A 57671-nucleotide genomic window follows, 5' to 3' on the forward strand; every position below is an offset into this window, starting at 1 on the left:
ATCATCCGCCAGAGCGACGAGCCCAAGCCCGCGCTGATCGAAGCCTTCAAACTCAGCGACCGCCAGGCCGAAGACATCCTTGAGATTCGCCTGCGCCAACTGGCCCGGCTGGAAGCGATCAAGATCGAGCAAGAGCTGAGCGAGCTGCGGGGCGAGCAGGGCAAGCTCGAAGAAATTTTGGGCAGCCCCGCTGCGCTGCGCCGCCTGATGATCAAAGAGATAGAACAGGATGCCAAAACCTTTGCCGATCCGCGCCGTACGTTGATCCAGGAAGAGAAAAAAGCCGTGGCCGAAGTCAAGGTGGTGGACGAGCCTGTGACGGTGGTCGTGTCAGAAAAAGGCTGGGTGCGCGCCCGCACGGGCCATGGCCACGACGCCACCAGCTTCGCCTTCAAGGCGGGCGACGGCCTGTATGGCACTTTCGAATGCCGCACGGTGGACACGCTGCTGATCTTCGGCAGCAACGGCCGCATCTACAGCGTACCTGTGGCCACCTTGCCCGGCGCTCGCGGTGACGGCCAACCGGTGACCACGCTCATCGAGCTGGAACCCACCACGCAAATCGCCCACTACTTTGCAGGCCCCGCCCACGCTACGCTGCTGCTGAGCGGCTCAGGCGGCTACGGCTTCAAGGCCTCGGTCGAGAACATGATTTCGCGCAACAAGGCGGGCAAAGCCTTCATCAGCCTGGGCGAGGGCGAAACCGTCTGCGCCCCGAGCCATGTGAGCGGCTCCAGCGCCACTGTGTCTGCCGACAAGCAGCCCATGCCCGCTGCCACCAGTGTCTGCTGCGCCAGCACGGGCGGTCGTGTGCTGACCTTTGAGATCAGCGAACTCAAGACCATGGAAAAAGGCGGCCGGGGCCTGATGCTGATTGACCTCGAAGCCAAAGACAGCCTAGCCGGAGCTGCGGCCTATACCCGCAGCATCAAGATCGAAGGTATTGGCCGGGGCGGCAAAGAGCGCGAAGAAACGCTGGAGATTCGCAGCCTGAATAACGCCAAAACCGCCCGCGCCAAGAAGGGCAAAGTGGCGGACTTGGGCTTCAAGCCGAATCGGGTGACGCGGGTGGAGTAATCGGGGCGCAGTGATGCTTTTTTGAGCACACACCGCCAGCCCATGCTGGTCGGGCCTTTGGCAGCTTGTCCCTGCACTTGTCCACAGCTTTGGACACGTGCTGTGGGGACAAATCGGGCTTGAAGCCAGCAGCTTAGCTCTGGGCACCCAGTAGGTAATCGATCTTGCCCACTTCGACGCCGTTGTGGCGCAGGATGGTGTAAGCCGTGGTGATGTGGAAGTACATATTGGGCAGCATCCAGCCCGTCAGGTAGTCCTGACCTTTGAGGGTACGGGTTTTGCCGGGGCCGGCAGGGAAAGTGATTTCTTTGTCTTCGGTGCCGTCCAGCGCAGCGGCAGGGACGGTAGCGATGAAGGCTACGGTTTTCTGGATGCGTTCTTTCAACTGGGCCAGCGTGGTTTCGGTGTCGTCAAACTTGGGCGCGTCGACTCCGCTCAAACGGGCCACGCCGTTTTTCACCGCGTCGCAGGCGATCAGCACTTGGCGGGTGAAAGGGAGCATGTCTGGCGCCAACCGGTAGGTGGTCAGCGCCGTGGGGTCGATCTTTTTGGCTTCAACGAACTGCTCGGCCTTGGCCAGAATATGGCTCAGGTTGGTGAGCATGCGGGTGCAAACGGGCAGGGTGGCGCTGGACATGGAAATGGTCATGAAATTCTCCTGGTTTAAATGGGTGTTTTGATGCATTAGCACGAGATCAGGTTTGTGCCTTACTGGCGCTTGCTGAACTTTTGCCAATACTGGAATTCATCCTCACGGACTTCGTATTCCAGGTCTTCTACACGCATGAGCATGCGTTCTTTGACGTCACTCACGGCGCGGTTGTAAATGCTGGGGCCGATTTCTTCCAGCACAAAGCCGAGCAAAGCGCCGGCGGTGATGTTGCCGATTTTTTGCTCAAAATTGTCCATGAAATAGCGCTCGATGCTGGCAATGGCCTGGGCGCGGTCATCTTTGCTCAGTTCGATGGCCATGGTCCTTGTCACCCGATTTCGGCGATCAGTTCGATCTCAACGCAAGCGCCCATGGGGATTTGGGCCACCCCAAATGCGCTGCGGGCATGGGCACCCACTTGGGGTCCGAAAACCTGCCCCAGCAATTCGCTGCAGCCGTTGGTGACCAGGTGCTGTTCGGTGAAGTCGCCTGTGGAGTTGACCAGGCTCATCACTTTGACAATGCGCTTGATCCGGTTGAGATCGCCCAAGGCCGCGTGCAAAGTGCCCATCAGATCAATGGCCACGGCACGTGCAGCTTGCTGGCCTTCGGGGGTGTCGATGTTCTTGCCCAGTTGCCCCACCCACGCTTTGCCGTCTTTTTTGGCGACGTGGCCCGACAAAAAGACCAGATTGCCGGTTTGCACAAAAGGGACATAAGCTGCAGCAGGTACGGCCACGGGGGGCAGCTCGATGTTCAGGGACTTCAGGGTGTCATAGACGTTCATGTCGTGGGCTCTTGGTGTGGGTGGATCGGCGCTGACCATAGGCCAGTGCTGGGATTGTCGCCGAAACGCATTCAAGCTTTGATCATTTGAAAGAGCATGAGACCCGTCTAAAATGTATAAAAAAGTACGCTTTGCATCAATGCTGAGCGATTCCCACCACCAGCCCATCCAGGGAGGCTGTCGTGAATCTCAATTCAAGCCTGCACTCCAGCCCAACTTTCATGCCGCAGGTTTGGCCATGAGCGCTCGCACAGGACAAGGTTGGTTATTTGCCCTGGTTGCTTGGTGTGCTGGAATCGCTTTGCAGCTGCAGCAAGAGACACTTTGGGCCGTTTTGGCTTATGTCTCACTGGCGTCCTTGGCGGGTGGCGCAGGTTGGTTGATCAACCGCCAAAAACCGACCTTAGGGCTCAGAACCCTCCATATAGGGGGAGTGTTGGTCTGTCTTTCGTATGCTGTCACGGGTTTGCATGCGTTGTCGCGGTCGCTGGCCATCGACCCAGCGTTGGAGGGTCAGGACTTGGATGTGGTGGGTGTGGTGCAAGCCATGCCCCAGCGGCAAGACGTGGGGTGGCGTTTTCGTTTTCGCATTGAGCAAGCCTGGCGGGTTGACCCATCAGGTCAAAGCCGCGCGATCGACTTGGACACCGAACTGCCCTCGCAGGTGTACTTGGGGTGGTATGGGCAAGATGGCAGACACGACAGCGGATGGAACCTGTCGGCATTGCCCGAGCCTGTGAAGGCGGGCGAGCGATGGCGATTGCGTGTCCGCTTGAAAGCGCCGCATGGCCATCTGAACCCCAGGGGTTTTGATTACGAGCTGTGGCTGTGGGAGCAAAACATTCGCGCCACCGGGTATGTCCGAACTGGCGTCAAAGACCCGAGCCCAGAGCGGCTGGCCAGTACGGGGCGGCACCCGATAGAAAGCTGGAGGCAGTTGGTTCGCGATCGTTTACTGACCCATCTTGCCGCGGTGCCCGGTGGTGCATCGTCAGCGCAACACAGTGGCGTGATCGCTGCCTTGGTCACAGGCGATCAGGCCGCCATCGAGCGAAGCGATTGGGACCTCTTTCGGGCCACCGGCGTGGCCCATTTGATGAGCATTTCAGGCCTGCATGTGACCATGTTCGCCTGGTTGGCTTCGCTGGTCGTGGCTTGGGGCTGGCGTCGGTCGGTGCTTTGGGGATTTGCCGGGGCCTTGCGGTGGCCTGCCCCTCAGGTGGGGGCCTTGGCGGGACTTGTGCTGGCAGGTTTTTATGCCTTGTTCAGTGGTTGGGGGGTGCCCGCGCAGCGCACGATGTGGATGTTGGCGGTGGTGGTGGTGCTCAAACTGTCGGCCCGGCTTTGGCCTGGGCCATTGGTCTGGGCTTTGGCCGGGGCGGTGGTGCTGACATGGGACCCTTGGGCCATGTTGCAGCCGGGCTTTTGGCTCAGTTTTGTGGCTGTGGGAATTTTGATGGCGACTGGAAATGCCTGGGATCCAGGGCAAAAGCCATTGGCGGGGGCCAGTGCTTGGCTAGGACGTGCTGGGTCATTGGTTCGGGAGCAGTTCATTGTCACAGTCGCCTTGGCACCGCTTGGATTGTTATTTTTTGGGCAGATTTCTTTGGTGGGCTTGCTTGCCAATTTGCTGGCCATTCCCTGGGTGACTTTCTTGGTCACGCCATTGGCCATGCTGGGGGTGGTGTGGTCGGGCGCTTGGGAATTGGCAGCTTGGGCTTTGCAGCCGCTGTCGGTGGTGTTGACTTGGATGGCTTCATGGCCCATGTCCTCTGTGTCTATGGCCATGGCGCCTTGGGGCTTCGCTGCTTTGGCCTTGTTATGCGCCGTGGTGCTGGTGCTCAAAGCGCCCTTGTCTTGGAAGTTGCTCTGTTTGCCGCTCCTGTGGCCCGTTCTTTTTTGGCAAGCGCCCAGACCTGCAGCGGGCACTTTTGAGTTGTTGGCCGCTGATGTGGGCCAAGGCAACGCGGTGCTGGTGCGAACCGCACAGCACAGCTTGCTGTACGACGCAGGGCCAAGTTATTCACCCGAAAGTGATGCGGGGCACCGTGTGTTGGTGCCCTTGCTTGCGCAGATGGGCGAGCGCATTGACACCTTGATGCTGAGTCACCGCGACAGCGACCACACCGGGGGCGCGGCGGCGGTGCTGGCCATGCAGCCTCAAGCGGCGTTGTGGTCTTCTTTGGAAGAGGGCCACCCTTTGCACAGCCTGCGGCCTGGCTGGACGCGCTGCCAAGCCGGGCAATCCTGGGTCTGGGATGGGGTGCTTTTTGAGATCCTTCATCCGCATGCGCAAGCCACGGGCATGCCGCTGGATAAAAAAACCAAGCCCAATGCGGTCAGCTGTGTGCTGCGCATCAGCCACGGCACAGCTTCGGCTTTGTTGGCGGGTGACATTGAGGCCCCGCAAGAGTTGGCCTTGGTGGCGTCTGGCCTTCAACCCGTGAACCTGCTCTTGGTGCCACACCATGGCAGCAAAACATCGTCCACTGGCCCATTCATCGAAGCCTTGAAGCCCCAAGTGGCCGTGGTTCAAGCCGGCTACCGCAACCGCTACGGCCATCCGGCAGAGCCTGTGGTTCAGCGTTACAAGGCGTTGGGCATTGACTTGGTTGAAAACACCCGCTGTGGCGCTGCGCGCTGGGTCAGCTCAAAACCCGAGGCGGTGCACTGTGAAAGGGATTGGGCTCGGCGGTATTGGCACCACACCGTGCCTCCTTGATCTGTGGCAAGGGTGCGCTGATCCTGATGGTCAGCAGCTCACTCGGAGAGCGTCAGCACCACAGGCGTGTGGTCGCTAGGACGCTCGTTTTTGCGTGGAGCGCGATCGATCACGCAGGCGCTGGCGCGTGCTTTGAGGGCTTGTGAAATCAAAATGTGGTCGATGCGCAAGCCCCGATTGCGGCGGAACCCGAACTCGCGGTAATCCCACCAGCTGTAGCTTTTTTCGGGCTGCTCAAACAAACGGAAGCTGTCGGCCAGGCCCAAATCGGTCAGGGCTTGCAGCTTTTCACGCTCAGCCACGGTGCAGTGGATGGTGTCTTTCAGGCCCACCGGGTCCCACATGTCGAGTTCGTCAAAGGTGATATTGAAGTCGCCCGTGATCACCAAATTCGGGTGCTTTTGCATCTCGCTTTGCACCCAGTCGCGCAGGGCATCTAGCCAGCGCATTTTGTAGACAAACTTGTCGCTGTCCGGTGCTTGGCCATTCGGAAAATAAGCACCGATTACACGCACCGTGCCACCCGCCCCATCGGCGTAAGTGGCGGCGATCACGCGGGACATGTCGTCTTCAAAACCGGGGATGTTTTTGACGACCTCCGAGCCTTCGGCTTTGGAGATCAGCGCCACGCCGTTGTAGGTTTTTTGGCCAAACCACTGGGCTTGGTAACCCGCCTCGGTGAAAGCTGCCACAGGAAATTTGTCGTCCGTGAGCTTGAGTTCTTGCAAGGCCAGCACCTCGGTGGGGTTGGCGGCCAGCCAGTCCAGCACTTGCGGCAGACGCACGGACAAGGAGTTCACATTCCAGGTGGCAATTTTCATGGCTTGATGGTGTGTTGGTAGGTGACGAAGGCAAAGCCCAAGCCACTTGTCGTGGTGTGCTGTTCCCGTTGAACCTCTTGCCACTGGGCGCCCAGTTCGGGCGCGAAGGCGTCGCCTTCAAAGTCTGCATCGATCTCGGTCACCACGGCCGTGCTGGCCAGGGGCTCAGCTTGACGGTAAATCTCGGCGCCGCCCATGATCCAGGCTTCGGTTACATCGCCGCAGAGGCGCATGGCGTCTTCGATCGAGTTGGCATGCTTTGCGCCTTCGACATGCCAGTCGGTTTGGCGTGTGATGACGATGTTCAATCGCCCTGGCAGCGGCCGAAAACGCGCAGGCAGAGAGTCCCAGGTCTTGCGGCCCATGATGACCGGCTGACCGAGCGTGACGCGCTTGAAGTGCGCCAAGTCCTCGGGCAGGTGCCAGGGCATTTCGTTGTCTTTGCCGATCACGCCGTTGCGGGATCGGGCATAAATGAGGTGCAGCTTCATCAGACCGCGACAGGTGCCTTGATGGCCGGGTGGCATTCGTAACCCACCACTTCGAAATCCTCGAATTCGTAATCCAGGATCGAAGAAGGCTTGCGCTTGATGTTCAGGGTTGGGTAGGCCATGGGCGCACGACTCAATTGCAGTTCCACCTGCTCGTGGTGATTGCTATAAATGTGGCAATCCCCACCCGTCCAGATGAAGTCACCCACATCCATGTCGCACTGCTGCGCCACCATGTGCGTGAGCAGCGCATAGCTGGCGATGTTGAAGGGCACGCCCAAAAAGATGTCGGCGCTGCGCTGGTAAAGCTGGCAGCTGAGTTTGGGCTTGTCACCAGGTTTTTGTGCTGGGGCGACATAGAACTGGAAAAACGCGTGGCAAGGCATGAGCGCCATTTGGTCCAGTTCGGCCACATTCCAAGCGCTAACGATGATGCGGCGCGAATTGGGGTTGTTTTTCAGCGTTTCCATGACTTGCTGAATCTGGTCAATGTGGCCGCCACCGGGTGTGGGCCAGCTGCGCCATTGAACGCCGTAAACCGGGCCGAGCGAGCCATCTTCGCGCGCCCATTCGTCCCAGATGGTGCAGCCGCGTTCTTGCAGCCATTTCACATTGCTGTCGCCGCGCAAAAACCACAGCAACTCCACGATGATGGCCCGTAAAAAAACCTTTTTGGTGGTGACCAGCGGAAAGCCTTCGTTCAAATCAAACCGCATCTGGTGGCCAAACACGCTGCGCGTACCGGTGCCGGTGCGATCGCCTTTTTGCACACCTGTTGAGTAAACGTGGCGCATGAAGTCTTCGTATTGGCTGCGGACAGGGCGGGTAGGGATGTTCATGATGGTTGAGTTTAAGGCACGAATTAACGCTATGCTCGTGTGTTGATTGCATTGAATTTGAGGGTCCAAAATGACTTTTTTTCGTCTTGGTTTTTTTGAATGCTTATGTTTGACCTGCGGTTTTTTGACGTCTTTTGCCATACAGGCAGCCGACGCCCCCGTAGCCGTGGTCAATGGCGTGTCTATTGCGGCACGCTTGATGGACCGCAACGTCCAGGCCAATGTGGCCCAGGGCCAAAGAGATACGCCCGAGTTGCGTGCTGCGGTCAAGCAAGAGCTGGTGGCGCGCGAGTTGATGGCCCAAGAGGCGCAAAAACGCGGCCTCGACAAGTTGCCCGCCACGCAAGACGCCTTGACTGCAATGCGCCAAAACCTACTGATTGAGTTGCTCCTGAATGACGAGTTCACCAAAAACCCGATTGCTGAAGCCGAGCTCAAGGCCGAGTACGAGCGCCAGGTCAAGGCCTTGAAGGCGGCGGGTGATTTGCAGCAGTTCCAGATATCAACCATCGTTTTGTCGTCAGAGGCCGATGCACGTTCTGTGATGACGGCGGTGCGTGACGGTCAGGCGTTTGACGCCTTGGCCAAGACCCGGTCGATGGACCCGAGTAAAGACAAAGGTGGTGAGCTGGGTTGGTTCTTGCCCGACCAGATTGCGCCCGCGATTTCGAATGTGGTGGTCAATCTGGCACCAGGCGCTGTGTCGGCCGCCCCGATCCAGGTCGGCCCTTACTGGCATGTGGTCAAACTGACCGCCAAGCGCTCTTACCAGGTGCCCGGTTTTGACGAAAGCAAAAACCTTGTGCAAGCCGCCGTGGTGCAAAACCGCAGGGCTGCTTTTCTCAAAAAACTGACCGACGAGGCCGTGGTGAAGTGATTCCTCAAGCTGGGCGCTTCAGCCCAGCACTCGCCCTGGATTGAGCAGGTTGTGGGGGTCCAGTGCTTTTTTCACGGAACGCATCATGGCAAGGGCCGTGGGGTCTTTGTAAAGCGGCAGCTTGTTCACTTTTTGTTCGCCCACGCCATGTTCAGCGCTGATTGAGCCACCAAAGCGTTTGACCTGATTGAACACCAAGGTGTTGATCTTGTCCTCGAAGGTACGCACAAAACCGTGGCCATCCGCCCCCTCGGGCGCTTGGACGTTGTAGTGAAGGTTGCCGTCACCCAAGTGCCCAAAGTCAACCAAGCGCACGCCGGGCACCTCGCGCTCAAGCAGGGCGTCTGTTTCGGCCACAAAGGTCGGGATGCTTGACACCGGGATGCTGATGTCGTGCTTGATGTTTTGGCCCTCTTGCACCTGGGCCAGGGTGATGCTTTCGCGGATGTGCCACAGCCCTTTGGCTTGCGTCAGGTTTTCTGCGACCACGGCATCGGTCACGCAACCTGCTTCAAGCGCGGCTTCGAGCAGGGCTTCAAACTGTCCCCGGGCGTGGCTTTGGCTTTCGCTGTCGGAGTTTTCCAGCAACACGCACCAAGGCGTTTCTTGCCACAAGGGCACGCGCAGTTGGGGGTAGTGTTTGTCAACCAAGCCTAACGCGAACTGGCCCATGACCTCAAAGCCCGTGAGACCTGGCCCGAGGCGCTGATGCGCAAGACCCAGCAGCTGCACAGCCGCTTCCATGCTGGGCACGGCGGCCCAGGCAGTCAGTTGCGCGGCGGGTTGGGGGTAAAGCTTCATGGTCGCGGCAGTGATGATGCCCAGCGTGCCTTCGCTGCCGATCATCAGGTTGCGCAAGTCGTAGCCGGTGTTGTCCTTGCGCAGGCCGGTCAGGCCATGCCAGACCTCACCTTGTGCAGTGACCACTTCCAGACCCAGGCACAGCTCGCGGGTGTTGCCGTAGCGCACGACTTGCGTGCCGCCCGCGTTGGTGCCCAGGTTGCCGCCAATGGTGCAGCTGCCTTCGGCGCCCAGGCTCAGGGGGAACAAAAAACCAGCGGTTTCAGCGGCAGCCTGCAGGTTTTGCAGCACACAACCGGCTTCTACGGTGATGGTCAGGTTGGCTGGGTCGATGGCGCGCACCGCGTTCATGCGGGTCATGCTCAGCACGATCTGGGTGCCCGAGCCGTTGGGCACACCGCCCACCACCAGCCCGGTGTTGCCCCCTTGCGGCACGATGGGCGTATTGGCCGCTGCGCAGGCTTTGACCACGGCGGCCACTTCTTGAGTGTGACCGGGTCGCACTACGGCGAGCGCCCGACCCTTGACGCGTTTGCGCCAGTCTTGCTCCCATGGGCTCAGGTCAGCGCCGGGGTCGGCGTGTGTGAGCACGTTGGCATGGCCACAGATGGCGCGCAGTTGCGCTATCAAGCCGGATTGGGATGGGGTCAGATCGTTCATGGCAGTCAAAAGAGAGTAGAAAGGCTGTGGCGGTCACCGCTCAGTCTCGGGGCACAGGCACAAAGTTACCTTTGGCTTTCGCGGCCTTGAAGCGGATGCGCACATGCAGCGCGCACGCTACAAATAAGGTGCTGCACAGCAAGGTTTGCAGCGCGGCAAGGCAAGAGGACGGCCAGGCATCACCCCAGGCACGCACTACGCCTTCGGTGAAATAAAGCCACACCAACAGGCTGACCCAGCGGTAGGTGTACATGCGGTTTTTCAGCAAACCGGCCACAGGGATGCACAAAGGCAGCACTTTGATGGCCCACCAGCTGCCCCCTTCGCGCAGTGGGGCCAGCCAGATTTCCCAGGCCAGGCCCAGCACGATCAGGCCCAGCAAGCTGCCCACGGCCAGCCAACGCGTCAGGTCCAGGCCCGCTGGGGCTGTTTCTTGGGGGGGGAGGGGGGAAGTTTCGGGGTTCGGATTCATTGCGATGGCATCATACCGGGCATGCAAACAACCTTGACCAAATCCGGCCTGCGCGAACACACCCGTTTGTGGTGGCAAGAGCTGTCGGTGTTTCCCTGGCGGCAGATGGGCGGCGTATTGGCCGAACGCTTTCGCGACGCGCGTTTGGGGCTCAGTGCAAGTTCGCTGACCTTCACCACCGTGTTGGCCTTGGTGCCCTTGTTTGCCCTGGGTTTGGCGGTTTTCTCTGCCTTTCCGGTGTTCGGCAAGTTCCAGGACATGCTGCAACGCTGGCTGGTCGAAAGCCTGGTGCCCGAGAGCATTGCCCGGCAGGTGCTGAGTTATTTGACCCAGTTTTCGCGCAAGGCCAGTCGCCTGGGCACAGCGGGTTTGGCGGCAGTGCTTTTGTCTGCGCTGTTCCTGATGGTGACCATCGAGCGCACGCTTGGGCAGATCTGGCGCGTACAGCGTCAGCGCCCTTTGCCCCAAAGGGTGTTGCTCTACTGGGCAGCCATCACCTTGGGGCCACTGCTTTTGGGCAGCAGCCTGGCCATCACCTCGTATGTGGTCACGGCGTCGCGCGATGTGGTGAATGTGCTGCCCGGATCGATCCGCTGGTTGCTCGACAGTTTTGAGTTTTTGCTGCTCATCGCTTGCGTGAGTGGGCTGTACTTTTATGTGCCCTACACCCGGGTGCGTTGGCGGCATGCCATCACCGCCGGTTTTTTGGTGGCCGCTTCGCTGGAGCTAGCCAAAAAAGGCATGGCTTTTTATTTGCTGGAAGTGCCCACCTATTCACTGGTCTACGGGGCCTTTGCGGCGCTGCCGATTTTGCTGGTCTGGATTTATGTGACCTGGCTACTGGTTTTGTTGGGGGCGGTGCTGGCGTCGAGCTTGCCGGAACTGGGCCGCGAGCAGTGGCGCAAACCCGAAGGCGCGGGATGGTCCTTCAGGCTGGCCCTGGAGGTGCTGGCCGAGTTGAACGCTGCCAAGTTGACTGAGCGGCGAGGCTGGAGTGCCGGGGCTTTGGCCGCCCGCTTGCGGGTGGAACTGAGCGAGTTGCAGCAAGTTCTGGCCGTCTTGCATGCGCTCGATTGGGTCGGCCGTCTGACTGAGCAAAACGACCAGGCCCAAGCCCGGCAGGTTTTGCTGATCGACCCGGCCCAGGCCCGTGCGGCCCCCCTCGCCGACCGCTTGCTGGTGCTGCGGGCTTCGGCAGCCGACCCGCTGTGGGTACAAACCGGCTTGGACCAGGTTTGGCTGGCATCCTTGCTGCCTGCAGCGCAGCTTGAAGGACCGTCCTCTGGTGTTTAACGGGTCGAAAAAGGGGCATGCAAAAAGCCGCGAAATCGGGCCCGGCCGCCGCGCTGGGGAGCTTGGGTGAGCTGGACATCGGGGAAGCGCTGTAAAAAACGGCCGATCGCCACGCGGCCTTCTAAACGCGCCAGGCTCAGGCCTGCGCACTGGTGCACCCCAAAGCCAAAGGCCAGGTGCTTGTTGCCGCTTCGGCGCAGGTCCAACTGTTCGGGGTTGGCGTAAACGGCCGGGTCGCGGTTGGCCGCACCAATGCACAGCGTAATCAGAGCCCCCGCAGGCAGATCAAAGCCGTTGACCTGGGTGGCCTGCAAGGCGCGGCGGTTGCTCAGTTGGTTGGACGATTCAAAGCGTAAAAACTCGTCCACGGCCAGGCCCATGATTTGTTCCCGTTCTTCGTCACTGGCCGCTTGTTTCAGGTCGGCCTTGAGCTGTTCGCGCTGCTCGGGCCATTCCTGCAGGCTGATGAGCGCGTTGCCGATCAGGTTGGTGGTGGTTTCGTGCCCGGCATTGAGCAGGAACACGCAGTTTTGCAGCAGCTCGACTTCGCTCAGGGCGTCGCCATCATTTCCGTTGTCTTTTTCACCCTGAATCAAGCGTGTCAGCACATCGTGCTCCGGGTCACTCGGATGCAATCGGCGATCTGCCACCAATTTGCGCAGGTAGGCCAGAAACTCGCTCACGCTGCGGTTGCCCAGCGCTTCTTGTTCAGGGCTCAGGGCGGGCTCCAGCGCCCCCAATATGGCCAGCGACCAGCCGCGAAGCGGTTCGCGCTCGGCATGCGGCACGCCCAGCAGGTTGCCGATGATCTCGACCGGAATGGCCGAGGCAAAGTCCTCGATCAGGTCGCCGCCGCCCTTCGCCTCGATCTTGTCCAGTAGGCTGTCCACCAGCAGCACCAGGCCAGGCTCCATGGCTTCAATGGCCCGGCGGGTCAACGCGCCCATGATCAGGCGGCGCACCCGGGTGTGCAGCGGCGGGTCGTTGAAGACCAGGCTGCTGGTGTGGTGCTCAAACAGCGGGGAGACGCCACTGCATGTGGCGTAGGGCGGCTGGTTGAAGGGCGCGTGGTTGTATTTGGGGCCGAATTCGACTTGCTTGTCAGAGCTGAAGACCTTGGCGTCGCGGTACACCGCCACCAGATCGGAATGACGTGTGAGGAAATACGAGCCATCGGGCATGCGCTTGAAAGGCTCGGCTTCGCGCAACGCTGCATAAACCGGGTAAGGGTTGTCCAAAAAGTCGCGCGGCAAGGCCCGCAGGTCCAGGCTTTGGGCCAACTCGCGGGTCCTGTCTGCCGACAAGGGTGGGGTGATGTGGGTAGTTGATGTGTTCATCTTGTAGGAGCGCACCCCTGTGCGCGAATGGCCTTCATGCTCACGGTTTTAAAAAATCCTTGAGCGCCAGCAACACGCCTTCTGGTGCTTCGGTCATGAGCGAATGGCCTGCGGAGAGCTTGACCACTTGGGGTTTGGCGCAAAGGTCAATCAGGCTTTGCGCTGCCTTGGGCGGCGTCATCTGGTCGGCGCTGCCCAGCACAAACAGGACGGGGCAGGCCACTTGCGGCATGGCCGCTTCTGCGCCTCGGTAATCATCACAGGCCTTGAAGCCGGTGTGGAACACGTTGACCTGTGTGTTGCTGGCCAACACACGGCGCATCAGCGCCTTGCTGCCGCCATAAAGCCAGGTGCCGGGGCCCAAGGCCGAAGGCGGTGGGGCCAACGTGGAATGCGAAAAACTGTTGACCATGTCTATGGCCTTGAAGGGGGCGCTGACCGACAAATCGAGCAGGGCGGGTGAGACGCGCATCGGGTAGGCCGTGCCCACCATCACCAGGTGGCTCACGCGCCCGGGGTGGGCTTGCGCGTCGCGAGCCGCCGCTTCCAGGGCGATGAGCGAACCAAAGCTGTGGCCGATCAGCGCAGCCTTTTCAATCTTCAGCGTATCCAGCAGCGCGATGACGATGTCGGCGGCTTCTTCCGCGGTTTGCGGCGGCGTACCTGCACTTTTGCAGTGCCCGGGCATGTCAATGGCCAGCACGTTCCAGCCGTGGTGCGCCATGTAGCGGGTTTGCAAAATCCAGACGCTGTGGTCGTTGAGCACGCCGTGGATGAACACGGCGGTAGGCTGCTCGGGGTTGAAGGGCTTGCCGCCGGTGTAGGCGTAAAGCGGGTGTGTGGGCAGTTGGATGTGCATGGTGTTGGGGTGTTCAAAGGTCCGGGATCAGGCGTTTGCCCATGCTGACGACCTGGTCGTCGCGATAACCCAGCGATTCGTAAAAAGCCAGCACTTGGGCGTTGCTGGCACGCACTTGCAAATTGATTTTGGGGCAGCCGGAAGCCAGTAACAGGGCTTCGCCGTGCTGCATCATGGCCTTGGCGTGGCCTTGTCTTTGGTGGTCCGGCGAGATGGCCAGGTAGTTCACCCAGCCGCGATGGCCTTCGTAGCCGAACATGGCGCTGGCCATCAAGCGGCCTTGCACTTCACCTACCAAAAACAGGTCTGGGCGCACTTGCAACTTGCGGGCGATGTCCTTGTAGGGATCGTTCCAGGGACGGGTCAGATCACAGCTTTGCCACAAAGCCACCACGGCGGCTTCATCAGAAGTTTGGTAGGCGCGGATCTGCATGGGGATCAGGCCTTTTCTGCGGCTTTCAGGGCTTTTTTCAGGTCGTCAATCAGGTCGGCCGGATCTTCCAGGCCAATCGACAAGCGGATGGTGCCGGGGCCGATGCCGCCTGCGGCCAGTGCTTCGTCCGTCATGCGGAAGTGCGTGGTGCTAGCCGGGTGGATCACCAGGCTGCGGCAGTCGCCCACATTGGCCAGGTGGCTGAAGATCTTCAGGGTTTCGATGAACTTTTGGCCTTGGGCGCGTGAACCCCTGATGTCGAAGCTGAACACCGAGCCCGCACCGCGAGGCAAGAGCTTTTGCGCCAGTGCATGCGAGGGGTGACTCTCGAGCATGGGATGGCCCACGCGGCTGACCAGCGGGTGCGCCGCCAGAAACTCGACCACCTTGGCGGTGTTCTCCATGTGGCGCGCCATGCGCAGGGGCAGGGTTTCGATGCCTTGCAAGATCAGCCAGGCGGTGTGCGGGCTCATGCAAGCCCCAAAGTCGCGCAGGCCCTCGCGCCGGGCACGCAGCAAAAAGGCGCCCACGGTGCTTTCTTCGCTGAAGACCATGTTGTGAAAGCCTTCATAGGCTTGGCTCAGTTCGGTAAATTTGCCCGATTTGTCCCAGTCAAAACTCCCTCCATCAACCACCACACCGCCCACCACCGTGCCGTGGCCCGACAAAAACTTGGTGGCCGAGTGGTAGACCAGATCGGCCCCGTGGTCAAAGGGCTTGATGAGCCAGGGCGAGGTGAGGGTGGAGTCAACCAGCAGCGGCACACCCGCTTCGTGCGCAATGGCGCTCACCGTCTCGATGTCCAGCACGTCCATGCCGGGGTTGCCCACGGTTTCGCCAAAAAAGAGTTTGGTGTCGGGCTGCACAGCGGCCCGCCAGGCGTCCAGATCGCCGGGTTTGACAAAGGTGGTACGGATGCCAAAGCGGCTCAGGGTGTAGTGCAGCAGGTTATGTGAGCCGCCGTACAAAGCGCTGGAGGCCACGATGTGGGAGCCCGCGCCCATGAGGGTGGCAATGGCCAGGTGCAAGGCCGCTTGACCGCTGGATGTGGTGATGGCCCCGATGCCTCCTTCAAGGGCTGAGATGCGCTGCTCCAGCACCGCGTTGGTGGGGTTGCTGATGCGGCTGTAGACGTGGCCCGGGCGCTCCAGATTGAACAGCGCCGCGGCCTGGTCGCTGGATTCAAAAACGAAAGAAGTGGTCAGGTGGATGGGCACTGCCCTAGCGCCCGTGCTGGGGTCGGGAGCGGCACCCGCATGCAGGGCCAAAGTGTCAAAACCGGGATCACTGTAACCAGCCATGGGTTGTCTCCGAAAAAAGAAAAGGCCAGCGTGTGCGAATCGCTGTGCACGCCATACATTGTGGGCTATATTAAATCTTCGTCTTTTACAAACAAACCGCAGGAGAGATGCCATGAAAGTCAATGATATTTTGCGCGTCAAGGGCAGCACCTTGTTCACGGTCAAGCCTGATGAATTGTTGGCCTCCGCTCTCAACGCCATGGCCGAAAAAGACATCGGCTCTTTGGTGGTCATGTCCCATGGACAACTTGTGGGCATGCTGACGTTTCGCGAGGTGATCCAGCAAGTGGTCAAAAATGGCGGTCAAGTGGGCCAGACCACGGTGCTTGAAGCGATGGACGCCCAGCCGATGACTTGCAGCAGTGACACCGATCTGGACGAGGTACGCCGCATCATGCTGGAGCGCCACGCCCGCTACATGCCCATCATGGATGGGTCCACCTTGATGGGCGTGATCAGCTTTTACGATGTGGCCAAAGCCGTGGTGGACAGCCAGGACTTTGAGAACAAGATGCTCAAGGCCTACATCCGCGACTGGCCCGACCAGGAAAGCAATACGGCCCCCACCTGATCCGCCAGCAACCCGTCTTCTTCAGCATGGGGTGATGGTTATCCCTGAGGAGACTCCGGTTTTTTGTCTGTTGTGGGCATGAACACAGGTATTTTTTAGAATTTACTGGGTAATAACATGCAATAATATTTGAGTACTAAAATATTAAAACACTGAGAGGTGTTTTTACTCAAATGATCCAACGTAAAGTTTGGCATGCCTGCTTGGTGTTCACGGCCCTGCTGGGCGGCTGGCCCGGTGTTTCTGTGGCCACTGAGTTAAAACTGGCCGATGCCCTGAGCCTGTCGGCAACCCACCACCCGAGCGTGAAAGCCAAGCAGGCCGAGGTGCAAGCGGCGCAGGCCGATCTGGAGACCGCCAAGTGGTCGCGCTTTCCCACCGTGAGCACCGAAGCCACCGCTTCGGGTGGTCGCCCTCAAGCGGCCTTGCTGGTCCAGCAGCCGCTTTGGGCGGGCGGAAAAATTGACGCCCAAAACCGTTTGGCACTGGCCCAACTCAAGCTTGTTGAGGCGGGCCTGCAGGAAACACGCAACAGCCTGATGCAACAAACAGGACAGCAGTTTTTTGAAGTGCTGCGCTGGCATCAACGTTTGGACGTGGCCCGTAAAACCGAGGACGAACACCGCAAGCTGCTGGAGTTGATCCAACGCCGCGTAGCGGCCGAGATCAGCCCATTGACCGATCAGGTGCTGGCTTCTGCGCGTTTTCAGCAAGCCGTTTCCGAACGCATCCAGTTTGACCGTTCCAGACAAACGGCGCAGTTGGCATTGCAGCAATTGGTGGGCGAGCCCTACACGGCTTTGAAAGCACCCACCCGCTTGGCCCTGCCTCAGCAGGACGTTGGCGTGGCCATTGAGGCGAGTAAAACCCACTCGTCCGAGTTGCTGCGCTGGCGCACCCAGCAAGAGGTTGCACAAGCACAAATCGACATGGCCCAAGCAGGCTTGTATCCGACGGTTGCCTTGGCCCATCGACAGAATTTAGGTGGCCAAGACAATCCAGCGCTGCCCAACCGCACCTATTTGTCCCTGCAGTTTTCGCCAGGCCCAGGTCTGTCAGCCCGCAGCGCGGCAGCCGCAGCGCGTTCGCGTCTGGAAAACAGCCTGCAAAACACCGTGGTGTTTGAGCGCCAGCTCGAGCAGCAGGTGCGCACAGCCTTGGCCGACCTCGACGCCTTGGCCCAACAGGTCGAACCGGCCCGCTTGCTGGTTGCGGCCACAGAAGATGTGGTGGCCTCTTATTTACGCCAATACCAGATTGGCAAGAAAAACTGGCTGGATGTGCTCAACGCCCTTCGCGAGAGCGCTCAAGCCCATTACAGTGCGGTCGATGTGGCCTCCAGCACCCAGTCGCTGCAACTGCGCCTGATGCTGCTGACCGGGCCCATGAGCGCCCCAGCGCTCGGCCAGCTCCATGACTGAACAAGACAGTGCATCCAGCATGATGCTGGACCGCAACTTGGCGGTGGTCTTGTCGCGTTTGGCAGGACTTTTGGGCCAGGCCGTGCCTTCGCACCGTTTTGGCATGATGTCGCGCACCACCGACGGCCTCATGGTCGACCACCTCAGCCGAGAGGAGCGGGTCAAAGCGTGGTGGTTGGGCCGCTTTCCCACGGCGCACATCCATGCGGTAGACCCCAAAAACCTCAAGTCGTCCGATTTCCCGCTGCTTTGGGTGGGCTCTGAAGGCGAGCAGGTTTTGTTGGTGCGCGGAGGATCCGGTCGTCACCGCCTGACTTGCGAGGACCCTGAAGGACATCCCTGTGTCTTGCCCATGGCCGATGCGCGGCAAGGCCGCTTGTTGAAGCTGAGCATCATGCCCGCCCGCCCGGGGGAATCCGGTCACCGTGCCCTGAGCGCGACCGACTGGTTTGTCACCTCGATTCGGCGCTACCGCGCGGTGTTTTTTGAGGCCGTTGTGGCCACCTGCGTGATCAGTTTGGTGGGGCTGGTGGCGGCTTTGTACTCGATGCAGGTCTACGACCGGGTGATTCCGACCAAGGGCTATTCCACCTTGTGGGTACTGACCATTGGCGTGGTCATTGCCATCCTCATGGAGTTGGTGCTCAAACAGGTGCGGGCCTTCATGGTTGACCGCGCCTGCAAAGCGATTGACCAGGAGTTGTCGGCGGTGTTTTTCGGCAAAGCGCTGGACATCCGCATGGACGCGCGGCCCAACACGGTGGGCACCTTCGCATCTCAAATCCGGCATTTCGAATCGGTGCGCAATTTCTTGACCTCTTCGAGCCTTTTCATCATGGCCGACTTGCCTTTTGCCATCTTGTTTGTGGGGGTCATCGCCATCATCGCCGGCCAGGTGGCGCTGGTGCCCATGGTGGCTGTGCCCCTGGCGGTGTTGGCGGGAATGGCGTTTCGCGGCTCGATCGAAAAATACACCGGCTTGCACATGAAGGAATCGAATGAAAAGAATGGCTTGCTGATCGAGGCCATCGACGGGATCGAATCGGTCAAGGCCGCCAACGCCGAGTGGAAGATGCTGGACCGCTGGCGCAGCATGACCGCGACCATGGCCGACAGCGAGCTGAAAATGCGCCAGTTCTCCACCTTGTCGAGCAACCTGACGCAAACCATTCAGCAATTGAGCTACGCAGGCATGATTGCCGCAGGCGCCTATGCCATCAATTCGGGGCACCTGACCATGGGCGGCTTGATTGCTTGCTCGATCATCTCGGGCAGGGCATTGACGCCCGTGGCGCAACTGCCTGGCTTGATCGTGCAGTGGCAACACGCCAAAATCGCGCTCAAATCGCTGAACGGCATCATGGCCATGCCCAGTGAGCGCGAGCAGAGCGAACGCCTGTTGGTCCCCGAGCTGTGCCGGGGCGAGATCAAAATGAACAAGGCCACGTTTTCATATACCAAGGACCTGCCGGGTCTGGACGTGGCCCAGCTGCAGATCGCGCCCGGCGACCGGGTCGCCATTTTGGGCTCGGTGGGCTCGGGTAAAACCACCTTGGTCAAGTTGTTGTCGGGCTTGTTCAAGCCCACCTCGGGACAGGTTTATCTGGACCAGGTGGACATGGTCCATCTGGCCCCTGAATTCGTGCGCGAACATGTGGGCTATTTACCCCAAGACGTGCGCCTGTTCAACGGCACTCTGCGGCACAACCTGACCCTGGGTTTGCCCTTGCCCAGTGACAGCCAGATTTTCAAGGCCGCCGCCATGACGGGCCTCGATCAAGTGATCCAGAACCACCCAATGGGCCTGGAGCTGGAAATCGCCGAAGGCGGGCGCGGTTTGTCGGGCGGTCAGCGCCAGTTGGTGGGCCTGACCCGTATGTTGCTGGCCTCGCCCAAAATTTTGCTGCTCGATGAGCCCACCGCCTCCATGGATGCCAAACTTGAAAACCGCGTGATGCAACACCTGTTTGATCACATGCCCACCGATTCGGCCATCGTGGTGGTCACCCACAAGCCCTCGGTCTTGTCCTACGTGAGCCGCATTTTGGTGGTGGACAAAGGCCGGGTGGTGCTGGATGGCCCGCGCGATGAGGTGCTCAACCGTTTGAGTCAGCAGGCCAGCAGCCGTCCTGCTTTCACCAGCACCCAAGGAACTGTGGCATGAAGATTTTCTGGTTTTTAGGACCCTCCGATTCCGACCACCAACGCGAAGACCTCAGCGGCGTATTGCGCGGCTCGCGTTGGGCCTTATGGTCGCTGCTGTTGACCTGCGTGGTTTTTTTTTCGTGGGCTTACTTTGCCAAAATTGACCAAATCACCCGTGCTCCTGGATCGGTGATTTCAAGCGCTCGTTCACAAATCATCCAATCCCAGGACGGCGGCGTGATCGAAGAGCTGATGGTCCGGGAAGGCGATGTGGTGCAACGCGATCAGGTGCTGGTCAAGATCGACGGCACTCGCCAACAGTCCAGTTACCTGGAAACCAGGGCCAAGTCGGCTGGCTTGGCCATCACGGTAGCGCGGCTGCATGCCGAGGTGCTGGGGCGTGAGCCGAATTTCCCGCCCGAGGCCAAGGCTTATCCTGAGTTCCGCGACACGCAGAGCATGTTGGTCAAAAAGCGCCAGTTGGCCATCCAGGACGAGCTGCAGTCTTATGAAAACATCAAAGACATTGTGCAAAAAGAGCTGAACATGACGCGGCCCCTGCTCAAGACGGGCGATGTGAGTGCGACCGAGGTCTTGCGTTTGGAGCGGCAAATTGCCGACACCCAGGCGCAAATCACCAACCGTAAAAACAAGTATTTTCAGGACACCCAGGCAGAGCTGAGCAAAGCCCTTGAAGATCTGGCGGGCGTGCAGCAAATCATGGCCCAGCGCAAAGACCAGTTGATGCAAACCGAGTTGCGTGCGCCTTTGCACGGCATTGTGAAAAACGTGCGGGTGACCACGCGGGGCGGCGTCATCCGTCCGGGCGAAGAGGTCATGCAAATCGTGCCATTAGAAGAGGACCTGGTGATCGAGGCCAAAGTCAGTTCGGCTGACATCGCGTTCATCAAAACGGGCATGAAGGCCACGGTCAAGATCGACGCCTACGACTACACCATCTATGGGGACTTAGGTGGCATCTTGTCCTACATCAGCCCCGACACCTTGTCGGAAAACCTCCAGCAAGGCGAGCAACCCTATTACCGGGTGCAGATCAAGACCGATGGGCGCAAGTTCAGCGGCAGGCCCGATCAAAAACTGGATATCCAGCCGGGCATGACCAGCATGGTGGAGATCAAAACAGGTTCCAATACCGTGCTCAATTATTTGGCCAAACCGGTTGTCAAAACCTTGAACCAGTCGCTGGGCGAGCGTTAAGTTGCAGCCAAAGCGGCTTCTTGACACTGGCCCACTCAAGGCGTGGGCCGGCTCTGGGATAATAATCATCCATGAGCGGCAATACCTTCGGACAACTTTTTTCGGTCACCAACTTTGGTGAATCCCACGGCCCGGCCATTGGCTGCGTGATCGATGGCTGCCCCCCGGGCATGACGCTTTCCGAGGCAGACATCCAGCCCGACCTGGACCGCCGCCGCCCCGGCACCAGCAAATTCGTGACCCAACGCAACGAGCCCGATGCGGTGCAGATCTTGTCGGGCGTTTACCAGGGCCTGACCACGGGCACCCCGATCTGCCTGCTGATCAAAAACACCGACCAGCGCAGCAAGGACTACGGCGACATCCTGCAGACCTTTCGTCCGGGGCATGCCGACTACACCTATTGGCGCAAATATGGCTTGCGCGACCCTCGAGGCGGTGGGCGTTCATCGGCTCGCTTGACGGCCCCCATGGTGGCCGCGGGCGCGGTGGCCAAGAAGTGGTTGAAAGAAAAATTTGGCACCACCTTTGTCGGCTGCATGACCCAAATCGGTGAGGTGCCGATTGGCTTTGAGAGTTGGGACCATGTGCTGAACAACCCATTTTTTGCCCCGGTGGCCGATGTCTCGACCTTGGAGGTTTACATGAACGCGCTGCGCAAATCGGGCGATTCGTGCGGTGCACGATTGCGCGTGGTGGCACGGGGCGTGCCCGTGGGCTTGGGCCAGCCGCTGTTTGACAAGATCGACGCCGACATCGCTTACGCCATGATGGGCATCAACGCCGTCAAGGGGGTGGAGATCGGCGCGGGCTTTGGCTGTGTGACGCAAAAAGGCAGCACTGCAGGGGACACGCTCACGCCCGAGGGCTTTGTGGGCAACAACGCAGGCGGTGTGCTGGGCGGCATCAGCACCGGCCAAGACATTGAGGTGTCGATTGCTGTGAAACCCACCAGCTCTATCTTGATTGCTCGCGACTCGATCGACGCTGCGGGCCAGCCCACAGAAGTCCTGACCAAAGGCCGCCATGACCCCTGCGTAGGGATCCGTGCCACCCCGATTGCAGAGGCCATGCTGGCCTTGGTCGTCATGGAACACGCCTTGCAGCACCGCGCACAATGCGGCGATGTGGCACACGACTTGCCGCCCATTGCTGCCGCCAAGCCTTAAGGCATGACGCCGCGCAATCAGCTCATGCCTTTTGCCGCCCTGTCGGCCAGCTACTTTGCGCACATTGGGTTTTTTAACCCCTATTTGCCGCTGTGGTTGCAGGACATGGGCCTGAGCCTGCTCACCATCAGCGTGCTCACGGCCGTGCAGGCCACAACCCGTTTGTTTGCACCCTACGCATGGGGGGCCATCAGCGATCGCACGGGCGAGCGGGTCAAGCTGCTGCGGATCGGGGCGGGGGTGGCGTTTGCCACGTCCTGCCTGCTCTTTTGGGATTGGGGGCCCGTCGGCTTGGGTCTGGTTTTGCTGCTGATGTTCACCCACACCAGTGCCATGATGCCCATGAGCGAGGCGGCGATGGCTCACCTGGTCAGTCAAAACGGCACGTTTGATTCCAAGCGCTACGGCCGGGTGCGGTTGTGGGGTTCCATGGGTTTTTTGGTCACGGTATTTGTGGCCGGGGCCTGGTTCGAATCTTTCGGTATGAAGCACTTTCCTGGTTGGACCGTGTTCAGCCTGGGCGCGGTGCTGCTGAGCGTGTGGTGGATGCCCGACATCAAGGAGGCCGCCCACCCGGTGCGCGAGCACGTGTCGGTCATACCGGTGCTGAGGCAAAAGGCGGTGAAGTGGTTTTTTGCTTCCACTTTCTTCCATGTGCTCTCGCACATCGGCATTTACGTTTTCTTCTCCCTTTACCTGGACTCATTGGGCTACAGCAAAACAATGATTGGGGTGCTGTGGGCGCTGTCGGTGGCGGTAGAAGTGTTGTGGTTTTTCAATCAGTCCAGGTGGCTGCCGCGCGTGCCCTTGACCGGCTGGCTGGTGGCCTGCTCGGCTGTCATGCTGCTGCGCATGGGCCTGACGGCCAACTGGGCCGATGTGCTGTGGGTCTTGTTGTTGGCGCAAACCCTGCATGCCATCACTTTTGCAACGCACCACACCGTCTGCATTGCCCTGATTTCGCACCATTTTCCAGGCCGCATGCGCGGACGTGGTCAGGCGCTGTACACCGTGGTGGCCTATGGTTTTCCGGGGGTGATTGGGGCTTTACTGGGCGGTTTGCTCAGTGAGCGTTGGGGTTTGCAAAGTGTGTTTGTGGCCAGCATGGTGACCAGCGCTGTGGCCACCGCGGCAGCTTACAAGGTCTGGCGTTTGCAGCACCCCAAGCCCAAAGGGCCCGGCTGAAGCGGCTGGGCTGTCTGCCACCGTTTTTGATACCCGGTTTTGCGTGCGCTCAGTCCTTTCTTCAACACCTTCGTTCAGTTATTGATGCCATCCCAACCCATGTCTGCCGTCGACTTGCCTGATTTTTTGCCCCTCGAACTGGCCTTGGCTTTGGCTGGGGCCGAGCGCCACGAGACTTCTTGCCAATCGGCCCGAATGGTCTGGCACGCTTGGGGTTCTGTCGCTCAGCCAACGCTGGTTTTGCTGCATGGCGGCAGCGGCAGCTGGACGCATTGGGTGCTTTCCATTGCGCCGCTGCGCGATGCGGGTTGGCGCGTGTTGGTGCCCGACTTGCCGGGCTTTGGCGACTCGGACCTGCCTGCGGGCTGCACCGATGTGAACGACTTGCCTGAGCATTTGCATGCAGGTCTGCACCAATTGAAAGACGCGGGTTTTTGCGCTGGGCCGGTGAGCGTCGCGGGTTTTTCATTCGGGGGCATGGCCGGAGCCTTGTGGTTGGCCGAGCACCCTCAGGATGCGGCGCAATTGGTGCTGGTGGGAGCACCAGGCATGGGCCTGGCGGCACCCGATCGCACGCCTTTGAAGGGTTGGCGACACCTGCAAAGCCCCGAGGCGCAAGAGTCGGTTCACCGCCACAACCTTTTGGCCCTGATGCTGCAGGCCCCCGAAGCGTTGGACGACCTGGCGCTGAGTCTGCACAGCGCCAATGTACAGCGCGACCGCATGCCCCGCCGGCGCTTGTCTTCGACCGACTTCGTGGCGCGGGTTTTGCCGCAGGTGCCCGCACGGGTCAGCGCCATTTTTGGCGAACATGACGCGCTGTACCGGGGTCGCTTGTCAGAGCTGGCTGCAGCCTTGCCGCTGATGGCCAGTCGCTGGGGGTGCTGGCAAGTCGTGCCGGGTGCTGGTCATTGGGTGCAATATGAGGCAGCGGCGCTTTTCAATGCGGCTTTGCAAGACGCCCTCAGCGCTGAGCCCAAGACTTAAATAAGGAGAGGGTGGAGTCGTCAAAAAAAAGCGGGCGTCAGGTGGGCTGCAAAGCATGCAGCAACTCGGTTTCGATCTCGATTTGCGCACGGTTGTGCTGCAAGGCCGGGCCGCTGATGAGGAAGGTGTCTTCTACCCGCTCGCCCAGGGTGCTGATCTTGGCCAAGTGCAGGTGGATGCCATGCTGGGCCAGTACGCGGGCGACGCTGTAGAGTAAACCGATGCGGTCGCTGGCCGAGATGCTGAGCAGCCATTTTTGGCCTTGCTCGTCCGGGTGCAACGTCACCCGAGGCGTGACTGGGAAACTCTTGACGCGGCGCGATACCCGGCCGCGAGACGGCGAGGGCAGGGGGCCGTGCTTTTCCAGGGTCTGTGTCAGACCCGACTCGACCATGCTCATCAGCTCGCGGTAGTGCTCGGGCAGCATGGGCGTGACGATCTGGAAGGTGTCCAGCGCCCAGCCGGTGCGTGTGGTGTGGATTTTGGCGTCCAGAATGCTGAAGCCCGCTTGGTCAAAGTGACCGCAGATGCGGGCGAACAAATCCGTTTGGTCGGGTGTGAACACCAGCACCTGCAAACCTTCGCCGACCGGGGAGTGCCTGGCGCGCACGATGGTGCGTGACTGTTCTGGCGCGTTCATGGCCACATGGCGCGAGAGCTGGCGCGCATGCCAGGCGATGTCGGAGGCATCGTGGCGCATGAAGTAGCTCAAGTCGAGAGTATCCCAAAACGCCTTGTGCCCTTCGTGAGGCTGGGCCTGGCGTGCCAGCTCGATCAGGGCCTCGCGTTTGCGCGCTTCCACCTCGGCAGTGGCATCGGGGGCGCGGCCACCCAGCACGCGCAAGCACAATTTGTACAGGTCTTCCAGCAGTTTGGCTTTCCAAGCGTTCCAGACCTTGGGGCTGGTGCCCCGGATATCGGCCACGGTGAGCAGGTAAAGGGCTGTCAATCGGCGCTCGTTGCCCACGCGCTGGGCAAACCGTGCGATGACTTCGGGGTTGCCCAGGTCTTCTTTTTGCGCCACGCGGCTCATGGTCAGGTGTTCACTGACAAGGAATTCGATCAGCTGCCCGCCCTCCTTGCCAACCTGGTGCTGACGGCAAAAGGTGCGCACCTCGGTACAACCCAGTTGCGAGTGGTCGCCACCACGGCCTTTGGCGATGTCGTGGAACAAGGCAGCGGCGTACAAAATCCAGGGCTTGTCCCAGCCGCTGGCCAATTGCGAGCAAAAGGGGTATTCGTGCGAGTGCTCGGCCATGAAAAAGCGCCGCACATTGCGCAGCACCATCAGGATGTGCTGGTCCACCGTGTAGGCATGAAACAGGTCGTGCTGCATTTGCCCCACGATGCGCCGAAACACCCACAGGTAGCGCCCGAGCACCGAGGTCTCGTTCATCAGACGCATGGCATGGGTGATGCCGTGGGGCTGTTGCAGAATTTTCAGAAAAGTCTGGCGGTTCACCGGATCGGCCCGAAAGCGCCCGTTCATGATGGCGCGCACGTTGTACAGCGCGCGCAGCGTGCGGGCCGACAGGCCTTTGAGGCCGGGCGTGGCCTGGTAAAGCAAAAAGGTCTCGAGGATGGCGTGTGGGTGCTTTTGATAAAGGTCGTCGCTGGCCACTTCGATCAGCCCAGCTTTTTCAAAAAAGCGCTCGTTCAAGGGGCGAAAGTGGTCAATGCTCTCTCCGCGCTCGGTTTTGAGTCGGTCTTCGATGTTGAGCAGCAAGATTTGGTTGAGTTGCGTCACCGCTTTAGCGGCCCAATAGTATTGGCGCATCAGTTTCTCGCTGGCGCGCAAGGCCAGCCGACCCTCGGGCGTGATGTCCGAGGCATAGCCAAAGGTCTCGGCCACATTGGTTTGAAGGTCAAACACCAGGCGGTCTTCACGCCGTTTGGCTTGCAGGTGCAAGCGGGCGCGGATCAGGCCCAGCAGGGCTTCGTTGCGCTTGATTTGACGCGCCTCCAGCGGTGTGGCCAGGCCTTTGCGCGCCAACTCGTCCCAGCTGTGGCCCAGGCCTGCGGCGCGGGACACCCACAAAATCATCTGCAGGTCGCGCAAGCCTCCGGGCGACTCTTTGCAGTTGGGCTCCAGTGCGTAAGGCGTGTTTTCAAATTTGGTGTGGCGCTGGTGCATTTCCAGGGTCTTGGCCACCATAAAAGCCTCCGGGTCCATGGCCGCCTGAAATTGCTTTTGGAATTCGGTGAACAGTTTGGTGTTGCCCGTCACTCGGCGTGACTCCAGCAAAGAGGTTTGCACCGTGATGTCCTTGGCCGATTCTGCCAAGCACTCGTCCAGGCTGCGAACGCTGGAGCCAATTTCAAGGCCCGTGTCCCAGCAGCTGCCGATAAAGCGCTCGAGTTGCGCCTGCAGCGTTGGATCGCTCTCCGGGGTTTGGCCCGGAGGCAGCAAGACCAGCACATCCACGTCTGAGTGCGGGAACAGCTCGGCGCGGCCAAAACCGCCCACCGCCACCAGGGCCAGGTCAGTGGCAAAGCCTGCGTTTTGCCACAACTCGATCAGCAAGCCATCTGCCAAAATGGCCAGTTGTTTGAGGGTTTGCTTGTGACCCCGCAAGGCCGAGCCGCTATTGGCCAGGACTTGCAGCACAGCCGCCTTGTCGCGTTTGTAAGTCTCGCGCAGCGCGATCAGATCGGCCGTATCGGCCAAATCTGGCGAAGGGGCCTGGCCGCTCATGTCAGGCCGCGGCTGGGGAGGTCACAAAAGCGGGCACGGCGGGTGTGCCAACCGAGACGGTGAGCACTTCGTAGCCGGTTTCGGTGACCAGCACCGTGTGCTCCCATTGGGCCGACAGCGAATGGTCTTTGGTCACGATGGTCCAGCCATCGCCCATTTCCTTGATGTCGCGCTTTCCGGCGTTGATCATGGGCTCGATGGTGAAGACCATGCCCGCCACCAATTGCGTGAGCGTGCCGGGTTTGCCGTAGTGCAGCACCTGGGGTTCTTCGTGGAACACCTGGCCGATGCCATGTCCGCAAAACTCGCGCACCACCGAAAAGCCGTGGCCTTCGGCAAACTTCTGGATCGCGTGACCGATGTCGCCCAGGTGGGCGCCAGGTTTGACCTGCTCAATGCCTTTCCACATGGCGTCGTAGGTCAGCGTGGCCAGGCGCTTGGCCGCAATTGAGGCTTCGCCGACATGGAACATGCGGCTGGTGTCGCCATGCCAGCCATCCTTGATGACGGTGATGTCGATGTTGACCGAGTCGCCTTTTTTGAGTGGCTTGTCGTTCGGGATGCCGTGACAAACCTGGTGGTTGACCGAGGTGCAGATCGACTTGGGGTAGGGCTTGTAGCCTCCAGGCGCGTAGTTCAGCGGGGCTGGAATGGCTTGCTGCACATCGACGATGTAGTCGTGGCAGAGCTTGTCGAGTTCGTTGGTGGTCACGCCGGGCTTCACATAAGGAGTGATGAAGTCCAGAACTTCCGAGGCCAGGCGGCCTGCCACGCGCATGGCTGCGATGTCGTCGGTATTTTTGATGGTGATGGTCATGATTAGATTATCCCATTGGGTCAGTGTGGACGCCTTTGTGGCACTTCAAAACCATGGTCGCTGCTCGTCCAGTGACCCTCGGGTAAACACCGATTCTGGATTTGTCGGCCTATTTGTATTCTGTATACAGACATGAACTTTTCGCTCCTCCAACTCACTGCGGCACCGGACCTGGTTGAACAGGTGTACAGCCGTTTGCTTGACGCCATCAGCGAAGGAACCTTGCCGCCAGGTGAGCGTCTGACGCAGGAAGACCTGGCCCAGCGCCTGGCTGTGTCTCGCCAGCCGGTATTGCAGGCCCTGCGTTTGCTGAAAAAAGACGGTTTTGTCGAGGATGCCCCAGGCCGAGGCGTGCGTGTCACGCAGCTCGATGTCGGTTGGATTGCCCAGGTCTACCAAGTGCGTGGCAGCCTGGATGCGCTGGCCGTGCGGCTGGCGGCCGAACGCGGTGCCCGGCTGGATCCGGACGTGCTGCGCCAGGGGCGCCTGGCCGAAAGCGGGCGCGACGTGCAAGCCCTGATCCAGGCCGACCTGGCCTTTCACCGCGCCATTTACCAAGCCTCTGGCAACCCACTCATCGCGCAAAGCATTGACCTGCATTGGCACCACCTCAAGCGCGTCATGGGCGCCGTGCTGCAATCTTCGCAACAACGACAAACTGTGTGGGACGACCACGAAGCCATTGCGCAGGCCATTGACGCGGGTGATGCCGATTTGGCCGTGCGCCTGGTGCAAAAACACGCCCACGAGGCCAGCGTGCAGCTCACCGCCCGATTGACTGAACAAATTCAACACCTCAAAACAGGAGCACTCCATGAAACTGACCCCCGAACAACTGGAACAATTTGACCGTGACGGTTATTTGTTTTTCCCAGGGCTCTTCACCCCCGAAGAAACCAAAAATCTGAACGATGCCGTGCCCGAGTTGTACAGCCGCCGCGAGGCCTACAACGTCCGCGAAAAAGGCAGCGAAGCCGTGCGCACCAACTTTGCAGCCCACATGTACAGCGAGCCCTTTGCCAAGCTGGCACGCCACCCCCGCATGATCGAGCCGGTGCAAGACCTGTTTGGCGAAGCGCTTTACATGCACCAGTTCAAGATCAACGGCAAGATGGCCTTTGAAGGCGATGTGTGGCAGTGGCACCAAGACTACGGCACTTGGCTCAACGACGACCTGATGCCCACCGAACGCGCCATGAACGTGGCGATTTTCTTGGACGATGTGAACCCCTTCAACGGCCCGCTCATGTTCATCCCCGGCAGCCACAAAAAGGGCGTGGTCGAGGCCAAACACGATTTGTCCACCACCAGCTACCCGCTGTGGACGGTGGACAACGACCTGATCCGCCAATTGGTGCAACGCGCTGGGGACAAGGACGGCGGCATCGTCAGCCCCACCGGGCCAGCAGGCTCGATGATCTTGTTCCACAGCTGCCTGGTGCACGCCTCCACCAGCAACCTTTCGCCCTGGAACCGGGTGAGCGTGTACCTGAGTCTGTGCGCCGTGTCCAACCACATCCGCCGCCACAAGCGCCCCGAATACATCGCCCACCGCGATTTCACCCCCATCAGCTGCCTGCCTGACGATTGCTTAGTGAACAGCTACCCGGTCGATCTGCCTTGGAAAAACGGCATGCCCGACAGCGCTTTGCAAACCTCCCTCGACAAACTGAAAGAAGCCGCATGAACCTGCACGCCAAACTCCTCCAGCGCGCTGCAGAAAACCGCCCCATCCGCATCGGCTTGATCGGTGCGGGCAAATTCGGCTCCATGTATTTGGCGCAGATTCCCCGAACGCCCGGCGTGCACTTGGTGGGTATTGCCGACCTGTCTCCCGACGGTGCCCGAGCCAACCTGGCCCGCGTGGGCTGGAACCCCGAGCGCCTCACGGCCACAAGTCTAGACGACGCCGTCAAACACGGCACCACCCATGTGGGCGACAACTGGCAAAGCCTGGTGCGCCACCCTGCAATCGACGTGATCGTGGAGTGCACCGGATCGCCCCTGCACGCGGTCGACCACATCCTGGAAGCCTTTGCACACCGAAAGCATGTGGTCAACGTCACGGTGGAAGCCGACGCGTTTTGCGGCCCCTTGCTCGCCACCCGGGCTCAGACCGCTGGCGTGGTCTATTCACTGGCCTTTGGCGATCAGCCCGCACTCATTTGCGATTTGGTCGATTGGGCCCGCACCTGTGGTTTTCCGGTGGTGGCCGCAGGCCGTGGCCACAAATGGCTGCCGCACTTTTGCGAATCCACGCCCGAGACCGTGTGGGGCTATTACGGCCTGAGGCCTGAGCAGGCCGAGCGAGGGGGCCTCAACCCCAAAATGTTCAACAGCTTTCTGGACGGCTCCAAGCCCTCGATTGAAAGCACGGCGGTGTCAAATGCCACCGGCTTGGGTGTGCCCAGCAACGGTTTGCTCTACCCACCTGCCAGCGTGGAAGACATCCCTTATGTCACCCGCCCCATCTCGGAAGGCGGTGTGCTCGAACGCAAGGGCATGGTCGAGGTGATCTCGAGCCTTGAGACCGATGGCCGCAAAATCCCCTACGACATCCGCATGGGCGTGTGGGTCACGGTCGAGGCCGAGACCGATTACATCAAGAACTGCTTTGAAGAGTACAACGCCCACACCGACCCGTCGGGCCGTTACTTCACGCTCTACAAGCGCTGGCACCTGATTGGCCTGGAAGTGGGCGTGAGTGTGGCGAGTGTGGCCCTGCGCAACGAACCCACCGGCGTGGCCATCGGCTGGAACGCCGACGTGGTGGCCACCGCCAAGCGCGACTTGAAGCCCGGCGACATGCTGGACGGCGAGGGCGGCTACACCGTCTGGGGCAAGCTGCTGCCGGCCGCGACCTCCAAGCGCATGGGCGGCATGCCACTGGGATTGGCGCACGGCGTGAAAGTGCTGCGCCCTGTGGCCAAAGGCCAAAGCCTGACCTGGGACGACGTGGCCATGGACACCAGCACCTATGCTTACAAAATACGGCGCGAGATGGAGGCGAGTTCTGTGTTGGGGTGAGGCTTGATGGGGACTTTCGTGTGGTAATAAGACAGTCCGCTGTAGGTCGGCACCTTCAGGTCCGACATTTCCGGGCATGGCATAAGTCCATGTCGGGGCTGAAGCCACCGACCTACAAATAATGAGTTTCCGTAGGTCGGCACCTTCAGGTCCGACATTTCCGGATTTGGCAAAGTTCCTAGTCGGGACTGAAGCCATCGACCTACAAGTTAAAAGACCGTTAAGTGCTTGATTGGACCGGATTGACCGAGTGATACAGACCGTTCTTTTTCAAAGTCATCCTGAACTGTCTTTGATCTGTCCATCGAGCCCAGAAAACAGGGTTTCCCCCGTTAAAATACCGCCTTTGCCGGCCAGCCCCAGTCAGCGGCCCCGGAATGACGGTTTTCTGTCCCATTACAAGGCCACCCTGTGTCCCTGCACATCACGACTTTTGAAGGCGCCAGCGCCCTCAGCGACTTTCGTATTGCCCAGCTTTTGCCACGTTTGGCAGCCATTTCGCCGCTAATTCTGGGCATTTCAGCCCGTTTTGTTCACCTGGTGGCCACCACTGAGCCCCTGCAAGACGGCCAAAAGCAAACCTTGTCGGCCTTATTGACCTACGGCGAGCCTTACACGGGAGTGGTCGATGGCCCCCTGATCGTTGTCAGCCCCCGTTTCGGAACCGTCTCCCCTTGGGCTTCCAAAGCCACCGACATTGCGCACAACTGCGGTTTTACCCTGCGCCGTGTGGAGCGCTTGACCGAATACCGGTTGACCATGAAATCGGGCTTGCTCAGTACGGCCAAATTGACTGCGGAGCAACTGGGCCAAGTGGCAGCCACGCTGCACGACCGAATGACCGAGTCGGCCATGCCCAGCCGCGCCGAGGCGGCGGCCTTGTTCACCGCCTTGGAGCCTGCGCCCATGGACCATGTGGACGTGTTGGTCGGCGGACGCACCGCTTTGGTGGATGCCAACAAGGCCTGGGGCCTGGCCTTGGCTGAAGACGAAATCGATTATCTGGTCACCGCTTTCACGGGTCTGAAGCGCAACCCCACTGATGTGGAGCTGATGATGTTCGCGCAGGCCAACAGCGAGCACTGCCGCCACAAGATTTTCAACGCCGAGTTCACCATCGACGGCGTGGCCCAGCCCAAGAGCCTGTTCGGCATGATCCGCCACACGCACCAGCTCAGCCCTCAGCACACCGTGGTGGCGTATTCGGACAACGCTTCGGTGATGGAAGGCCACACGGTGGAGCGTTTTGTCGCCAGAACTTCAGGGCAGGGCGCGGCTTATCAGAGCGAACAAGCCTTGCACCATGTGCTGATGAAAGTGGAAACGCACAACCACCCGACCGCGATTTCGCCTTTCCCCGGTGCGTCCACGGGCGCGGGCGGCGAGATCCGCGACGAGGGCGCAACCGGTCGCGGCTCCAAGCCCAAGGCCGGTTTGAGCGGTTTCACCGTGTCCAAACTCTGGGGGGGTATGTCGGACCAAGCGGGCGGTAAACCCGAGCACATCGCCAGCCCTTTGCAGATCATGACCGAGGGCCCTTTGGGTGGCGCGGCCTTCAACAACGAGTTTGGCCGGCCCAATTTGCTGGGCTATTTCCGCGAATACGAACTGACGGTGGACGGCGTGGTGCGCGGTTACCACAAGCCCATCATGATCGCGGGCGGTCTGGGGCAGATCGACGCCGAGCAAACGAAAAAAATTGAATTTCCGGCGGGCAGTTTGCTGATCCAGCTGGGCGGTCCCGGCATGCGCATCGGCATGGGCGGCAGCGCGGCCAGCTCCATGGCCACGGGCACCAACGCCGCCAACCTCGACTTTGACTCGGTGCAGCGCGGCAACCCCGAGATCGAGCGCCGGGCGCAAGAGGTTATCAACCATTGCTGGGCGCAAGGTGCCCACAACCCGATCCTCGCCATCCACGATGTGGGCGCGGGCGGTTTGTCCAACGCCTTCCCCGAGCTGACCAACGACGCAGGCCGGGGCGCACGCTTTGATTTGCGCGCCGTCAGGCTCGAAGAATCCGGCCTGTCGCCCAAAGAAATCTGGTCCAACGAAAGCCAAGAACGTTATGTGATGGCCATTGCGCCCGAGTCATTGCCGCAGTTCACCGCCTTTTGCGAACGCGAGCGCTGCCCGTTTGCAGTCATTGGCGTGGCCACCGAAGAGCGCCAGTTGGTGCTGGAAGACAAAGGGCATGAGTCGCCCGTGGATATGCCCATGTACGTGCTGCTGGGCAAACCGCCGAAAATGCACCGCGATGTGAGCACCGTGACGCGCCAATCGCCTGCCATGGACTTGACGGGCGTGAGCTTGCAAAAGGCCGTGATCGACGTCCTGAGCCACCCCACCGTGGCGTCCAAGCGATTCCTCATCACCATTGGCGACCGCGCTGTGGGCGGTCTCACGCACCGCGACCAAATGGTCGGCCCTTGGCAAGTGCCGGTGGCCGATCTGGCCGTGACCCTGGCCGACTACCAAGGCTTTGCCGGTGAAGCCATGAGCATGGGCGAGCGCACGCCGCTGGCTTCGCTCAATGCCGCAGCCTCAGGTCGCATGGCCGTGGCCGAGGCCATCACCAATTTGCTGGCTGCACCCATCGAGTTGCCCCGCGTCAAGATGTCCGCCAACTGGATGGCCGCTTGCGGCGAGCCGGGCGAAGACGCCGCTTTGTACGAAACCGTCAAGGCGGTAGCCATGGAACTGTGTCCGGCGCTCGACATCTCGATCCCGGTGGGCAAAGACAGCTTGTCGATGCGCACGCAGTGGACCGACAACGGTCAGACCCACAAGGTCATCTCGCCCGTCAGCCTGATCGTCACCGCCTTTGCCAGTTTGCCCGACGTGCGCGGCACTTTGACGCCGCAGCTGGACGCTAAGACTGATGACACCAGCCTGCTTCTGATCGACCTAGGCCAGGGCCGCAACCGCATGGGCGGCAGCGTTCTGGGTGAGGTGTTGGACCAGTTTGGCGACAGCGTGCCAGATCTGGAAGACCCGAAAACCTTGGTCAGCTTGGTCAAGGCCGTGAACGCCTTGCGCGCCAAGGACCAGATCTTGGCCTACCACGACCGCAGCGACGGCGGCTTGCTGGCCGCCGTGGCCGAAATGGCGTTTGCAGGCCATGTGGGCGTAGCGCTCAATGTGGACATGCTGGTCACCGAAGGCGATGGCATTTCTGACAGCCGCGCCGACCACGGCGACGCCAAGAACTGGGCCGGCCAAGTCAGTGCACGCCGCGAAGAACTCACCCTCAAAGCCCTGTTCAACGAAGAGCTGGGTGTGGTGCTGCAGGTACGCACGGCTGAGCGCAATGCGGTGCTGCAAACCCTGCGCGAACACGGCCTGTCCAAGCACACGCATGTGATCGGCAAGACCAGACCCGCTCAGTCCACCATCCAAAAAGGCGTGGGCGAACTCAGCATCTGGCGCGACACCAAAGAAGTGTTTGCCGCCAAGCTCCCAGACCTGCACCAAGTCTGGGACAGCGTGAGCTGGAAGATTTGCCAGCAGCGCGACAACCCCGCTTGCGCCGACGCCGAACACGCCGCCGCAGGCCGCGTCGACGACCCCGGAATGCATGTGGTGCTGAGCTTTGAACCGGCAGACAATGTGGCCGCACCGTTCCTGAGTTTGTCACGCCCCAAAGTAGCGATCTTGCGCGAGCAGGGCGTCAACTCGCATGTGGAAATGGCCTACGCCTTCCACAAAGCCGGTTTTGAGTCGCACGACGTGCACATGACTGACCTGCAATCGGGCCGTGCCAACTTGGCCGACTTCCAGGGCCTGGTGGCTTGTGGCGGTTTCAGCTACGGCGACACGCTCGGCGCGGGCATTGGCTGGGCGCGCAGCATCACCTTCAACCCGACTTTGGCCGATCAGTTCAAAGGGTTCTTTGGCCGCACAGACACCTTTGGTCTGGGCGTGTGCAACGGCTGCCAGATGTTTGCCGAACTGGCCGACATCATCCCTGGTGCACAAGATTGGCCACGCTTCACCACCAACCATAGTGAGCGGTTTGAAGCGCGTCTGTCCATGGTCGAAGTGTTGGAATCACCCAGCCTGTTTTTGCAAGGCATGGCGGGCAGCCGCTTGCCGATTGCCGTGGCCCACGGCGAAGGCTTTGCCAACTTCAAGCACCGGGGCAACGCGGCGCAGGCCATTGCGGCCATGCGCTTTGTGGACAACCACGGTCAGGCCACCGAGCAGTATCCGTTCAACCCCAATGGCAGCGCGGGCGGCCTGACAGCCGTGACCACCGCCGACGGGCGTTTCACGGCCATGATGCCGCACCCCGAGCGCGTGTTCCGCAACGTGCAGATGAGCTGGACAAGTGGTGACATCAGCGCCACCAGCCCTTGGCTGCGCGTGTGGCAAAACGCCCGCAAGTGGGTGGGCTAAGTCCGTGAACGCATGAAGTCCGACACGCCACGGCAGTGGTTCCCTCCTTCACAACTGGCCTTTTACTTTGACCAGGGCGCGTGGTCGCGTGGCACCACGCTCTACCTGCAAAACAAAGTGATTTCTTCGCAGCTCACGCCCGACGGCGAAGGTTGGCGTTTGCAAGGCCAGGTGGAGGGCAGCGAGGTCCGTCCCTACACCGTGAATGCCGAGTTGCGCGTGAGCCCGGGCGGCAACCTGAGCGAGTGGCGCAGCGGCTGCACCTGCCCGGTCGGGCGCTATTGCAAACACGGCGCGGCCTTGGGTATTTTGGCGTCCATGCAAGGTCTGGCTTTGCTCGACGAATGGGGCAGCGACGGGCCTTCGCCGGAGGTGCTGGCGCGTCGCAGCCAGATGGAGAAAGAGCGGGCCCTGAGCCATGCCGAATACCAGGCCCGTGAATGGCTGACCCGGCTGGAAAACGCCAACGGCCCCTCTGCTTACAGTTTGCCTGGGGCAACACAGGACCAGTTTGTCTACCTGCTGTCGGTGGCCTATTTGGGGCACAAGCCCTTGTTCCACCTGAGCGTCAAGCGGGCCGCGCAAAAGCGCAATGGCGAATGGGGAAAACCCAAGAAAGTCAGCAACGAGCCCTCGCCGCATGACCCGATCTGGGCCAGCAGCAGCCCGCTGGACCGTGACATTTTTGACCTGATGAAAGCCTGTCCGGCGGCCAGCAGTTTCAGCTCTTATGGGTTTCAGGGGGAGGTCAAACTGCACGGCATGCCTGGCCAACTGCTGCTCAAGCTGTGCAGCCAGACTGGCCGCCTGATGTCTGCCGAAGGTGCGGTCAGCCTGCACTGGAGCGAGACCGCCGAAGCTTTGGTCGGCGCATGGCAAGAAGTGCCTGCGCAAGACAACTTGCCCGGCGGCTGGAAGCTGAGCATGCAACCCCAGCATGCGGGTGTGGTCTATGGGCTGAACGAGCCGCCTTTTTACATGGACACGCTGCATGGCCGCTGCGGTCCACTGAACACGCAAGGCCTGAGCGCCAACGAGCTGCAGGTGATGTCGAGCGCGCCCGTGTTTCCCGAAAGCGTGGTGTTCAAGTTCCAGAACCAGTTGATGGCGCGTTTGGGGCCTGTGCCCTTGCCGCCCGTGATCGCGCAAACGCCCGAAATCCGGGATGTCCCAGCCCGCGCCGTGCTCGACATCGCACCGGTCCGTCCCCAAGACCGTGACACACACGGCCTGTTCATGGCCGAGTTGACCTTTGATTACGCGGGTCACCGCGGCTTTTGGACCGGGACCGCCCAACGCGTACTGGTCGGTCATGGCACGCAGGCGCGCATGCTGGTGCGTGACTTGCCTGGCGAACTCAAAGTCTGGACCGCCTTGGAGGCATTGGGCATGGTCGCTTTCGAAGCGAACATGCTGGGCTTGCGTCCCGACAGATCTCAGCAGTGGTTGGAATGGCTGGAAACAGACTTCGCGCCCATGCGCCAAGCTGGCCTGGACGTGCGGTTTGTATCCGGCGAGGTCACTTGGCTGCGCGAGGCCGACGATGTGCACATCGATCTGTCGGGCGACGCCGAAACGCCCGAAACTTCCCCCTGGTTTGATTTGTCACTGGGCATGGACATCGATGGCCAGCGTGTGAACATCTTGCCCTGGGTGCCCACCATTTTGACGGCTTTGGCCCGCATCAGTGTGCTCAACGCGGAGGGCGAGACCGCCAGCTTGCCGCCGTTTTTGTACCTGCCCGAGCTACAAGGCGAGGGCTTTGTGAAGTTGCCCACCGCCAAGATCGAACCTTGGCTGAACACCCTGATGGAGCTGGTCTCCGAGCGCGGACGCAACTGGAGCGGCGATGGTCTGCGCTTGTCACGCCTGGAAGCCTTGCGTACCGCCGCCTCGCTGGGCCAGGATGTGGCCTGGGCGGGTGCCCAAAGCCTGATGAATTTGTTGCAGCAAATGCGTGGCCTTGAAAGCTTGCCCGAAGTGAGCGTGCCCACCAATTTGCAAGCGACCTTGCGGCCTTATCAACATCAGGGCCTGAACTGGTTGCAGTTTTTGCGGCAGCACCAACTGGCCGGTATCCTGGCCGACGACATGGGCTTGGGCAAAACCTTGCAGACCCTGGCGCACATCCTGACCGAAAAAGAGGCTGGTCGCCTGACGCAGCCGGCCCTGATCGTGGCCCCGGTGAGTTTGCTGGGCAATTGGCAGCGCGAAGCGGCCCGCTTTTGCCCCAGTCTGCGCACCCACATTCACCATGGCCTGTTGCGACATGGGGCTGCGCAAGACCTCAGTGGTTTTGACATCGTGTTCACGCCGTACTCTTTGCTGCACCGCGACCGCGACCTCTGGATGGCCACCGACTGGCATTTGCTGGTGCTCGACGAAGCACAAAACATCAAGAACGCTAACACCCATGCGGCGCAAACGGTGGGCGACATCCCGGCCCACCACCGCCTGTGTTTGTCGGGCACGCCCATGGAGAACCATCTGGGTGAGCTGTGGAGTCTTTTCCACTTTTTGATGCCCGGCTTTCTGGGCAGCCAAAAGCGTTTTGGTGTGCTGTTTCGCAACCCCATCGAGCGCCAGGGCAACAGCGAAAAAATGGACCAATTGCGCAAGCGCATCACGCCCTTCATGCTGAGACGCACCAAGGATGTGGTGGCCAGCGAGTTGCCACCGAAGATCGAAACCCTCATGCCGGTGCCCCTGCAAGGCAAGCAAGCCGATCTGTACGAAACCATCCGTTTGGGCATGGAAAAATCCGTTCGTGACGCCTTGAATGCGCAAGGTTTGGCCAAATCACAAATCACCATCCTGGACGCGCTGCTCAAACTGCGCCAAGTCTGTTGCGATCCGCGCCTGCTCAAATTGGGCGCGGCCAGCCAGGTGCAGCAATCGGCCAAACTCGAGCAGTTGCTCGACATGCTGCCCGAGATGGTGGCCGAGGGCCGCAAGATTTTGCTGTTCTCGCAGTTCACCCAAATGCTCAGCCTGATCGAACAAGAGCTGCCGCGCCTGGGCATCCCTTGGGTCAAGCTCACAGGCCAAAGCAAAAACCGCGACGCGATCATTGACCGGTTCACCAGCGGCGAGGTGCCGCTGTTCCTGATCAGCCTGAAAGCGGGGGGCGTGGGCTTGAACCTGCCGCAGGCCGACACGGTCATCCATTACGACCCTTGGTGGAACCCTGCCGTGGAAAACCAAGCCACCGACCGGGCCCACCGCATTGGCCAAACGCAAAGCGTGTGGGTGCTCAAACTGGTAGCACAAGGCACGATTGAAGAGCGCATGCTGGCACTGCAAGAGCGCAAAGCCCAGTTGGCACAAGACATGTATTCGGGCGCAGTTCAACGCAAAGAACCGCTGTTCGGGGAGTCGGACTTGAACGAATTGTTCAAGCCCTTGGGTTGAGTACATCGGCATGCGCGTGTTGCGTCAACTCTTCTGTGCTTTGACGTTGAGTTCGCTCCTGGCCTGCAGCCCCGAAAAGACCGAAGGCTTGCCGGCACTCCAAGCTTCGTCAACGGTCAGCGCAGAACCTGTAGCGGGAGCTTGGGCGCTGGCCGATGCCTTCAGCCCCGACGTTCAAGAGGCTGCCCGCTTTGCAGTTCAGACCTATGCGGTGCAGAACAAGGCACGGGTGCTTTACAAAGATGTGACCCAAGCTCGGCAGCAAGTCGTGTCAGGCTTGAACTTTGAATTGCACATTCAAGTGACGCTGGACGGAGCGAGTCGCAAAGTGAGCGCCAAGATCTGGCGGCAGCCCGATGGGGCTTATCGCCTGCAGGCTTGGGCGTGGCTGGACTGATGCACATTGAAAACCCTGTCGGTGCAGGGCACGGCCGCCGTGTATTGGGTGTGTGCAGTTGACCGCACGCGTAAGGGGCTGAACCTGGCGCAAGCCCCCTGGAGATTTGAGCAGCAGGTCCTCAAATGACTTGTGCAAAAGGCAGGGCAATGCGCGCGCAGGCGCCATTTTCGGTGTTGTGCAGCGACAAGCGCCCATTAAATTGCGCGAGGATGGTTTTGGAGATCGACAAACCCATGCCCAGCCCCGAGATTTTGGTGGTGTAGAAAGGGTCTCCCGCTTGCTCGGCAGCTTCCTCTGACAAGCCTGGCCCGGTGTCATGGACCTCGATCAAAATCTCACGATTTTCCCGCCGGATGTCCAAGCGAATGTTTCGGGTTTTAACCTTTTCGACCGATTCCATGGCGTTGCGCACCACATTGAACAAGACTTGAGACAGTTGCACGGCATCGCCCAGTACCCATATCGGTGTGTTGGGCAAGAGCGGTTTGATAATTTCCGTATTGCCACGCCGGGCTTCGGGTTCGACAAGGGCGCAGACCTCGTCAATGACCGCACGCAGGTCCACCAATTCTTTTTTCAATGACTCAGGCTGTATGAAATTGCGGATCCGGCGAATGATGTCGCCCGCTCGAATACTGTTGTGGATGATGTCGTCCAGCACCTGCTGATTCATCTGTGCGTCCCATTGCCCCGATTTTTGCTGGTGTTGCAGGAGTTCGGTGTAATTGAGGATGGCGGCCAAGGGCTGGTTCAACTCATGGGCAAACGAGGCGGACATCACACCCAGACTGTGCTGGCGGTCCTGCTGCGCCAGTCGGTTAACCACACGACGCCCTTCTTCTTCGCGGACCAAGGCGGTCATCACTTTCAGTCTTTCGTCGGCTTGCTCCTGAACGCGCATGCCGATGTAGACAAAATAACGCAGCGTTCCTGCCAAAAAGGCGCTCGTCCAGATGCCATAGGACCAGGCCTCTTGGCCGAAGGTGTTCAAGCCCCAGCCCGTTACAAAGCCTTGCGTGCGCATCAAGTGGATAAGGCCCATGACGGCCATGACCCAGCACATGTGCATGGAAAAACGGTTGGCGCTCTGTTTGTAATGGGCATGCGCGAAGTAGGCCCCCCACAACGAGGTGACACCAAAACAGCCCCCCGACAACAGCAACGTCATCTCGGGACCGGCATGGAGGCGACTCCATTCCATGGCTGCGATAAAGACCACCGTGCCCAGAGCGAGCCCCAGCAGCCGCCAATGCTGGGGGCCTTTGTCGTACAAACGGGCAATCCCCAATCCCATCAGCATGTGGCTCATGCCCGTCAGGCCAATGGGGATGCTGTAGGACCACAGCAGTGGAAGATCGTTGCGAAAAACAGTGGCCCAGGCCGTCACACCCGCCAACAAGGCTCCCACCACCCAGTAACGGGCCGAGCTGTCCAAACGTGAAAAATACACCGAAGCTGCCAAACCGCCCAAAAGAGAGAAGATGGCGTAAAAAATGAAAAGGCTTTGGATGTAATAAGCGGCCATGCAGGCAATACGGAAGTAGACGTGAGTCGGGAATTTTGGCTGAATTTTGAACGATTTATCCGTCCGCTGCAGCCCCCAAGGCAAACGCTTAAGGTCGTCAGATTTTTATGCGTCCTTAAGCACTCAGTATGGCCGTTTCAGTGCAAGCCCACCACTGGCCGTGTCTTGTAAAACTGCATCGTACTCTCAGGCGCGGCGTTCAACACCGATTTTTTGATCTTGCCCACCACATGCATTTCGCAGGGTTTGCAGTCAAAGCGCAGGGTGAGCTTTTCCTTACCGTTGATCAGCTGCATGGGCTCGGCCTTCACCGTGCCTTGCACGCCTGTTACGCCCTTGGCTTGTTTGGGGCACAAGCTCAGGCTAAAGCGCACGCAATGTTTGGTGATCATCAGGCTCACTTCGCCCAACTCTTCTTGCGCTTCGTAAGCCGCTGCGATCACCTTCACGCCGTGTTTGGCATAAAAATTGCGGGCCTTTTGGTTGAACACATTGGCCAGGTAAGTCAGCGTGTCTTCGGGGTAGGGCACAGGCGGCTCCACGGGCACCGCACGCGGCAGGCGGTGCAGGCCCTCAGCGCGGGCAGTTTCGAGTGCTTGCACGGCGTCTCGGCGCAATGCGTTGATTTGCGAAGGCGGCACAAACCAAGGGCGGTGCAGTGCGAGCTGTACGTCTAGCGGCTCGAACAGGGTGTCGCCCAGTTTGCCCAAAGCGCTTTTGAGCTTGTCCTCGGCCTGGGCTGAGTCTTTGGGAGCTTGCCAGGTGATGGCCATTTGCGCCGTGGCGCTGTGGCCGACTTCGTCTGTCAGGGTCAGCTGCAGTCCATCGTTGTTTTCAGCCAGCTGCATCCACACGCCCATACGGCGTTCCGCGGATTTTTTGTCCAGTGTGCGCACCCAGCTCATGTCGCGGTTGCGATTGACCTGAACACCTTGGCGCAAGTCCTTGAAGCTGTCAATCGGGTCTTTGGGGAACAAGCGCCAAACGCCTTTGGCTTTAGCCGCTTCGGCTCGGTTGATCTGTAAGCCCACCAATTCTTTTTGCAGGTCGTAATAGCAAAGCCCATCGCCGTTGTGCAGCTCGGTGGCGGGGTCGTCGGTGGTCATTTCGACGTGCTCAGCCGTGACCTTGCTGACCCAGCCAATGGGTTGGCCCGGGTTTTTGGGGGTGTCAAATGCGCCGATGTCTTCTTTTCGACCTTGCACAAAATAGTCGGTGAACTCGCGGTTGAAGTTCTGGTTCGGATCGGGCTCGAAACTGAAGGTGCTGCGACCGTGTGAAGCCGGGGCCAGCTCGGGCCGCTCGTTCAGCACTTCGTCAAACAGCTTGCGGTAATGGGCCGTGATGTTTTTCACATAGGCCATGTCCTTGTAGCGGCCTTCGATCTTGAAGCTGCGAATCCCCGCATCCACCAGATCGCGCAGGTTCTCGCTCTGGTTGTTGTCCTTCATGCTCAGCACATGCTTGTCGTGCGCCACGATGCGGCCTTGCGCATCTTTGACCTCGTAGGGCAGGCGGCAAGCTTGCGAGCAGTCGCCCCGGTTGGCACTGCGCCCGGTGTGGGCATGGCTGATGAAGCACTGGCCGCTGTAGGCCACGCACAAAGCGCCGTGCACAAAAAATTCAATCACCGTGCGCTCGGTGTCGATCACGTCGCGGATCGCGCTGATCTGCGGCAGCGTCAGCTCGCGGGCCAGCACGATTTGGCTTAAGCCCGCGTCTTGCAAAAACTTGGCTTTTTCAGGGGTGCGGATGTCGGTTTGCGTGCTGGCGTGCAGCTGGATCGGCGGCATGTCGATCTCGAGCAGGCCCATGTCTTGGACGATCAGCGCATCGACCCCAGCGTCGTACAGCTGCCAGGCCAATTTGCGCGCCCCTTCGAGCTCATCGTCGCGCAAGATGGTGTTGAGCGTGACAAAGATGCGGCTGTGAAAGCGGTGGGCGTATTGCACCAGCTTGGCAATGTCTTGAATGCTGTTGTCGGCCGTGGAGCGCGCCCCAAAAGACGGACCGCCGATGTAGACCGCGTCTGCGCCATGGTTGATGGCTTCGATGCCAATGTCGAAGGTGCGGGCGGGGGCGAGGAGTTCGAGGTGGTGAGGCTGCATGGGCTGGGATTATCCCAGCTTATGTCTATCAAGCATGCGGGGCCCTTTTGGATCTGGGGGTGCCCTTGGGGTCTGGGGGAGCCCTGAAGCGGCGGGCACTGGCCGGGGCTCAGAGGCGCTTCGCTTTGCCACATCACCCCAGCCAGTGCCCACCGCTTCAGGGCGTGGGCGTTCGTGGTTCTGGTTCTGGTGTAGGTGTGAAATTTGGCGCCGCCTTCGGCTAGTGCTTAGCCAAGACATGGCAGGGCTGAAGGCTCCGACAGTTTGTGGTGCGCTCACCGGAGACGCCCCGCAAAAGGCTTGGGCGCGGGATGGGGTGATGTGGCAAAGCGAAGCGCCTCTGAACCCCAGCCCGCGCCCAAGCCTTTTGACCACAGAACCCCAGAAAACAAAAACGCGACCGAAGTCGCGTTTTTTCAGTGTAGCTTAGGTCAGATCACTGGATCTTGGCTTTGCTGCGCAGACCTTCTTGGTAAGCGCTCAGCTTTTGCTGTTGCAGCTGCTGGGCAATCTGGGGTCTGACTTCTTCGAGCTTGGGCAGCTGGGCTTCACGCACATCGTCGACGCGGATGATGTGAAAACCAAACTGGGTCTTCACGGGCGTGTCGGTCATCTGGCCCTTGTCCAGTTTGACCATGGCACCCGAAAACTCGGGCACATAGCTGCCCGCTGCAGCCCAGTCCAGGTCGCCACCGTTGGCGCCAGAGCCTGGGTCTTTGGAGGCTTTCTTGGCCAATTCTTCAAAGTTGCTGCCTTTTTTGATGTCGGCAATCAGGGCCTTGGCATCGGCTTCGGTTTCTACCAGGATGTGGCGGGCACGGTATTCCTTGCCGCCGTTTTCCTTGGCGAACTTGTCATATTCGGCCTTGATGTCAGCGTCTGTGACCGGGTTTTTCTTCTGGAAGTCTGCAAACAGCTGGCGAATCAGGATGGTCTGGCGGGCCAGTTCCAGCTGGGTTTTGTAGTCTTCGCTGGCATCCAGACCCCGTTTGCGGGCTTCTTGCATGAAGACTTCGCGGGCGATCAGCTCTTGCTTGATTTGGTCCAGCACTTCAGGGGTGACGGGTCGACCTGAGGCTTCGACTTGCTGTTGCAGCGCTTTGACGCGCGAGGTAGGCACAGGCTTGCCATTGACCACAGCCAAGTTTTGCGCCAGAACGGGGGACGCCAGCAAGGCCACCAAAGCGGCGCTGAGCAGTTGCTTTTTCATCGTGTTTTCCTAAGAGACGGGGTGTCAGATGTGGGTCAAGGGTTCAAAAAAAGGGGCTGTCACCAAAGGGTGACGGCCCGGGTTCAGATCAGCTCGATGGCCAGGGCGTGCAAACCTTGGTCAATGAAATCTTGCAGCGCATCATACACAAGGCGGTGACGTTGCACACGGGTGATGCCGACAAACAAAGGGGAAGCAATGCACACCCGCATGTGGGTGCCCACGCCGCTTTCATTGGCCCCCATGTGACCCGCGTGTTGGGCGCTTTCGTCGATCACGCGCAGCTCGGTGGGTTTCAGGCGCTCGCTCAGACGGATATGGATTTGTTCGCTCAGGGGCAAAGTGGCCTGGATCATGGTTGCTTGTCCTCGTCTTTGGGCAAATAGCGCGAGATGTACAGGCCCTGACCCAAGATGAAGACCAAGGGGAAGGCATAACCCCAGAGCTTGAAGTTCACCCAGTCTTCGGTGCTGAAGTAGTGGGCCACATAGGCGTTGATGGCCGCCATGAAAATACAGTACAGCATCCAAGACAGGTTCAGGCGGTTCCACACGGCGTGGGGCAGTTGCAATTGCGTGCCCAGCAGCATGTGCAAAAAGTTTTTCTTCAACAACCAGTGCGCCACGGCCAGGGCAATCGCCAGGCCCGAGTACAGCAAGGTGGGTTTCCACTTGATGAAGCGCTCGTCGTGCAAGCCCAGCGTCAAGGCGCCAAAGCCCAGCACCAGCACCAGCGTGATCTTGTGCATGGTCTGCAGCTTGCCGTCCATCTTGTAGATGATGGCCGTTTGCACCACGGTCGCACCCATCAGCACCGCCGTGGCGGTGTAGATGTCGGCCATCTTGTACGCGCCAAAAAACAGCAGGATGGGGAAAAAGTCGAGGATGAGTTTCATGTTGGGCGTGAGTTGGCCGCGTCAATACGGCGCGGCCGAGTGCGGTCAGGAAGGCTCGAAGTCTAACGAAGCGGAGTTCATGCAGTAGCGCAAGCCCGTGGGGGCGGGACCGTCCTCGAACACATGGCCCAGGTGCGCGCCGCATTGGGCGCAGACAGTTTCAACACGGCGCATGCCGTGGCTCACGTCCACACGTTCTTCGATGGCGCTGTCGCTGGCCGCTTTCGAAAAGCTGGGCCAGCCGCAGCCGGCGTCGAATTTGGTGTCCGAGCTGAACAAGGGCGCGTCGCAGCAGATGCAGCTGTAAGTACCTTTGGACCAGTGGCCCTCGTACTTGCCGGTGAAGGGGCGTTCGGTAGCGGCCTGGCGTGTGACGGCAAAGGCCACAGGCTCAGCGCCTTTGGCGTTCAGCAGCTCGCGCCACTCTTGTGCGGATTTTTCTATTTGGCTCATGATGAACAGCTGATTTCCAGTTGGCCCGCCCAGTCGGGCGGCAAGTCGGCATAGGCTTGCATGCCCGGATGCTCGTCGAAGGGGGACTTTAACAAGTTGTACAAGGTGTCGATTTCCGAGAAGTCACCCGCCTGGGCTTGACGGATGGCGATTTCGGCCAAGTGGTTGCGCAGCACGAATTTGGGGTTGCTGCGCAGCATCTGCTGGCCCATTGCTGCGAAGTTGTTTTGGCCTGCGCGCTCGGTGTACAGCGACAGCCATTTCAGGAGGCGAGGGCGGTCCAATACAAGATCGGTCACGCCACTCCAGCCCGCATCGGTCAATGCAACAGCAGTCGATTGCACCACCACGGCTTGGCTCAGTTGGCGCCAGAACACCGTGAAGTCAACTTTTTCGGCCGCCATGAGCTGCATCAGGTCTTCCACCAGCGTCCAGTCGGCTTCGCGCTCGAACTCAGGGGCCAAGTCGCCAACCAGGCCTAACTTGGCGCGCATGGCATCGCCCAAGTAGCGGGGGAACAGGGTTTTGTAGCCTTCCAGCACCTGCAGGGTCATCTCTTGGTCGTCGATCAAAGATGCCAGTGCCTGGGCCAGGCAGTAAAGGTTCCAGTACGCCACATTGGGTTGGCGGCCATAAGCGTACCGACCTTGGTGGTCCGAGTGGTTGCAAATGTGGCCGGGGTCAAAGCCGTCCAAGAACTGGAAGGGTCCGTAGTCGATCGTCAGGCCCAAGAGGCTCATGTTGTCGGTGTTCATCACGCCGTGACAAAAGCCCACCGCTTGCCATTTCGCCAGCAGTTTGGCGGTGCGTTCTTGCACCTCGTCCAGCAAGGCCGCGTACATATTGCCCTGCCACAGCACGGCGCGCTCGCGGCATTCGGGCAGGTGGTGGGCAATGGCATGGTCGGCCAGCAGGCGCAGACTGTCCATGTCGCCTTGGGCCGAAAAATGCTCGAAGTGCCCGAAACGCAAAAAGCTGGGGGCCACGCGGGCCACGACGGCTGCACTTTCCATGGTTTCACGCCGCACGGGCTCTGGCGAAGCCACCAGGCACAGGGCCCGGGTGGTCGGGATGCCTAGGCCGTGCATGGCCTCGCTGCAAAGGTACTCGCGGATGCTGGAGCGCAGCACGGCGCGGCCGTCGCCACCCCGCGAATACGGCGTGCGGCCTGCGCCTTTGAGCTGAATTTCTTGAGGGCCCTGAGCCGATGCGGCCTCACCCAGCCAGATGGCGCGGCCGTCACCCAACTGGCCCGCCCATTGGCCAAACTGGTGCCCGCTGTAGACCGTGGCCAGCGGCTGAGAGCCGACCATCAGCGCATTGCCCGCGAAGGCTTGCAGGTGTTCGTCGTCAAACAGCGCGTTCGGCCAGCCCAACTCGACGCGCAAGGCTTCGTTGCGGGCGGCCCAGCGCGGCGCAGCTACCGGCGTGGGCTGCAGGTGGGTGAAAAAACGGGGGCCCAGTTGGGTCAGTCGGTGCGTCCAGTCCAGCACAGGCAAGTCATGGGGGTGGCTGACGGGGGAGACCAAAGGGGGAGATGACATGGGGTGTGATTGTCACGCCCTTGACAAGCACCCGCTGTTTGGCGGGTTTTAGGTCGGGTTGGCGTTGAACTCGGGTGCACAATGACCCGATTGATAAAACCCCACCTGACAGGAGAACCCCCATGCTGGGACTGATGCAACAGCAATCGCTTTTGATTTCTGCGTTGATTGAATTTGCCGAACAACACCATGGCGACAGCGAGGTCGTTTCGCGTCGGGTCGAAGGTGACATTCACCGCAGTGATTGGGCCCAGGTGGCCCGCCGTTCGCGCCAGGTAGCCAATGCACTGGATGCACAAAATCTGCCGCAGGGCACCCGCATTGCCACGCTGGCCTGGAACGGTTACCGCCACCTGGAGCTGTACTTTGGCGTGAGCGGCTCGGGCCGCGTGCTGCACACCCTCAACCCGCGCCTGCATCCGGATCAGATGGCCTGGATCGCCAACCATGCCGAAGACCAGGTGCTGTGCTTTGATATGACATTTTTGCCCCTGGTACAGGCGTTGCACAGCCATTGCAAAACCATCACCCACTATGTGGCTTTGTGTGACGCCGACAAGCTGCCTGCTGACACCGGCATCCCCAATTTGGTGAGTTACGAAGCCTGGATGGGGCAGCAGCCAAGCACCTATGCTTGGCCGCAGCTCGATGAAAACACTGCCTGCAGCTTGTGCTACACCAGCGGCACCACGGGCAATCCCAAGGGTGCTTTGTACAGCCACCGCTCCACCGTGCTGCACGCTTACGCTGCCGCATTGCCCGACTCGATGTGCATCTCGGCAAGGGATTCGATCTTGCCGGTGGTGCCCATGTTCCACGTCAACGCCTGGGGCATTCCCTACAGCGCGGCCATGGCGGGCGCCAAACTGGTGTTCCCCGGTCCGGCGCTGGATGGCAAGTCGGTGTACGAACTGATCGAGGCCGAGGGCGTGACCTTTGCCGCTGGCGTGCCCACCGTGTGGCAAATGCTGCTGGGCCACATGGCACCCGCAGGCCTGAAGTTCAGCACGCTGGGCCGCACCGTGATTGGCGGCTCCGCTTGCCCACCCGCCATGATCGACGCCTTCCGTCAGAACTACAACGTGGACGTGCTGCACGCCTGGGGCATGACCGAACTCAGCCCGCTGGGCACGGTCTGCACCCTGAAGAACAAGCACCTGAGCCTGCCAGCCGAGCAGCAAATGAAGCTGCGCATGAAACAAGGCCGATGCATCTTCGGCATTGACATGAAGATCGTGGACGCCGAAGGCCAAACCCTGCCGCACGACGGCAAATCGGCCGGTGACTTGCTGGTCAAGGGCCCTTGGGTGATTGCCTCTTATTACAAACAAGAAGGCGGCAACCCCTTGGTGGACGGCTGGTTCCCCACAGGCGATGTGGCCACCATCGACACCGATGGTTTCATGCAAATCACCGACCGCAGCAAAGACGTGATCAAGTCGGGCGGCGAATGGATCAGCTCGATCGATGTGGAAAACATCGCCATGGCCCACCCGTCCGTGGCCATGGCAGCCTGCATCGGCATGCGCCACCCCAAGTGGGACGAGCGGCCGATTGTTTGCGTGGTCAAGAAGCCCGGGGCTGAGGTCAGCCGTGAAGAGCTGATCGCCTTCTACGAAGGCAAAACCGCCAAGTGGCAGATTCCCGACGATGTGGTTTTTGTTGACGCCATTCCTTTGGGGGGCACGGGCAAGATGCTCAAGACCCGCTTGCGCGAGCAATTGACCGATTACGTGCTGCCAGGCCTTTGATCCCCATCAAGTCCGCGCGGTTACAAGTCGCGCGGGTGATATGCCTTAGGTGCAAACCCCGAGCCGATTCGTCATTTCTGCGGTTACGCTGACACAGTTCAGATTTACAACGCAGGAGAACTTGTATGAAAACCACCACCCGTTTGATCGCCGCTGCCGCTTTGGCCGCTTGCTCCATGGGCGCTTACGCTCAAAAAGGCGAAACCGTCAAAATTGCATGGATTGACCCGCTGTCTGGCCTGATGGCCCCCGTGGGCAGCAACCAGCTCAAAAGCTTTCAGTTTTTTGCCGAAAAATTCAGCAAAACCAACCCAGCTGGCGTCAAGTTCGAAGTCATCGGCATTGACAACAAGCTCAGCCCAGCTGAAAGCCTGAACGCGCTCAAGGCCGCCATGGACCAGGGCGTGCGTTACATCACCCAAGGCAACGGCTCATCGGTTGCGGGCGCCCTGATCGAGGCCGTGAACAAGCACAACGAGCGCAACCCCGGCAAGGAAATCATCTTCCTGAACCACTCTGCGGTCGATCCAGACTTCACCAACAGCAAGTGCAGCTACTGGCACTTCCGCTTTGACGCCGACACCTCGATGAAGATCGAGGCCATGACCACCTTCATGAAGGATGACAAGGACATCAAGAAGGTTTACCTGTTCAACCAGAATTACTCACATGGTCATCAGGTCGTCAAGTTTGCCAAGGAAAACATCGCACGCAAGATGCCGGGTGTGCAAATTGTGGGTGAAGACCTGCACCCGCTGGCCCAAGTCCGCGACTTCTCGCCTTACATCGCCAAGATCAAGGCTTCGGGTGCCGACACTGTGATCACCGGAAACTGGGGCTCTGACCTGGCTTTGCTGGTCAAGGCGGCCAACGAAGGCGGCTACAACGGCAAGTTCTACACCTATTACACCGGCGTCACGGGCACGCCCACGGCCTTGGGTCAAGGCGGTGCAGGTCGCGTCTACCAGATCGCTTATGGTCACTACAACATGGGCGGCCAGATGGACAAGTGGTCCGCTGAATTCAAGCAAAAATTCAACGATGACTTCTACACCCACTCGGTGGTGCGTATTTACCAGGCGCTGGGTGATGCCATGGCCAAAGCCAAGTCCACCGATCCGGTGAAAGTCGCGGCGGCGTTGTCCGGTATGAAATTCTCGACCCACAACGGCGAGGTCGAAATCCGCAAAGCAGATCACCAGTTGCAGCAACCGCTGTACATGACCGTCTGGCAAAAAGCGGACAAGAAGTTCCCCTACAGCCCTGAGAACACCGGCATGACGCTGGCGCCCGTGAAGGAATACCCTTCTTATGTCTCCAGCACACCCACCAGCTGCCAGATGAAACGTCCTGGCTGAGGCGCAACGCCTGCCGCTGCCACTCTCTGAGTCACTCGCACAGGTGGCTCAGGGTTTGGCGGATGGGCCAAGGCCCGATCACCTGAGGGTTCATCGGGCTTTTTTATGGGCTTTCGGGCCCCATTGAGACCGGATTTGCCAGTGCAAGTCCATTTCCTGTAATGCTTTAGACCCCAAGGGTCTGGAAAGTTTGTGATGGAGTTTTTCATCATCTCCATGCTCAACGGCCTCAGTTACGGGCTGTTGCTGTTCATGCTCAGCTCCGGGCTGACGCTGATCTTCAGCATGATGGGTGTGCTCAACTTTGCGCACGCCAGTTTTTATATGGTGGGCGCCTATTTTGGCTACACCCTTTCGCAGTGGGTCGGTTTTTGGCCTGCGCTGGTCATTGCCCCGCTGCTCGTTGGGGCCTGTGGTGCCTTGTTCGAGCGCCTGACGCTGCGCAAGGTCCACCCTTTTGGCCATGTGCCCGAATTGCTGGTCACTTTCGGCCTGTCTTATGTGATGCTGGAGTTGGTGCAGCTGGTCTGGGGCCGCACGGCGGTCGAGTTTCTACCGCCCGAGATTTTGCGCAGTTCGGCCTTCACCCTCATCAACCACTCGGTCAACGGACTGAGCGTGGTTTGGGGCGCTGCGCCTGCCGAGATGTGCAGTGCAGCCGATGCCGCCATCCGAGTGGTGTGCTCACCGTTTCCCGCCACACGCGGTTTCATGATGCTGGTGGCGCTGCTCATGCTGGTTTCCTTGTGGCTCTTGCTCACCCGCACCCGCATTGGTTTGGTCATTCAAGCGGCTTTGACCCATCCCGAAATGGTGGAGTCTTTGGGGCACAACGTGCCTCGTGTGTTCATGTTGGTGTTTGGTGCAGGCACCGGTCTGGCCGGGCTGGCGGGTGTGATTGGCGGCAGCACGTTTGTGACGGAGCCTGCCATGGCCGCCACCGTGGGTTCGGTCATTTTTGTGGTGGTGGTGGTGGGCGGTATGGGCTCTTTGTCTGGCGCGTTTTTGGCCTCGGTGCTGATTGGTGTGATCCAGACCTTTGCCGTGGCCATTGACTACTCCTTCTTGACGCTGGCCAAAGACATGGGCTGGGCTTTGTCGGCTGCCACGCAGGAAAACTCCTTTGCCAAGCTCACGCTGTCGCAGGTCGCGCCCATCTTGCCCTACCTGTTTTTGGTCCTGATCCTGATCTTCCGACCCAAGGGTCTTTTGGGCACACGCGAGGGTTAAGACATGGCTGCCATCTACAAATTCAAACCTTACAACGTGGGCCGCTGGGTCATCTGGAGCCTGTTCGCTTTGGTCTTGCTGGCCGCGCCGCTGGTCTTCACCAGCAACCTGTCCGTGACCATGCTGGCCCAGATGGGCATCGCCATCATTGCCTGCCTGTCTTACAACATCTTGTTGGGCCAAGGCGGCATGCTGAGCTTTGGCCATGCGGTCTACACGGGCTTGGGCTCTTACATGGCCATTCACGCACTCAATGCCGTGAGTGGTGGCACGCTGAACATCCCAGTCAGCTTGCTGCCCATCGTGGGCGGTGTGGCGGGCATGGGCTTTGCCATTTTGCTGGGCTGGGTGACCACCCGCAAATCGGGCACGCCATTTGCCATGATCACACTGGGTGTGGCCGAGTTGGTGTTTGCCATGTCCCTGATGTTTTCGGAGTTTTTCGGGGGCGAGGCGGGGGTGTCTGGCAATCGGGTGGCGGGTGAAGCCTTTTTCGGCATCACCTATGGCCCGCAGATTCAGGTCTACTACCTGATCGCCATTTACACCTTTGTGTGTGTGGCGCTCATGTACGCCTTCACACAAACGCCGCTGGGCCGCATTTTGAATGCGGTGCGTGATAACCCTGAGCGGGTGGAGTTCATTGGTTACAACACCCAGCGCGTGCGCTACATGGCCTTCATCATTGCGGGCTTTTTTGCAGGCATCGCGGGGGGCTTGGGCTCACTCAACTTCGAGATCGTGACGGCCGAGGTGGTCGGGGCAGGGCGCTCGGGCGCTTATTTGCTGTTCACCTTTTTGGGTGGGGCGACCTTCTTCTTTGGCCCCATCATCGGTGCGGTGCTGATGATCATCGCCTTTGTGCTGTTGTCCGAGCTGACCAAAGCTTGGCTGCTTTACTTGGGACTGGTCTTCCTGTTCATGGTGATGTATGCACCCGGCGGCATTGCCAGCTTGATCATGATGAATCTGAGGGTGGCCAAGTTCGGCAAGTTGCGCCAAATCTGGACCAGTTACCTGGGCCTGGGTCTCACTGCCATCGTGATGCTGGCGGGGGCGGGGGCCATGATCGAGATGGTCTACCACCTGCAACTCAATTCGGCTCTGGGGGACACCGTCAAATTCATGGGCGCCACCCTCAACGCCAAGAGTCTGGACAGCTGGTTCGGTTCGGCTTTTGTGATGCTCACGGGCTTGGGTCTGTTCGAGCTGGCCCGCAGGCAGTTCGCCCGCGACTGGGGCGTGATCCAGACCGATATCGAAAAAGAAATCAAGCGAAGGGAAACGGCTTTATGAGTTACGCCTTAGAACTCCGGGATGTGCGCAAGAACTTCGGCAAGACCGAAATCATCCGTGGCGTGAATCTGGCCGTCACTGCAGGCGAGCGTGTGGCCGTGATCGGTCCCAACGGCGCGGGCAAGTCCACGCTGTTCAACCTGATCAGCGGCCGCTTTGGCCCCACCAGTGGCGATATTTTGCTCGCGGGTCAGGCCATTCAAAACAAGACGCCTTACGAGATCAACCGCATGGGGCTCTCGCGCAGCTTCCAGATCACCAACATCTTCCCCAAGCTCAGCGTGTTTGAAAATCTCCGCTGCGCGGTGCTCTGGAGCCTGGGCTACAAGTACAGTTTTTGGAAATTCCTGTCGAACCTGAAAGACGCCAACGAACGCACCGACGAGTTGCTGGACATGATCCATCTGGACAAAAAACGCGACGTACTGGCGGTTAACCTGACCTATGCCGAGCAGCGGGCGTTGGAAATAGGCGTGACCATCGCAGGAGGCGCGGATGTGATCTTGCTGGACGAGCCCACGGCCGGCATGAGCAAGAGCGAGACCTCGCGATTCATCCAACTCATTAAAGACGTCACGGTGGGCAAAACTCTGCTCACGGTGGAGCACGACATGGGCGTGGTGTTTGGCCTGGCCGACAAGATCGCGGTGGTGGTGTACGGTGAAGTCATCGCCTTCGACACCCCCGAATCGGTGCGGGCCAATGCCAAAGTGCAGGAGGCTTATTTGGGCTCACCGGTCGCAGACAACCAAGTAGGAGGCCACTGATGTTGCTGATCGACAACCTTCATGCCTATTACGGCAAAAGCCATGTGTTGCATGGCGTCAATTTTGAGGTGGGGCAGGGCGAGATCGTGGCCCTGCTTGGGCGCAATGGTTCAGGCCGCTCCACCACCGCCAAGGCCATCATGGGTCTGGTGGAGTGTGAGGGCCGCATCGACTGGAAAGGCCAGCCCATTCAGGGCAAAAAGGCCTATGAAATTGCCCACCTGGGGGTGGGTTATGTCCCAGAGAACCGGGAGATTTTCCCCAAGCTGACGGTCAGCCAGAACCTGCAATTGGGGCAAAAACGAAATGGACAAAACGGACGTTGGTCGTTTGACGACATGTTCGCCATGTTCCCTCGCCTCAAAGAGCGCGAACACAACGAAGCCGGGGTGCTCTCTGGTGGTGAGCAGCAAATGCTCACGCTGTGCCGCACTCTGATGGGTGACCCTGACCTGATCATCATCGACGAACCCACCGAGGGACTGGCACCCAAAATCGTCGAGCTTGTCGGCCAATTTCTTTTTAGCCTCAAAGCCAAGGGGGTATCGGTATTGCTGATCGAGCAAAAACTAACCATTGCCATGAGCATTTCGGATCGCGCCTTGGTCATGGGCCATGGTGCCATCGTTTTCCAGGGCACGCCCGACGAGCTGCGGGCCAACACCTACATTCGCAAGGAATGGCTGGAGGTTTGATCCTGACTTTGCCCCGTCTCTGGTGCGACAAAAATTTGCCGTGCAGAGATTATTTATGTCTACAATGTTCAAAAACGAACGGTCGTTCTTTTTTAATTTTTCACGCAAAGGAAGTCCAGCATGACAGCTGAATACAAAGTGCATGGCGATGTCGCGGTCATCACCCTCATGAATCCGCCCGTCAACGGTTTGGGTCTGTCCACCCGCGTCGGCATCACCGAGGGTCTGGAAAGAGCCAACAACGACACCGCCGTCAAAGCCATTGTTATCACCGGTGGCGGCAAGGCCTTTTCGGGCGGAGCCGACATCCGTGAATTTGGCTCACCCAAGGCGACTCAAGAACCCAATTTGCTGAGCGTGATCTCCGCTTGCGAAAAATCAGCCAAGCCGGTTGTGGCGGCCATCCACTCGGTCGCCATGGGCGGCGGCTTGGAGCTGGCTTTGGGCTGTCACTACCGCATTGCTGCGCCTGGCACCTCCATTGCTTTGCCCGAAGTCAAGCTGGGCCTGATCCCCGGCGCGGGCGGCACACAGCGCCTGCCTCGCGTGATTGGCGTGGAAGCGGCGCTGAACATGATTGTCAGCGGCGAAGCCATCAAGAGTGAAATGCTGGCCATGTTGCCCGGCCAAAAGCTGTTTGATGCCATGGCCCAATCGGCTGAGAGCCTGCCCGAAGAAGCATTGGCCATGGCCCGCAAAGTGGCCGCTGCGCACGCCGATGGTTCGCCCATGCCCTTGGTCAAAAACCTGCCTTGCAAGCACCCGCAAGGCGATGCTTACTTCCAGTTCACCCGCAACATGGTCAAAGGCATGGCCAAAAACCTGCCTGCGCCGCTCAAGTGCGTGGAAGCCGTCGAAGCCGCGACCAAGAAAAAGTTCGACGATGGCATGGTTTTGGAGCGTGAGATTTTCACCAACCTCATGTTCACCCCCGAAAGCCGCTCGTTGCGCCACATCTTCATGGCCGACCGTGCTGCCAGCAAGATCGCAGACGTGCCCAGCGACACCCCTCAGCGCAACATCCAGAGCGTGGCCGTCATCGGTGCAGGCACCATGGGTGGTGGCATCTCGATGAACTTCCTGAACGCGGGCATCCCGGTCAAGATGCTCGAAATGAAGCAAGATGCGCTCGACCGTGGCGTGGCCACCATCCGCAAGAACTACGAAGCGCAAGTCAAAAAAGGCAAGCTCAAGCAAGACAAATACGAGCAGCGCATGGCCTTGCTCAGCACCACGCTCAGCTACGACGACATCGGCCAAGCCGACCTGGTGATCGAAGCCGTGTTCGAAGAAATGGGCGTGAAAGAAGCTGTCTTCAAGAAGCTCGACGAAGTGATGAAGCCCGGTGCCATCTTGGCCTCCAACACCTCCACCTTGGACGTGAACCAGATTGCCAACTTCACCAAACGCCCACAAGACGTGGTGGGCATGCACTTCTTCAGCCCTGCCAACGTGATGAAGCTCCTGGAAGTGGTGCGCGGCGCGCAAACCGCCAAAGACGTCATGGCCACCGTGATGGCTATTGGCAAAAAGATCAAAAAGACCTCGGTGGTCTCGGGCGTGTGCGATGGGTTCATCGGCAACCGCATGATCGAGCAATATAGCCGCCAAGCCGGTTTCTTGATCGAAGAAGGCTGCACACCTGCGCAGGTCGACAAGGCTGTTGAGAAGTTCGGCTTTGCCATGGGCCCCTTCCGAATGGGCGACTTGGCTGGCAACGACATCGGCTGGGCGATTCGCAAGCGCCGCTACACCGAAAAACCCAACCTCAAGTACAGCAAAACTGCAGATTTGCTTTGCGAGATGGGGCGTTACGGCCAAAAGACGGGCGCAGGCTGGTACGACTACCAAACCGGCAAACGCGACGCGATCCCCAGCGCTGTGGTGGTCGAAATGATCGAAAAACACCGTGCCGCTTTAGGGCTAACGCCTCGCAAAATTTCCGACGAAGAAATCGTTCAGCGCTTGGTGTATTCCTTGGTGAACGAGGCTTGTCACATTTTGGAAGAAGGCATTGCCAGCAAAGCCAGCGACATCGACATGGTCTACATCACCGGCTACGGTTTCCCTTTCTGGCGCGGTGGCCCCATGCTGTATGCCGACACTGTGGGCTTGTTCAACGTGGCCGAAGCCATGAAGCGCTTTGCCAAGAACCCACTCGACGACGCCCAATTCTGGCAACCCGCACCTTTGTTGGTGCGCTTGTCAGCCGAAGGCAAAACATTCAACTGAGCGTTCAGAGTTGAGTGTTCGGTGTTCAGCGTAAAAGACCAGTTAACTGCTCGATCAACGCCTAACACTCAGCGCTCAATGAGCCAAACCAAGGATTCAAAATGACCAACGCCGTTATCGTATCGACCGCCCGCACACCTCTGGCCAAAAGCTGGAAGGGCGCATTCAACATGACCCACGGGGCCACCCTGGGCGGCCACGCGGTGCAACACGCCGTGGCCCGCGCTGGCATTGATGCCGCCGAAGTCGAAGATGTGATCATGGGCTGCGCCACGCCGGAAGGGGCCACGGGTGCCAACATCGCCCGCCAAATCGCCCTCAAGGCCGGCATGCCCATCTCGGTCTCGGGCATGACCGTGAACCGATTTTGCTCGTCGGGTCTGCAAACCATTGCACTGGCGGCGCAACGCATCATCGCGGGTGAAGGCCGGGTTTATGTGGCCGGTGGCGTGGAAAGCATCTCCTGCGTGCAGCAAGAAGCCAACACCCACATGCTGCAAGACTTGGCCTTGGCCAAGATGAAGCCCGAAATTTACTGGAACATGCTGCAAACCGCCGAACAAGTGGCCAAGCGTTACAAGATCAGCCGCGACGTGATGGACGCGTATGGCGCGGCCAGCCAACAAAAGGCTTGCGCCGCGCAAGCTGCGGGTTTGTTCAACGACGAAATCGCATCCATCACCGTCACGCAAGGCGTGATCGACAAGGTCATGGGCATGACCACCAAACAAGTGACCGTGAGCGTGGACGAAGGCCTGCGCGAAGGCACCACGGTAGAGGCCATCAGCGGTCTGCGCTCGGCGTTGCCCGGTGGTTTGGTCACAGCCGGCAATGCCAGCCAGTTCTCGGACGGCGCAGGCGCTTGCGTGTTGATGGACGAAAAACTGGCCGAGCAACGTGGCCTCAAACCCTTGGGCCGTTTCCTCGGTTTTGCCGTGGCCGGTTGCGAGCCTGACGAAATGGGCATTGGCCCGGTCTACGCCGTGCCCAAAGCGCTGGCGCGTCTGGGCCTGACCGTGCAAGACATTGACCTGTGGGAACTGAACGAAGCGTTTGCCGTGCAAGTGCTGTACTGCCGCGACAAGCTGGGCATCCCGGCCGACCGCTTGAACGTCAACGGCGGCGCGATCGCGGTGGGTCACCCCTACGGCGTGTCGGGCCAGCGCCTGACAGGCCATGCCTTGATTGAAGGCAAACGTCGTGGTGCCAAGCGTGTTGCGGTGACCATGTGCATTGGCGGCGGTATGGGCGCATGCGGTATTTTCGAAGTGCTGTGATCACCCAGCGCGTTTGCTGTCACTTGGATGGCTGACGTTACTCAGGGCAGAAGGCAAGATGTCTTCTGCCCTTTTTTAATGCGGGAGCCACCTGCGGCCAATGCCAATCGAGCAGTGGATCGCTCCCACAAGTATTGACCTGATGAAAGCTCGCTGCCATGAGTTTGCGCCCCACCGTTGATTTTTTGCTGCACGACTGGCTCAAGGTCGACACCTTGCAAAGCCGCGAGCGCTTTGCCGACCATTCACGCGAAACTTTTGATGCGGTGCTGGACACCTGCGAGCGCATTGCTCGCGAAAAATACGCCCCGTTCAACCGCCTGGTGGACACGCAAGAACCCCACTTTGATGGCGAAAAAGTCATCTTGCCACAGGCCACACACGATGCGTACAAAGCCTATGCCGAATCGGGCATGTTGAGCGCCGCACAGGACTACGAGATCGGTGGCATGCAGCTGCCCTAC

47 protein-coding genes (2 of these 47 only partly in view) are annotated in these 57671 nt (G+C 59.8%); 26 read left to right on the forward strand and 21 right to left on the reverse strand.

Features of this window, described 5'->3' with window-relative positions:
• Positions 1-1077: the final stretch of a DNA topoisomerase IV subunit A gene (parC, locus tag B9Z49_RS12215; RefSeq protein ID WP_108353715.1), read on the forward strand. It extends 1287 nt beyond the left edge of the window; 1077 of the gene's 2364 nt are visible here — the last part of the coding sequence; its start codon lies beyond the left edge, outside the window; the stop codon is at positions 1075-1077.
• Between the two features lie 133 nt (positions 1078-1210).
• On the opposite strand, the gene B9Z49_RS12220 is transcribed toward parC, so the two are convergent.
• The 3 genes from B9Z49_RS12220 to B9Z49_RS12230 are packed head-to-tail and all read right to left on the reverse strand — an operon-like array spanning position 1211 to position 2516.
• Positions 1211-1726 carry a DUF1993 family protein gene (locus B9Z49_RS12220; RefSeq protein ID WP_199225050.1) on the reverse strand — a complete coding sequence of 172 codons (516 nt, stop codon included), beginning with the start codon at positions 1724-1726 and terminating at the stop codon, positions 1211-1213.
• A gap of 59 nt (positions 1727-1785) precedes the next feature.
• Positions 1786-2049 (reverse strand): DUF2164 domain-containing protein, encoded by a 264-nt coding sequence (locus tag B9Z49_RS12225; RefSeq protein ID WP_108353716.1) that lies wholly within the window; start codon positions 2047-2049, stop codon positions 1786-1788.
• Between the two features lie 8 nt (positions 2050-2057).
• Positions 2058-2516 (reverse strand): RidA family protein, encoded by a 459-nt coding sequence (locus B9Z49_RS12230; RefSeq protein WP_108353790.1) that lies wholly within the window; start codon positions 2514-2516, stop codon positions 2058-2060.
• 238 nt (positions 2517-2754) lie between these two features.
• Between B9Z49_RS12230 and B9Z49_RS12235 the strand changes: the two genes are divergently transcribed.
• Positions 2755-5238 carry a DNA internalization-related competence protein ComEC/Rec2 gene (locus B9Z49_RS12235; RefSeq protein ID WP_108353791.1) on the forward strand — a complete coding sequence of 828 codons (2484 nt, stop codon included), beginning with the start codon at positions 2755-2757 and terminating at the stop codon, positions 5236-5238.
• 38 nt (positions 5239-5276) lie between these two features.
• Here B9Z49_RS12235 and xth read toward each other — a convergent pair whose 3' ends face one another.
• The 3 genes from xth to B9Z49_RS12250 are packed head-to-tail and all read right to left on the reverse strand — an operon-like array spanning position 5277 to position 7389.
• Positions 5277-6059 carry an exodeoxyribonuclease III gene (xth, locus tag B9Z49_RS12240; protein WP_108353717.1) on the reverse strand — a complete coding sequence of 261 codons (783 nt, stop codon included), beginning with the start codon at positions 6057-6059 and terminating at the stop codon, positions 5277-5279.
• On the reverse strand, positions 6056-6550 hold the full coding sequence (locus B9Z49_RS12245) for a dihydrofolate reductase (protein WP_108353718.1): 495 nt from the start codon (positions 6548-6550) through the stop codon (positions 6056-6058). The genes xth and B9Z49_RS12245 overlap by 4 nt, the downstream gene beginning before the upstream one ends.
• Entirely contained in the window at positions 6550-7389 is an 840-nt protein-coding gene (locus B9Z49_RS12250; protein ID WP_108353719.1) for a thymidylate synthase, read from the reverse strand. The genes B9Z49_RS12245 and B9Z49_RS12250 overlap by 1 nt, the downstream gene beginning before the upstream one ends.
• 124 nt (positions 7390-7513) lie before the next feature.
• Here B9Z49_RS12250 and B9Z49_RS12255 point away from each other — a divergent pair, with 124 nt between their 5' ends.
• On the forward strand, positions 7514-8266 hold the full coding sequence (locus B9Z49_RS12255) for a peptidylprolyl isomerase (RefSeq protein WP_158273490.1): 753 nt from the start codon (positions 7514-7516) through the stop codon (positions 8264-8266).
• Positions 8267-8284: 18 nt separating this feature from the next.
• Here the strand turns inward: B9Z49_RS12255 and B9Z49_RS12260 are convergent, their stop codons facing one another.
• Both B9Z49_RS12260 and B9Z49_RS12265 read right to left on the reverse strand, forming a co-directional pair.
• Complete coding sequence (locus B9Z49_RS12260) at positions 8285-9727, reverse strand: FAD-binding oxidoreductase (protein ID WP_108353721.1); 1443 nt, start codon at positions 9725-9727, stop codon at positions 8285-8287.
• 40 nt (positions 9728-9767) lie between these two features.
• A complete protein-coding gene (locus tag B9Z49_RS12265) occupies positions 9768-10199 on the reverse strand; it encodes a DUF2069 domain-containing protein (protein ID WP_199225051.1) in 432 nt (143 codons plus the stop codon).
• A 21-nt stretch (positions 10200-10220) separates the two neighbouring features.
• Here B9Z49_RS12265 and B9Z49_RS12270 point away from each other — a divergent pair, with 21 nt between their 5' ends.
• A complete protein-coding gene (locus B9Z49_RS12270; protein WP_108353722.1) occupies positions 10221-11492 on the forward strand; it encodes a YihY family inner membrane protein in 1272 nt (423 codons plus the stop codon).
• Here the strand turns inward: B9Z49_RS12270 and B9Z49_RS12275 are convergent.
• From B9Z49_RS12275 to B9Z49_RS12290, 4 genes are read right to left on the reverse strand one after another with little or no spacing between them, the layout of a single operon-like run.
• A complete protein-coding gene (locus B9Z49_RS12275) occupies positions 11489-12829 on the reverse strand; it encodes a cytochrome P450 (RefSeq protein ID WP_108353793.1) in 1341 nt (446 codons plus the stop codon). The genes B9Z49_RS12270 and B9Z49_RS12275 overlap by 4 nt on opposite strands.
• A 40-nt stretch (positions 12830-12869) precedes the next feature.
• Positions 12870-13688 (reverse strand): alpha/beta fold hydrolase, encoded by an 819-nt coding sequence (locus B9Z49_RS12280; RefSeq protein ID WP_108353723.1) that lies wholly within the window; start codon positions 13686-13688, stop codon positions 12870-12872.
• 13 nt (positions 13689-13701) lie between these two features.
• Positions 13702-14121, reverse strand: a complete 420-nt coding sequence (locus B9Z49_RS12285; RefSeq protein WP_108353724.1) for a GNAT family acetyltransferase — start codon at positions 14119-14121, stop codon at positions 13702-13704.
• A 5-nt stretch (positions 14122-14126) separates the two neighbouring features.
• Positions 14127-15422, reverse strand: a complete 1296-nt coding sequence (locus B9Z49_RS12290) for an O-acetylhomoserine aminocarboxypropyltransferase (RefSeq protein WP_108353725.1) — start codon at positions 15420-15422, stop codon at positions 14127-14129.
• Positions 15423-15534: 112 nt separating this feature from the next.
• On the opposite strand from B9Z49_RS12290, the gene B9Z49_RS12295 reads away from it, so the two are divergent.
• The 7 genes from B9Z49_RS12295 to B9Z49_RS12325 all read left to right on the forward strand — a co-directional run bounded on the left by B9Z49_RS12295 (position 15535) and on the right by B9Z49_RS12325 (position 24118).
• Positions 15535-15993 carry a CBS domain-containing protein gene (locus tag B9Z49_RS12295; protein ID WP_108353726.1) on the forward strand — a complete coding sequence of 153 codons (459 nt, stop codon included), beginning with the start codon at positions 15535-15537 and terminating at the stop codon, positions 15991-15993.
• 173 nt (positions 15994-16166) lie between these two features.
• On the forward strand, positions 16167-17414 hold the full coding sequence (locus B9Z49_RS12300; RefSeq protein WP_108353727.1) for a TolC family protein: 1248 nt from the start codon (positions 16167-16169) through the stop codon (positions 17412-17414).
• Complete coding sequence (locus B9Z49_RS12305) at positions 17407-19578, forward strand: type I secretion system permease/ATPase (protein ID WP_199225052.1); 2172 nt, start codon at positions 17407-17409, stop codon at positions 19576-19578. The genes B9Z49_RS12300 and B9Z49_RS12305 overlap by 8 nt, the downstream gene beginning before the upstream one ends.
• A complete protein-coding gene (locus tag B9Z49_RS12310; protein ID WP_108353729.1) occupies positions 19575-20777 on the forward strand; it encodes an HlyD family type I secretion periplasmic adaptor subunit in 1203 nt (400 codons plus the stop codon). Before B9Z49_RS12305 ends, B9Z49_RS12310 begins: the two co-directional genes overlap by 4 nt.
• Positions 20778-20848: 71 nt before the next feature.
• Positions 20849-21946: a chorismate synthase gene (gene aroC, locus B9Z49_RS12315; RefSeq protein WP_108353730.1), complete on the forward strand. Its 1098-nt coding sequence runs from the start codon at positions 20849-20851 to the stop codon at positions 21944-21946.
• A 3-nt stretch (positions 21947-21949) separates the two neighbouring features.
• Entirely contained in the window at positions 21950-23131 is a 1182-nt protein-coding gene (locus B9Z49_RS12320; RefSeq protein ID WP_108353731.1) for an MFS transporter, read from the forward strand.
• Between the two features lie 99 nt (positions 23132-23230).
• Positions 23231-24118 carry an alpha/beta fold hydrolase gene (locus tag B9Z49_RS12325; protein WP_108353732.1) on the forward strand — a complete coding sequence of 296 codons (888 nt, stop codon included), beginning with the start codon at positions 23231-23233 and terminating at the stop codon, positions 24116-24118.
• 37 nt (positions 24119-24155) lie between these two features.
• Here B9Z49_RS12325 and B9Z49_RS12330 read toward each other — a convergent pair whose 3' ends face one another.
• Together B9Z49_RS12330 and map are read right to left on the reverse strand one after the other, a co-directional pair.
• Positions 24156-26813 (reverse strand): [protein-PII] uridylyltransferase, encoded by a 2658-nt coding sequence (locus tag B9Z49_RS12330; RefSeq protein ID WP_108353733.1) that lies wholly within the window; start codon positions 26811-26813, stop codon positions 24156-24158.
• A gap of 1 nt (position 26814) precedes the next feature.
• Positions 26815-27630, reverse strand: coding sequence for a type I methionyl aminopeptidase (gene map, locus B9Z49_RS12335; RefSeq protein WP_108353734.1), 816 nt, complete (start codon positions 27628-27630; stop codon positions 26815-26817).
• Positions 27631-27762: 132 nt separating this feature from the next.
• Here map and B9Z49_RS12340 point away from each other — a divergent pair, with 132 nt between their 5' ends.
• The 6 genes from B9Z49_RS12340 to B9Z49_RS12365 all read left to right on the forward strand — a co-directional run bounded on the left by B9Z49_RS12340 (position 27763) and on the right by B9Z49_RS12365 (position 38863).
• Positions 27763-28479, forward strand: coding sequence for a GntR family transcriptional regulator (locus tag B9Z49_RS12340; protein WP_108353735.1), 717 nt, complete (start codon positions 27763-27765; stop codon positions 28477-28479).
• Positions 28445-29317, forward strand: a complete 873-nt coding sequence (locus tag B9Z49_RS12345) for a phytanoyl-CoA dioxygenase family protein (protein WP_108353736.1) — start codon at positions 28445-28447, stop codon at positions 29315-29317. The genes B9Z49_RS12340 and B9Z49_RS12345 overlap by 35 nt, the downstream gene beginning before the upstream one ends.
• Positions 29314-30657, forward strand: coding sequence for an NAD(P)H-dependent oxidoreductase (locus B9Z49_RS12350; RefSeq protein WP_108353737.1), 1344 nt, complete (start codon positions 29314-29316; stop codon positions 30655-30657). Before B9Z49_RS12345 ends, B9Z49_RS12350 begins: the two co-directional genes overlap by 4 nt.
• Positions 30658-31068: 411 nt before the next feature.
• Positions 31069-35055, forward strand: a complete 3987-nt coding sequence (gene purL / locus B9Z49_RS12355) for a phosphoribosylformylglycinamidine synthase (RefSeq protein WP_108353738.1) — start codon at positions 31069-31071, stop codon at positions 35053-35055.
• A gap of 12 nt (positions 35056-35067) precedes the next feature.
• Positions 35068-38466 carry a DEAD/DEAH box helicase gene (locus B9Z49_RS12360; RefSeq protein ID WP_108353739.1) on the forward strand — a complete coding sequence of 1133 codons (3399 nt, stop codon included), beginning with the start codon at positions 35068-35070 and terminating at the stop codon, positions 38464-38466.
• A gap of 46 nt (positions 38467-38512) precedes the next feature.
• On the forward strand, positions 38513-38863 hold the full coding sequence (locus tag B9Z49_RS12365) for a cystatin domain-containing protein (protein WP_158273491.1): 351 nt from the start codon (positions 38513-38515) through the stop codon (positions 38861-38863).
• A 121-nt stretch (positions 38864-38984) separates the two neighbouring features.
• On the opposite strand, the gene B9Z49_RS12370 is transcribed toward B9Z49_RS12365, so the two are convergent.
• From B9Z49_RS12370 to B9Z49_RS12400, 7 genes are all read right to left on the reverse strand, one after another.
• A complete protein-coding gene (locus B9Z49_RS12370) occupies positions 38985-40391 on the reverse strand; it encodes a sensor histidine kinase (protein WP_108353741.1) in 1407 nt (468 codons plus the stop codon).
• 137 nt (positions 40392-40528) lie between these two features.
• The gene (locus B9Z49_RS12375) at positions 40529-42499 is read right to left on the reverse strand and encodes a U32 family peptidase (RefSeq protein WP_108353742.1); all 1971 of its coding nucleotides are present in this window, start codon (positions 42497-42499) and stop codon (positions 40529-40531) included.
• 436 nt (positions 42500-42935) lie between these two features.
• Positions 42936-43709: a peptidylprolyl isomerase gene (locus B9Z49_RS12380; RefSeq protein ID WP_108353743.1), complete on the reverse strand. Its 774-nt coding sequence runs from the start codon at positions 43707-43709 to the stop codon at positions 42936-42938.
• Between the two features lie 83 nt (positions 43710-43792).
• The gene (locus B9Z49_RS12385) at positions 43793-44065 is read right to left on the reverse strand and encodes a BolA family transcriptional regulator (protein WP_108353744.1); all 273 of its coding nucleotides are present in this window, start codon (positions 44063-44065) and stop codon (positions 43793-43795) included.
• Positions 44062-44604, reverse strand: a complete 543-nt coding sequence (locus tag B9Z49_RS12390) for a septation protein A (protein WP_108353745.1) — start codon at positions 44602-44604, stop codon at positions 44062-44064. Before B9Z49_RS12390 ends, B9Z49_RS12385 begins: the two co-directional genes overlap by 4 nt.
• A gap of 45 nt (positions 44605-44649) precedes the next feature.
• Entirely contained in the window at positions 44650-45057 is a 408-nt protein-coding gene (gene msrB, locus B9Z49_RS12395; protein ID WP_369913548.1) for a peptide-methionine (R)-S-oxide reductase MsrB, read from the reverse strand.
• Entirely contained in the window at positions 45054-46601 is a 1548-nt protein-coding gene (locus tag B9Z49_RS12400) for a YdiU family protein (protein ID WP_108353747.1), read from the reverse strand. The genes msrB and B9Z49_RS12400 overlap by 4 nt, the downstream gene beginning before the upstream one ends.
• Before the next feature lie 122 nt (positions 46602-46723).
• Here B9Z49_RS12400 and B9Z49_RS12405 point away from each other — a divergent pair, with 122 nt between their 5' ends.
• The 9 genes from B9Z49_RS12405 to B9Z49_RS12445 form a co-directional block, all read left to right on the forward strand.
• Positions 46724-48352: a 3-(methylthio)propionyl-CoA ligase gene (locus tag B9Z49_RS12405; RefSeq protein WP_108353748.1), complete on the forward strand. Its 1629-nt coding sequence runs from the start codon at positions 46724-46726 to the stop codon at positions 48350-48352.
• 125 nt (positions 48353-48477) lie between these two features.
• Positions 48478-49710: a branched-chain amino acid ABC transporter substrate-binding protein gene (locus tag B9Z49_RS12410; RefSeq protein ID WP_108353749.1), complete on the forward strand. Its 1233-nt coding sequence runs from the start codon at positions 48478-48480 to the stop codon at positions 49708-49710.
• 195 nt (positions 49711-49905) lie between these two features.
• Positions 49906-50940, forward strand: a complete 1035-nt coding sequence (locus B9Z49_RS12415) for a branched-chain amino acid ABC transporter permease (RefSeq protein WP_108353750.1) — start codon at positions 49906-49908, stop codon at positions 50938-50940.
• Positions 50941-50943: 3 nt separating this feature from the next.
• The gene (locus B9Z49_RS12420) at positions 50944-52236 is read left to right on the forward strand and encodes a branched-chain amino acid ABC transporter permease (protein ID WP_108353751.1); all 1293 of its coding nucleotides are present in this window, start codon (positions 50944-50946) and stop codon (positions 52234-52236) included.
• Positions 52233-53003, forward strand: coding sequence for an ABC transporter ATP-binding protein (locus B9Z49_RS12425; protein ID WP_108353752.1), 771 nt, complete (start codon positions 52233-52235; stop codon positions 53001-53003). The genes B9Z49_RS12420 and B9Z49_RS12425 overlap by 4 nt, the downstream gene beginning before the upstream one ends.
• The gene (locus B9Z49_RS12430; protein ID WP_108353753.1) at positions 53003-53698 is read left to right on the forward strand and encodes an ABC transporter ATP-binding protein; all 696 of its coding nucleotides are present in this window, start codon (positions 53003-53005) and stop codon (positions 53696-53698) included. The genes B9Z49_RS12425 and B9Z49_RS12430 overlap by 1 nt, the downstream gene beginning before the upstream one ends.
• Positions 53699-53818: 120 nt before the next feature.
• On the forward strand, positions 53819-55930 hold the full coding sequence (locus B9Z49_RS12435) for a 3-hydroxyacyl-CoA dehydrogenase NAD-binding domain-containing protein (protein ID WP_108353754.1): 2112 nt from the start codon (positions 53819-53821) through the stop codon (positions 55928-55930).
• Between the two features lie 101 nt (positions 55931-56031).
• Positions 56032-57207 carry an acetyl-CoA C-acyltransferase gene (locus B9Z49_RS12440; RefSeq protein ID WP_108353755.1) on the forward strand — a complete coding sequence of 392 codons (1176 nt, stop codon included), beginning with the start codon at positions 56032-56034 and terminating at the stop codon, positions 57205-57207.
• Between the two features lie 158 nt (positions 57208-57365).
• Positions 57366-57671: the 5' portion of an acyl-CoA dehydrogenase gene (locus tag B9Z49_RS12445; protein WP_108353756.1), read on the forward strand. It continues 1536 nt past the right edge of the window; the window shows 306 of its 1842 coding nt (coding positions 1-306); the start codon lies at positions 57366-57368; its stop codon lies beyond the right edge, outside the window.

Source organism: Limnohabitans sp. 2KL-51 (assembly GCF_003063645.1).
In the GTDB taxonomy this organism is placed as follows: domain Bacteria; phylum Pseudomonadota; class Gammaproteobacteria; order Burkholderiales; family Burkholderiaceae_C; genus Limnohabitans_A.

What these genes read in the sequence shown, in the direction of transcription:
- B9Z49_RS12430 (WP_108353753.1), top strand. Translation starts at nt 53,003, where the DNA reads ATGTTGCTGATCGACAACCTTCATGCCTATTACGGCAAAAGCCATGTG.
- B9Z49_RS12260 (WP_108353721.1), bottom strand. Translation starts at nt 9,727, where the DNA reads ATGAACGATCTGACCCCATCCCAATCCGGCTTGATAGCGCAACTGCGC.
- B9Z49_RS12380 (WP_108353743.1), bottom strand. Translation starts at nt 43,709, where the DNA reads ATGAAAAAGCAACTGCTCAGCGCCGCTTTGGTGGCCTTGCTGGCGTCC.
- B9Z49_RS12230 (WP_108353790.1), bottom strand. Translation starts at nt 2,516, where the DNA reads ATGAACGTCTATGACACCCTGAAGTCCCTGAACATCGAGCTGCCCCCC.
- B9Z49_RS12280 (WP_108353723.1), bottom strand. Translation starts at nt 13,688, where the DNA reads ATGCACATCCAACTGCCCACACACCCGCTTTACGCCTACACCGGCGGC.
- B9Z49_RS12295 (WP_108353726.1), top strand. Translation starts at nt 15,535, where the DNA reads ATGAAAGTCAATGATATTTTGCGCGTCAAGGGCAGCACCTTGTTCACG.
- msrB (WP_369913548.1), bottom strand. Translation starts at nt 45,057, where the DNA reads ATGAGCCAAATAGAAAAATCCGCACAAGAGTGGCGCGAGCTGCTGAAC.
- B9Z49_RS12400 (WP_108353747.1), bottom strand. Translation starts at nt 46,601, where the DNA reads ATGTCATCTCCCCCTTTGGTCTCCCCCGTCAGCCACCCCCATGACTTG.
- B9Z49_RS12360 (WP_108353739.1), top strand. Translation starts at nt 35,068, where the DNA reads ATGAAGTCCGACACGCCACGGCAGTGGTTCCCTCCTTCACAACTGGCC.
- B9Z49_RS12325 (WP_108353732.1), top strand. Translation starts at nt 23,231, where the DNA reads ATGTCTGCCGTCGACTTGCCTGATTTTTTGCCCCTCGAACTGGCCTTG.
- B9Z49_RS12320 (WP_108353731.1), top strand. Translation starts at nt 21,950, where the DNA reads ATGACGCCGCGCAATCAGCTCATGCCTTTTGCCGCCCTGTCGGCCAGC.
- B9Z49_RS12410 (WP_108353749.1), top strand. Translation starts at nt 48,478, where the DNA reads ATGAAAACCACCACCCGTTTGATCGCCGCTGCCGCTTTGGCCGCTTGC.
- B9Z49_RS12425 (WP_108353752.1), top strand. Translation starts at nt 52,233, where the DNA reads ATGAGTTACGCCTTAGAACTCCGGGATGTGCGCAAGAACTTCGGCAAG.
- B9Z49_RS12375 (WP_108353742.1), bottom strand. Translation starts at nt 42,499, where the DNA reads ATGCAGCCTCACCACCTCGAACTCCTCGCCCCCGCCCGCACCTTCGAC.
- B9Z49_RS12385 (WP_108353744.1), bottom strand. Translation starts at nt 44,065, where the DNA reads ATGATCCAGGCCACTTTGCCCCTGAGCGAACAAATCCATATCCGTCTG.
- xth (WP_108353717.1), bottom strand. Translation starts at nt 6,059, where the DNA reads ATGAAAATTGCCACCTGGAATGTGAACTCCTTGTCCGTGCGTCTGCCG.
- B9Z49_RS12250 (WP_108353719.1), bottom strand. Translation starts at nt 7,389, where the DNA reads ATGAACATCCCTACCCGCCCTGTCCGCAGCCAATACGAAGACTTCATG.
- B9Z49_RS12390 (WP_108353745.1), bottom strand. Translation starts at nt 44,604, where the DNA reads ATGAAACTCATCCTCGACTTTTTCCCCATCCTGCTGTTTTTTGGCGCG.
- B9Z49_RS12415 (WP_108353750.1), top strand. Translation starts at nt 49,906, where the DNA reads ATGGAGTTTTTCATCATCTCCATGCTCAACGGCCTCAGTTACGGGCTG.
- B9Z49_RS12420 (WP_108353751.1), top strand. Translation starts at nt 50,944, where the DNA reads ATGGCTGCCATCTACAAATTCAAACCTTACAACGTGGGCCGCTGGGTC.
- B9Z49_RS12440 (WP_108353755.1), top strand. Translation starts at nt 56,032, where the DNA reads ATGACCAACGCCGTTATCGTATCGACCGCCCGCACACCTCTGGCCAAA.
- B9Z49_RS12290 (WP_108353725.1), bottom strand. Translation starts at nt 15,422, where the DNA reads ATGGCTGGTTACAGTGATCCCGGTTTTGACACTTTGGCCCTGCATGCG.
- map (WP_108353734.1), bottom strand. Translation starts at nt 27,630, where the DNA reads ATGACCATCACCATCAAAAATACCGACGACATCGCAGCCATGCGCGTG.
- B9Z49_RS12310 (WP_108353729.1), top strand. Translation starts at nt 19,575, where the DNA reads ATGAAGATTTTCTGGTTTTTAGGACCCTCCGATTCCGACCACCAACGC.
- B9Z49_RS12270 (WP_108353722.1), top strand. Translation starts at nt 10,221, where the DNA reads ATGCAAACAACCTTGACCAAATCCGGCCTGCGCGAACACACCCGTTTG.
- B9Z49_RS12370 (WP_108353741.1), bottom strand. Translation starts at nt 40,391, where the DNA reads ATGGCCGCTTATTACATCCAAAGCCTTTTCATTTTTTACGCCATCTTC.
- B9Z49_RS12345 (WP_108353736.1), top strand. Translation starts at nt 28,445, where the DNA reads ATGAAACTGACCCCCGAACAACTGGAACAATTTGACCGTGACGGTTAT.
- B9Z49_RS12300 (WP_108353727.1), top strand. Translation starts at nt 16,167, where the DNA reads ATGATCCAACGTAAAGTTTGGCATGCCTGCTTGGTGTTCACGGCCCTG.
- B9Z49_RS12285 (WP_108353724.1), bottom strand. Translation starts at nt 14,121, where the DNA reads ATGCAGATCCGCGCCTACCAAACTTCTGATGAAGCCGCCGTGGTGGCT.
- B9Z49_RS12245 (WP_108353718.1), bottom strand. Translation starts at nt 6,550, where the DNA reads ATGAAGCTGCACCTCATTTATGCCCGATCCCGCAACGGCGTGATCGGC.
- B9Z49_RS12330 (WP_108353733.1), bottom strand. Translation starts at nt 26,813, where the DNA reads ATGAGCGGCCAGGCCCCTTCGCCAGATTTGGCCGATACGGCCGATCTG.
- B9Z49_RS12340 (WP_108353735.1), top strand. Translation starts at nt 27,763, where the DNA reads ATGAACTTTTCGCTCCTCCAACTCACTGCGGCACCGGACCTGGTTGAA.
- B9Z49_RS12225 (WP_108353716.1), bottom strand. Translation starts at nt 2,049, where the DNA reads ATGGCCATCGAACTGAGCAAAGATGACCGCGCCCAGGCCATTGCCAGC.
- B9Z49_RS12220 (WP_199225050.1), bottom strand. Translation starts at nt 1,726, where the DNA reads ATGACCATTTCCATGTCCAGCGCCACCCTGCCCGTTTGCACCCGCATG.
- B9Z49_RS12405 (WP_108353748.1), top strand. Translation starts at nt 46,724, where the DNA reads ATGCTGGGACTGATGCAACAGCAATCGCTTTTGATTTCTGCGTTGATT.
- B9Z49_RS12265 (WP_199225051.1), bottom strand. Translation starts at nt 10,199, where the DNA reads ATGAATCCGAACCCCGAAACTTCCCCCCTCCCCCCCCAAGAAACAGCC.
- B9Z49_RS12275 (WP_108353793.1), bottom strand. Translation starts at nt 12,829, where the DNA reads ATGAACACATCAACTACCCACATCACCCCACCCTTGTCGGCAGACAGG.
- B9Z49_RS12350 (WP_108353737.1), top strand. Translation starts at nt 29,314, where the DNA reads ATGAACCTGCACGCCAAACTCCTCCAGCGCGCTGCAGAAAACCGCCCC.
- B9Z49_RS12435 (WP_108353754.1), top strand. Translation starts at nt 53,819, where the DNA reads ATGACAGCTGAATACAAAGTGCATGGCGATGTCGCGGTCATCACCCTC.
- B9Z49_RS12305 (WP_199225052.1), top strand. Translation starts at nt 17,407, where the DNA reads ATGACTGAACAAGACAGTGCATCCAGCATGATGCTGGACCGCAACTTG.
- aroC (WP_108353730.1), top strand. Translation starts at nt 20,849, where the DNA reads ATGAGCGGCAATACCTTCGGACAACTTTTTTCGGTCACCAACTTTGGT.
- B9Z49_RS12235 (WP_108353791.1), top strand. Translation starts at nt 2,755, where the DNA reads ATGAGCGCTCGCACAGGACAAGGTTGGTTATTTGCCCTGGTTGCTTGG.